This is a genomic window from Cupriavidus sp. C1SS-2L (genome assembly GCF_057073735.1).
In genome coordinates this window covers 2,375,948-2,432,583 of record NZ_CP172708.1, presented here as the reverse complement: position 1 = coordinate 2,432,583, position 56,636 = coordinate 2,375,948, and the positions used below count along the sequence as shown (strand labels likewise).

The 56,636-nt window shown below is 63.4% G+C and carries 50 protein-coding genes and 5 tRNA genes (2 of these 55 running past the window's edge); 39 read left to right on the top strand and 16 right to left on the bottom strand.

The window, feature by feature from the left end; all coding sequences use genetic code 11:
- Positions 1-311 carry the 5' portion of a YhbY family RNA-binding protein gene (locus ACIGJG_RS11240; protein ID WP_011298330.1) on the bottom strand. Its footprint begins 190 nt before the window's first position, so 311 of the gene's 501 nt are visible here — the first part of the coding sequence; it begins with the start codon at positions 309-311; the stop codon falls past the left edge of the window.
- 207 nt (positions 312-518) lie between these two features.
- Between ACIGJG_RS11240 and ACIGJG_RS11235 the strand changes: the two genes are divergently transcribed.
- From ACIGJG_RS11235 to phoR, 11 genes are all read left to right on the top strand, one after another.
- On the top strand, positions 519-1,196 hold the full coding sequence (locus tag ACIGJG_RS11235) for an RlmE family RNA methyltransferase (protein WP_483672317.1): 678 nt from the start codon (positions 519-521) through the stop codon (positions 1,194-1,196).
- 133 nt (positions 1,197-1,329) lie between these two features.
- Positions 1,330-3,213 carry an ATP-dependent zinc metalloprotease FtsH gene (ftsH, locus tag ACIGJG_RS11230; RefSeq protein ID WP_011298328.1) on the top strand — a complete coding sequence of 628 codons (1,884 nt, stop codon included), beginning with the start codon at positions 1,330-1,332 and terminating at the stop codon, positions 3,211-3,213.
- Between the two features lie 206 nt (positions 3,214-3,419).
- The gene (gene folP, locus ACIGJG_RS11225; RefSeq protein ID WP_084791934.1) at positions 3,420-4,220 is read left to right on the top strand and encodes a dihydropteroate synthase; all 801 of its coding nucleotides are present in this window, start codon (positions 3,420-3,422) and stop codon (positions 4,218-4,220) included.
- 47 nt (positions 4,221-4,267) lie between these two features.
- Positions 4,268-5,611, top strand: coding sequence for a phosphoglucosamine mutase (gene glmM / locus ACIGJG_RS11220; RefSeq protein ID WP_483672316.1), 1,344 nt, complete (start codon positions 4,268-4,270; stop codon positions 5,609-5,611).
- Positions 5,612-5,854: 243 nt separating this feature from the next.
- Positions 5,855-6,886, top strand: coding sequence for a phosphate ABC transporter substrate-binding protein PstS (gene pstS / locus ACIGJG_RS11215; RefSeq protein WP_011298325.1), 1,032 nt, complete (start codon positions 5,855-5,857; stop codon positions 6,884-6,886).
- A gap of 113 nt (positions 6,887-6,999) precedes the next feature.
- The gene (gene pstC / locus ACIGJG_RS11210) at positions 7,000-7,965 is read left to right on the top strand and encodes a phosphate ABC transporter permease PstC (RefSeq protein ID WP_011298324.1); all 966 of its coding nucleotides are present in this window, start codon (positions 7,000-7,002) and stop codon (positions 7,963-7,965) included.
- On the top strand, positions 7,962-8,864 hold the full coding sequence (gene pstA / locus ACIGJG_RS11205; protein ID WP_011298323.1) for a phosphate ABC transporter permease PstA: 903 nt from the start codon (positions 7,962-7,964) through the stop codon (positions 8,862-8,864). Before pstC ends, pstA begins: the two co-directional genes overlap by 4 nt.
- A 56-nt stretch (positions 8,865-8,920) precedes the next feature.
- Positions 8,921-9,709: a phosphate ABC transporter ATP-binding protein PstB gene (gene pstB / locus ACIGJG_RS11200; protein WP_011298322.1), complete on the top strand. Its 789-nt coding sequence runs from the start codon at positions 8,921-8,923 to the stop codon at positions 9,707-9,709.
- Between the two features lie 57 nt (positions 9,710-9,766).
- Positions 9,767-10,471, top strand: coding sequence for a phosphate signaling complex protein PhoU (phoU, locus tag ACIGJG_RS11195; protein ID WP_011298321.1), 705 nt, complete (start codon positions 9,767-9,769; stop codon positions 10,469-10,471).
- Between the two features lie 28 nt (positions 10,472-10,499).
- Positions 10,500-11,207, top strand: coding sequence for a phosphate regulon transcriptional regulator PhoB (gene phoB / locus ACIGJG_RS11190; RefSeq protein ID WP_011298320.1), 708 nt, complete (start codon positions 10,500-10,502; stop codon positions 11,205-11,207).
- A gap of 119 nt (positions 11,208-11,326) precedes the next feature.
- Entirely contained in the window at positions 11,327-12,661 is a 1,335-nt protein-coding gene (gene phoR, locus ACIGJG_RS11185) for a phosphate regulon sensor histidine kinase PhoR (RefSeq protein WP_011298319.1), read from the top strand.
- Positions 12,662-12,754: 93 nt separating this feature from the next.
- Here the strand turns inward: phoR and ppk1 are convergent, their stop codons facing one another.
- Positions 12,755-14,839, bottom strand: a complete 2,085-nt coding sequence (ppk1, locus tag ACIGJG_RS11180; RefSeq protein WP_011298318.1) for a polyphosphate kinase 1 — start codon at positions 14,837-14,839, stop codon at positions 12,755-12,757.
- 194 nt (positions 14,840-15,033) lie between these two features.
- Here ppk1 and ppx point away from each other — a divergent pair, with 194 nt between their 5' ends.
- Positions 15,034-16,566: an exopolyphosphatase gene (gene ppx, locus ACIGJG_RS11175; protein WP_011298317.1), complete on the top strand. Its 1,533-nt coding sequence runs from the start codon at positions 15,034-15,036 to the stop codon at positions 16,564-16,566.
- Between the two features lie 81 nt (positions 16,567-16,647).
- Here ppx and ACIGJG_RS11170 read toward each other — a convergent pair whose 3' ends face one another.
- The 3 genes from ACIGJG_RS11170 to infA form a co-directional block, all read right to left on the bottom strand.
- The gene (locus tag ACIGJG_RS11170; RefSeq protein WP_011298316.1) at positions 16,648-17,493 is read right to left on the bottom strand and encodes a GNAT family N-acetyltransferase; all 846 of its coding nucleotides are present in this window, start codon (positions 17,491-17,493) and stop codon (positions 16,648-16,650) included.
- A gap of 362 nt (positions 17,494-17,855) precedes the next feature.
- The gene (locus ACIGJG_RS11165) at positions 17,856-18,332 is read right to left on the bottom strand and encodes a SixA phosphatase family protein (protein WP_011298315.1); all 477 of its coding nucleotides are present in this window, start codon (positions 18,330-18,332) and stop codon (positions 17,856-17,858) included.
- A 224-nt stretch (positions 18,333-18,556) separates the two neighbouring features.
- Positions 18,557-18,778, bottom strand: coding sequence for a translation initiation factor IF-1 (infA, locus tag ACIGJG_RS11160; protein ID WP_006578938.1), 222 nt, complete (start codon positions 18,776-18,778; stop codon positions 18,557-18,559).
- 617 nt (positions 18,779-19,395) lie between these two features.
- Here infA and ACIGJG_RS11155 point away from each other — a divergent pair.
- Positions 19,396-19,929, top strand: coding sequence for a hypothetical protein (locus ACIGJG_RS11155; RefSeq protein WP_140949091.1), 534 nt, complete (start codon positions 19,396-19,398; stop codon positions 19,927-19,929).
- 506 nt (positions 19,930-20,435) lie between these two features.
- Here ACIGJG_RS11155 and ACIGJG_RS11150 read toward each other — a convergent pair.
- A tRNA-Pro gene (locus ACIGJG_RS11150) sits at positions 20,436-20,512 on the bottom strand.
- Between the two features lie 395 nt (positions 20,513-20,907).
- On the opposite strand from ACIGJG_RS11150, the gene ACIGJG_RS11145 reads away from it, so the two are divergent.
- Together ACIGJG_RS11145 and ACIGJG_RS11140 are read left to right on the top strand one after the other, a co-directional pair.
- The gene (locus ACIGJG_RS11145; RefSeq protein WP_483673073.1) at positions 20,908-22,143 is read left to right on the top strand and encodes a GGDEF domain-containing protein; all 1,236 of its coding nucleotides are present in this window, start codon (positions 20,908-20,910) and stop codon (positions 22,141-22,143) included.
- Positions 22,144-22,184: 41 nt separating this feature from the next.
- Positions 22,185-22,261: transfer RNA gene (locus ACIGJG_RS11140), tRNA-Arg, on the top strand.
- A gap of 70 nt (positions 22,262-22,331) precedes the next feature.
- Here the strand turns inward: ACIGJG_RS11140 and ACIGJG_RS11135 are convergent.
- Positions 22,332-22,688, bottom strand: coding sequence for a hypothetical protein (locus tag ACIGJG_RS11135; protein WP_011298312.1), 357 nt, complete (start codon positions 22,686-22,688; stop codon positions 22,332-22,334).
- Between the two features lie 200 nt (positions 22,689-22,888).
- Here ACIGJG_RS11135 and ACIGJG_RS11130 point away from each other — a divergent pair, with 200 nt between their 5' ends.
- Genes ACIGJG_RS11130 through ACIGJG_RS11120 form a run of 3 tightly spaced genes read left to right on the top strand, consistent with a single transcriptional unit; the run spans position 22,889 to position 24,828 of the window.
- Complete coding sequence (locus ACIGJG_RS11130; RefSeq protein ID WP_011298311.1) at positions 22,889-23,143, top strand: RNA-binding protein; 255 nt, start codon at positions 22,889-22,891, stop codon at positions 23,141-23,143.
- 26 nt (positions 23,144-23,169) lie between these two features.
- Positions 23,170-24,186 carry a hypothetical protein gene (locus ACIGJG_RS11125; RefSeq protein ID WP_011298310.1) on the top strand — a complete coding sequence of 339 codons (1,017 nt, stop codon included), beginning with the start codon at positions 23,170-23,172 and terminating at the stop codon, positions 24,184-24,186.
- A gap of 54 nt (positions 24,187-24,240) precedes the next feature.
- The gene (locus tag ACIGJG_RS11120; RefSeq protein WP_011298309.1) at positions 24,241-24,828 is read left to right on the top strand and encodes a hypothetical protein; all 588 of its coding nucleotides are present in this window, start codon (positions 24,241-24,243) and stop codon (positions 24,826-24,828) included.
- Positions 24,829-24,847: 19 nt separating this feature from the next.
- On the opposite strand, the gene ACIGJG_RS11115 is transcribed toward ACIGJG_RS11120, so the two are convergent.
- Positions 24,848-25,882 carry an AraC family transcriptional regulator gene (locus ACIGJG_RS11115; RefSeq protein ID WP_049796420.1) on the bottom strand — a complete coding sequence of 345 codons (1,035 nt, stop codon included), beginning with the start codon at positions 25,880-25,882 and terminating at the stop codon, positions 24,848-24,850.
- 203 nt (positions 25,883-26,085) lie between these two features.
- Between ACIGJG_RS11115 and ACIGJG_RS11110 the strand changes: the two genes are divergently transcribed.
- Genes ACIGJG_RS11110 through ACIGJG_RS11100 form a run of 3 tightly spaced genes read left to right on the top strand, consistent with a single transcriptional unit; the run spans position 26,086 to position 29,595 of the window.
- Entirely contained in the window at positions 26,086-27,066 is a 981-nt protein-coding gene (locus tag ACIGJG_RS11110) for a quinone oxidoreductase family protein (protein WP_140949092.1), read from the top strand.
- 11 nt (positions 27,067-27,077) lie between these two features.
- Positions 27,078-27,926, top strand: a complete 849-nt coding sequence (locus ACIGJG_RS11105) for a TauD/TfdA dioxygenase family protein (protein ID WP_483672315.1) — start codon at positions 27,078-27,080, stop codon at positions 27,924-27,926.
- Between the two features lie 22 nt (positions 27,927-27,948).
- The gene (locus tag ACIGJG_RS11100; protein WP_011298305.1) at positions 27,949-29,595 is read left to right on the top strand and encodes a fatty acid--CoA ligase; all 1,647 of its coding nucleotides are present in this window, start codon (positions 27,949-27,951) and stop codon (positions 29,593-29,595) included.
- Between the two features lie 893 nt (positions 29,596-30,488).
- Here the strand turns inward: ACIGJG_RS11100 and ACIGJG_RS11095 are convergent.
- The 3 genes from ACIGJG_RS11095 to ACIGJG_RS11085 all read right to left on the bottom strand — a co-directional run bounded on the left by ACIGJG_RS11095 (position 30,489) and on the right by ACIGJG_RS11085 (position 32,568).
- A complete protein-coding gene (locus ACIGJG_RS11095) occupies positions 30,489-31,187 on the bottom strand; it encodes a DsbA family oxidoreductase (RefSeq protein ID WP_011298304.1) in 699 nt (232 codons plus the stop codon).
- A 40-nt stretch (positions 31,188-31,227) separates the two neighbouring features.
- Positions 31,228-31,428 (bottom strand): DUF1289 domain-containing protein, encoded by a 201-nt coding sequence (locus ACIGJG_RS11090; protein WP_041679648.1) that lies wholly within the window; start codon positions 31,426-31,428, stop codon positions 31,228-31,230.
- A gap of 81 nt (positions 31,429-31,509) precedes the next feature.
- Positions 31,510-32,568 carry a beta-keto acid cleavage family enzyme gene (locus ACIGJG_RS11085; RefSeq protein ID WP_011298302.1) on the bottom strand — a complete coding sequence of 353 codons (1,059 nt, stop codon included), beginning with the start codon at positions 32,566-32,568 and terminating at the stop codon, positions 31,510-31,512.
- 162 nt (positions 32,569-32,730) lie between these two features.
- Here ACIGJG_RS11085 and ACIGJG_RS11080 point away from each other — a divergent pair, with 162 nt between their 5' ends.
- The 8 genes from ACIGJG_RS11080 to ACIGJG_RS11045 all read left to right on the top strand — a co-directional run bounded on the left by ACIGJG_RS11080 (position 32,731) and on the right by ACIGJG_RS11045 (position 41,344).
- Positions 32,731-33,750, top strand: coding sequence for an AraC family transcriptional regulator (locus ACIGJG_RS11080; RefSeq protein WP_011298301.1), 1,020 nt, complete (start codon positions 32,731-32,733; stop codon positions 33,748-33,750).
- Between the two features lie 175 nt (positions 33,751-33,925).
- Positions 33,926-34,852, top strand: coding sequence for an AraC family transcriptional regulator (locus ACIGJG_RS11075; protein WP_011298300.1), 927 nt, complete (start codon positions 33,926-33,928; stop codon positions 34,850-34,852).
- A 246-nt stretch (positions 34,853-35,098) separates the two neighbouring features.
- Entirely contained in the window at positions 35,099-36,901 is a 1,803-nt protein-coding gene (locus tag ACIGJG_RS11070) for an acyl-CoA dehydrogenase (RefSeq protein WP_011298299.1), read from the top strand.
- 37 nt (positions 36,902-36,938) lie between these two features.
- Complete coding sequence (locus ACIGJG_RS11065) at positions 36,939-37,403, top strand: MaoC family dehydratase (protein ID WP_011298298.1); 465 nt, start codon at positions 36,939-36,941, stop codon at positions 37,401-37,403.
- 40 nt (positions 37,404-37,443) lie between these two features.
- Positions 37,444-39,183 carry an alpha/beta fold hydrolase gene (locus ACIGJG_RS11060; protein ID WP_373460956.1) on the top strand — a complete coding sequence of 580 codons (1,740 nt, stop codon included), beginning with the start codon at positions 37,444-37,446 and terminating at the stop codon, positions 39,181-39,183.
- Between the two features lie 53 nt (positions 39,184-39,236).
- The gene (locus ACIGJG_RS11055; protein WP_011298296.1) at positions 39,237-39,650 is read left to right on the top strand and encodes a phasin family protein; all 414 of its coding nucleotides are present in this window, start codon (positions 39,237-39,239) and stop codon (positions 39,648-39,650) included.
- A 60-nt stretch (positions 39,651-39,710) separates the two neighbouring features.
- On the top strand, positions 39,711-40,553 hold the full coding sequence (gene phaZ, locus ACIGJG_RS11050; RefSeq protein WP_011298295.1) for a poly(3-hydroxyalkanoate) depolymerase: 843 nt from the start codon (positions 39,711-39,713) through the stop codon (positions 40,551-40,553).
- A gap of 272 nt (positions 40,554-40,825) precedes the next feature.
- Positions 40,826-41,344 (top strand): SgcJ/EcaC family oxidoreductase, encoded by a 519-nt coding sequence (locus ACIGJG_RS11045; protein WP_041679647.1) that lies wholly within the window; start codon positions 40,826-40,828, stop codon positions 41,342-41,344.
- 102 nt (positions 41,345-41,446) lie between these two features.
- Here the strand turns inward: ACIGJG_RS11045 and ACIGJG_RS11040 are convergent, their stop codons facing one another.
- The 3 genes from ACIGJG_RS11040 to ACIGJG_RS11030 form a co-directional block, all read right to left on the bottom strand.
- Positions 41,447-42,610 carry a porin gene (locus ACIGJG_RS11040; protein ID WP_011298293.1) on the bottom strand — a complete coding sequence of 388 codons (1,164 nt, stop codon included), beginning with the start codon at positions 42,608-42,610 and terminating at the stop codon, positions 41,447-41,449.
- 153 nt (positions 42,611-42,763) lie between these two features.
- Positions 42,764-43,333: an RBBP9/YdeN family alpha/beta hydrolase gene (locus ACIGJG_RS11035; protein ID WP_011298292.1), complete on the bottom strand. Its 570-nt coding sequence runs from the start codon at positions 43,331-43,333 to the stop codon at positions 42,764-42,766.
- 35 nt (positions 43,334-43,368) lie between these two features.
- Positions 43,369-44,691, bottom strand: coding sequence for an MFS transporter (locus ACIGJG_RS11030; RefSeq protein ID WP_011298291.1), 1,323 nt, complete (start codon positions 44,689-44,691; stop codon positions 43,369-43,371).
- A 436-nt stretch (positions 44,692-45,127) separates the two neighbouring features.
- On the opposite strand from ACIGJG_RS11030, the gene ACIGJG_RS11025 reads away from it, so the two are divergent.
- Positions 45,128-45,463 carry a hypothetical protein gene (locus tag ACIGJG_RS11025; RefSeq protein ID WP_483672313.1) on the top strand — a complete coding sequence of 112 codons (336 nt, stop codon included), beginning with the start codon at positions 45,128-45,130 and terminating at the stop codon, positions 45,461-45,463.
- 106 nt (positions 45,464-45,569) lie between these two features.
- Here the strand turns inward: ACIGJG_RS11025 and fabI are convergent, their stop codons facing one another.
- On the bottom strand, positions 45,570-46,352 hold the full coding sequence (gene fabI, locus ACIGJG_RS11020) for an enoyl-ACP reductase FabI (protein ID WP_011298289.1): 783 nt from the start codon (positions 46,350-46,352) through the stop codon (positions 45,570-45,572).
- Between the two features lie 209 nt (positions 46,353-46,561).
- Between fabI and ACIGJG_RS11015 the strand changes: the two genes are divergently transcribed.
- From ACIGJG_RS11015 to ACIGJG_RS10995, 5 genes are all read left to right on the top strand, one after another.
- Complete coding sequence (locus ACIGJG_RS11015) at positions 46,562-48,445, top strand: extracellular solute-binding protein (protein WP_011298288.1); 1,884 nt, start codon at positions 46,562-46,564, stop codon at positions 48,443-48,445.
- A gap of 16 nt (positions 48,446-48,461) precedes the next feature.
- Positions 48,462-49,514 (top strand): microcin C ABC transporter permease YejB, encoded by a 1,053-nt coding sequence (locus tag ACIGJG_RS11010; RefSeq protein WP_011298287.1) that lies wholly within the window; start codon positions 48,462-48,464, stop codon positions 49,512-49,514.
- Complete coding sequence (locus tag ACIGJG_RS11005; protein ID WP_011298286.1) at positions 49,511-50,635, top strand: ABC transporter permease; 1,125 nt, start codon at positions 49,511-49,513, stop codon at positions 50,633-50,635. Before ACIGJG_RS11010 ends, ACIGJG_RS11005 begins: the two co-directional genes overlap by 4 nt.
- A 32-nt stretch (positions 50,636-50,667) precedes the next feature.
- Positions 50,668-52,302 carry an ABC transporter ATP-binding protein gene (locus ACIGJG_RS11000; protein WP_049796465.1) on the top strand — a complete coding sequence of 545 codons (1,635 nt, stop codon included), beginning with the start codon at positions 50,668-50,670 and terminating at the stop codon, positions 52,300-52,302.
- 353 nt (positions 52,303-52,655) lie between these two features.
- Complete coding sequence (locus ACIGJG_RS10995) at positions 52,656-53,342, top strand: C40 family peptidase (protein WP_011298284.1); 687 nt, start codon at positions 52,656-52,658, stop codon at positions 53,340-53,342.
- Positions 53,343-53,408: 66 nt separating this feature from the next.
- Here ACIGJG_RS10995 and ACIGJG_RS10990 read toward each other — a convergent pair whose 3' ends face one another.
- Positions 53,409-54,344 carry a patatin-like phospholipase family protein gene (locus ACIGJG_RS10990; RefSeq protein WP_483672312.1) on the bottom strand — a complete coding sequence of 312 codons (936 nt, stop codon included), beginning with the start codon at positions 54,342-54,344 and terminating at the stop codon, positions 53,409-53,411.
- Positions 54,345-54,600: 256 nt separating this feature from the next.
- On the opposite strand from ACIGJG_RS10990, the gene gltX reads away from it, so the two are divergent.
- From gltX to ACIGJG_RS10970, 4 genes are all read left to right on the top strand, one after another.
- Complete coding sequence (gltX, locus tag ACIGJG_RS10985; RefSeq protein ID WP_011298282.1) at positions 54,601-56,007, top strand: glutamate--tRNA ligase; 1,407 nt, start codon at positions 54,601-54,603, stop codon at positions 56,005-56,007.
- A 269-nt stretch (positions 56,008-56,276) separates the two neighbouring features.
- Positions 56,277-56,352: transfer RNA gene (locus ACIGJG_RS10980), tRNA-Ala, on the top strand.
- Positions 56,353-56,416: 64 nt separating this feature from the next.
- Positions 56,417-56,492 (top strand) — tRNA-Glu (locus tag ACIGJG_RS10975).
- 68 nt (positions 56,493-56,560) lie between these two features.
- A tRNA-Asp gene (locus tag ACIGJG_RS10970) sits at positions 56,561-56,636 on the top strand; it runs 1 nt beyond the window's last position.

Below are 56,636 nucleotides of genomic sequence, written 5' to 3'. Positions count from 1 at the left end.
CCCAGGTCTTGCGGTTGGTTTTCCTTCAGGCGAGCCTCGCCCGGGCGCCAGACGACCAGCAGCTTGCCGATATGCTGGATCGGCGCGGCGTCGAGTTCATCGCAAATGGCTTCGTAGATGGCGATGCGGGCTTCGCGGTCATCACCGAATACGCGGATCTTGATCAGGTCGTGGGCAGCCAGGCTGCGGTCGATTTCGGCCAGGACCGCGCGCGTCAGGCCTTCCGCGCCAATCATCACGACCGGATTGAGGCCATGGGCACGGGAGCGGAGTTCGGAGCGCTGGGCTGGAATAAGTTGGAGTGCGGACATAAATAGGCGCTGACAGCGCAGGCAATAAGTGCTGCCAGCGGCCCGAACGGGCAAATGGCGGGCCGGAGTGGCCGCCGCTGGCATGCGATTGGCGCGTATTATCCGCCAATCCAGTACAGGTTGGCGGCAAAAAACGGCAAAACAGGCAAGAAATTGCGGCGCGCCCGCCTTCGCGGGGACGGCAGACAGGAAACAGGCGTAATCAGAATGGCCAAAGGCAAGTCCAAGAACAAGTTCAACCAGTCGTGGCTGCACGACCACATCAACGACCCGTATGTGAAGATGGCGCAGCGCGAAGGTTATCGTGCGCGCGCAGCCTACAAGCTCAAGGAAATCGACGAGCAGGACAAGCTGATCCAGCCCGGCCAAGTCATCGTGGATCTGGGCGCCGCGCCGGGAAGCTGGAGCCAGTACGCGCGCAACAAGCTGGCTGCGTCGCCGCGCGCAACTGGCGGCAAGCCTGACGGCGCCGTAGTGGCCATTGATATCCTCCCAATGGAGCCTGTCGCGGACGTCACGTTTATCCAGGGCGATTTTCGCGAGGAAAACGTATTCCGCCAGTTGGAGGAAGTGGTCATGGCCGCTTCTGGTGGCGCAAAAATCGATCTTGTATTGTCGGACATGGCCCCCAATCTGTCTGGTGTAGCCTCAGCCGACTCTGCGCGCATCGAATATCTGTGTGATCTGGCCCTGGATTTTGCCCAGACCCACCTGAAGCCGGACGGCGCATTGCTGGTAAAGTGTTTCCACGGCAGTGGCTACAGCCAGATCGTCGAGAAGTTCAAACGACAGTTCAAGGTGGTCGCCCCACGCAAGCCCAAGGCGTCGCGCGACAAATCCTCTGAAACTTTTATCCTTGGGCGTTACCTGAAAGTGGTGAATTGACGGATCCGGCAGGTGCAGGGCAGTTACTGGCTCGGGGCTATCGGCTTCATAGTTTCGCTGTTTCCCCTTCGGGGCGGGCACTGCATTACAATGCAGCTATCCGTTGGCAAGGCAATCGCAAAGGAGTTCGGCCTTGAATAACAACCTGTTTCAAAAGGCGGCAATCTGGCTCGTGATCGCGCTGGTGTTGTTTACCGTCTTCAAGCAGTTCGACAAGCCCCGTGCACAGGACGGCGTCACCTACTCGCAGTTCATGGATGACGCCAAGAACGGCAAGGTGTCGCGTGTCGACGTGCAGGGCCGCAACCTCGTGGTGTCGCCGAAAGAGGGCGCCAAGTACACCATCATCTCGCCGGGCGACATCTGGATGGTCGGCGACCTGATGAAGTACGGCGTTCAGGTGACCGGCAAGGCTGACGACGAACCCAACGTGCTGGTGCAGGCCCTCTATTACCTCGGGCCGACCCTGCTGATCATCGTGTTCTGGTTCTACATGATGCGGCAGATGCAGGGCGGCGGGAAAGGCGGTGCCTTCTCGTTCGGCAAATCGCGTGCGCGCCTGATCGACGAGAACCAGAATGCCGTCACGTTCCAGGACGTGGCCGGCTGCGATGAGTCCAAGGAAGAAGTGGTCGAACTGGTCGACTTCCTGAAGGATCCGCAGAAATTCCAGAAGCTGGGCGGCCGCATCCCGCGCGGCGTGCTGCTGGTCGGCCCTCCGGGTACCGGCAAGACGCTGCTGGCACGTGCCATTGCCGGCGAAGCCAAGGTGCCGTTCTTCAGCATCTCGGGTTCGGACTTCGTGGAAATGTTCGTTGGCGTGGGCGCGGCCCGCGTGCGCGACATGTTCGAAAACGCCAAGAAGCAGGCGCCGTGCATCGTGTTCATCGATGAAATCGACGCGGTGGGCCGTCATCGTGGCGCCGGCATGGGCGGCGGCAACGACGAGCGCGAGCAGACCCTGAACCAGATGCTGGTCGAGATGGACGGCTTCGAAGCCAACTCAGGCGTGATCGTGATCGCCGCGACCAACCGTTCCGACGTCCTCGACAAGGCGCTGCTGCGTCCGGGCCGTTTCGACCGCCAAGTCTACGTTGGCCTGCCGGATATTCGCGGCCGTGAGCAGATCCTCAAGGTCCATATGCGCAAGGTGCCCATCGGCAACGATGTGGACGCTTCGGTGATCGCGCGCGGTACCCCGGGCTTCTCTGGCGCCGACCTGGCCAACCTGGTCAACGAAGCTGCCCTGTTCGCCGCCCGCCGCAGCAAGCGCGTGGTCGACATGCAGGACTTCGAAGACGCGAAGGACAAGATCTACATGGGCCCGGAGCGCAAGTCGACGGTCATGCGCGAGGAAGAGCGCAAGGCCACGGCTTACCACGAGTCAGGCCATGCAGTGGTCGCCAAGCTGCTGCCGAAGGCCGATCCGGTCCACAAGGTCACCATCATGCCGCGTGGCTGGGCGCTGGGCGTGACCTGGCAGCTACCGGAGCATGACAAGTACTCGAAGTACAAGGACAACATGCTCGAAGAGATCGCCATTCTCTTCGGCGGCCGTGCGGCGGAAGAAGTCTTCCTCAACGCCATGAGCACGGGCGCGTCCAACGACTTCGAGCGTGCGACCAAGATTGCCCGCGACATGGTGACCCGCTTCGGCATGAGCGACGAACTCGGCGCCATGGTCTACGTCGACACCGAGCAGGACGGTATGTTCGGCAAGCTGTCGTCGAAGACGGTGTCCGAGGCTACGCAGCAGAAGGTCGATGCCGAGATCCGCCGCATTATCGACGAGCAATATGGCCTGGCCAAGCGCCTGCTCGAAGAGAACCGCGACAAGGTCGAGGCCATGACTTCGGCGCTAATGGAGTGGGAAACGATCGACGCCGATCAGGTCAACGACATCATGGCTGGCAAGCCGCCGCGTCCGCCGCGTGGTGTGTCGGGCCCGAACGGTGGTGGCAATGCCCCGTCCGGTGGTTCGCCGGTGGCGCCGACCAACGCGCCTGCCACGGCCTGATGGCACGGATCGCACTGTCAGCGAGACGGTGACGACCTAGCTGTTCCGACAAGCCGGTGCCCTTGGCACCGGCTTTTTCGTTTCTGCGCGGAGCGTGCGCAGATCTTCTATTTTTGTTTCCGGCTTCTACCTTGCAGCAGACTTCGCCATCCACGTATTTCCAGTGCGGCCGCTTTCGCTTTGCGCTGGACCGCCGCCCGCTTGTCATGGGCATTCTCAACGTAACGCCTGATTCATTCTCCGATGGCGGCATGCATGCCACCCGGGACGCTGCCCTGCGGCACGCCGAGCAGCTCATCGCAGAAGGTGTGGACATCATCGATATCGGTGGCGAGTCGAGCCGTCCGGGTTCCGACGCATTGCCGCTGGATGAAGAGTTGGCCCGCGTGATTCCCATCGTCGAGGCGCTGCGCGATTGCGGCAAGCCGCTATCGATCGATACCTACAAGCCGGAGGTCATGCGCGCATCGCTCGCGGCCGGTGCAGATCTCATCAACGATATCTGGGGCTTCCGCATGCCCGGCGCCGTCGAGGCGGTGGCGCAGGGGCAGGCCGGTCTGTGTGTGATGCACATGCAGCGGGACCCGCAGACAATGCAGGAGGACCCGCAGTACACCGATGTGGTGGCCGAGGTCGCTGCTTTCCTCGATGAACGCGTGGCCGTGCTGCGCCAGGCTGGCGTCGACACGGCCCGCATCACGCTCGACCCGGGATTTGGCTTCGGCAAGACTCCGGATCATAATTTGCGCCTGCTTGGGCAATTGCCAGCCCTTGCGAAAGCCAGGCTGCCTTTGCTGGTGGGCCTGTCCCGCAAGTCAACGCTTGGCGCGATCCTGGGTGGCCGGCCGCCGCTGCAGCGTGTGGCGGCCAGCATTGCCGCAGCGGTATGTGCGGCAGAGCGCGGAGCGTATATCGTGCGCGTGCATGATGTTCAGGATACGGTGGATGCCCTCAAGACCTGGTGGGCAGTCCGGAATGAAGCCGTGACAGGAGTGGAACGGCAGTAGTCACATTCATAGTTGCCAGACAGAGCAAGCAAGAAAGGATTTAAGGAATGACGCGCAAGTATTTCGGGACTGATGGCGTACGCGGCAAAGTCGGCGAATCGCCGATCACGCCAGATTTCGTCATGCGGCTGGGACATGCCGCTGGGAAGGTGCTGGCACATGGTGCGAGTACCGGGCAGGGACGGCCCACCGTGCTGATTGGCAAGGATACGCGGATTTCGGGCTATATGCTTGAGGCGGCACTTGAAGCCGGCTTTACTTCGGCAGGTGTGCACGTACTGCTGACCGGACCGTTGCCGACCCCTGGCATTGCCTACCTGACTCGCGCGCTGCGCCTGTCGGCGGGCGTGGTCATTTCGGCTAGCCACAATCCGTACTACGACAACGGCATCAAGTTCTTCTCGGCCGATGGCGACAAGCTGCCCGACGAGGTCGAGGCCAAGATCGAGGCGGCCCTTGAAGAGCCGATGACCTGCGCGCCGTCCGATGATCTGGGCCGTGCGCGGCGCATCAACGACGCGCCGGGTCGCTATATCGAGTTCTGCAAGAGCACGTTCCCGAACAGCCAGGACCTGCGCGGTCTCAAACTGGTGGTGGACTGCGCGCATGGCGCCGCCTACCACATTGCGCCGCACGTCTTCCATGAACTGGGCGCGGACGTCATCGCGATCGGAAACCAGCCGGACGGCCGCAACATCAACGACGGCTATGGTGCTACCGCGCCCGGCAAGCTGATCGAAGCCGTCCGGGAGCACGGCGCCGACCTGGGACTTGCATTCGACGGCGATGCGGACCGGCTGCAGGTGGTGGACAGCGAAGGTCGCCTCTACAACGGCGACGAACTGCTGTACCTGATCGTGCGCGATCGCATGGCGGCAGGGTATGCGGTCGAAGGCGCGGTGGGCACGCTCATGACCAATATGGCCGTGGAGTTGGCACTCAAGCGCATCGGCGTGGAATTCGTGCGCGCGAAGGTCGGCGACCGCTATGTCCTGGAAGAGTTGAACAAGCGTCACTGGACACTCGGTGGCGAGGGCTCGGGGCATCTGCTGTGCCTTGACCGGCACAGCACGGGCGACGGTATTGTCTCGGCGCTCCAGGTGCTGGCGGCGCTGCGCCGTAGCGGCAAGACGCTGGCCGGCTTGCTTGACGGTGTCAGCTTGTTTCCCCAGAAGCTCATCAACGTTCGGGTTGAGAAGGGGTTCGACTGGCAATCGCATGCCGGTCTGAAAGCGGCCCGCGCGGTCGTGGAGCCTGAACTGGCAGGGCGCGGCCGTGTGCTGATTCGAGCTTCCGGCACCGAGCCCGTGGTGCGTGTGATGGTAGAGGCAGAGCACGCCGAGACGGCCGAACGCGCCGCACAGACGCTCGCGGAGGCATTGCGCGCCTGACCAACCAGGCGGGACCGCACCTCAACGTCATCACGCCGGGCTTGCCCGGCGTTTTTTTTGCGCCGTTGCGCAATTAACCGAGGGGCTCTCCCCACTACCGGAGGGGATGCGCACACCGGATTTGGCCGCGTCCATACAGGCTTCCAAGAAGATTCTGCGATGTCACGGAATTGTCATGTGCGGAGCATACAGTTCGTCTTGTCAAAAATTTGTCATTCCCAACCAATGTTCTCTGGAGGACATATGAAGCTGGTCAAGACTGCCGTGGCAGGCATCGTTTCGATGGTCGTAGCGGGTACTGCGTTCGCGGCGGAAATTACCGGTGCAGGCGCTTCCTTCCCGGCGCCCGTCTATTCCAAGTGGGCCGACGCATACCAAAAAGCAACGGGCAACAAGGTCAACTATCAATCCATCGGCTCGTCGGGCGGCATCAAGCAGATTGGCGCCAAGACGGTCGATTTCGGCGCTTCGGATGCCCCACTGAAGGACGAAGATCTGAACAAGCAGGGTCTGGTCCAGTTCCCGACTGTGATCGGCGGCGTGGTGCCGGTGATCAACCTGCAAGGTGTGAAGCCGGGCGACCTGACCATCACGGGCGAAGTGCTGGCCAATATCTACCTGGGCAAGATCAAGAAGTGGGACGATCCGGCCATCAAGGCACTGAACCCGCACGCCAAGCTGCCGAACCAGGACATCCTGCCGGTGCGCCGCGCTGACGGTTCGGGCACCACCTTCATCTTCACGAACTACCTGTCGAAGGTCAGCCCCGAATGGCAGAAGTCGGTGGGCGAAGGCACCACCGTCAACTGGCCGGGCGGTGGCACGGGCGGCAAGGGCAACGAAGGCGTTGCCGCTTTCGTGCAGCGTCTGAATGGCGCGATCGGCTACGTCGAGTACGCCTACGCCAAGCAGAACAAGATGACGCACGTGAACATGAAGAACGCGGCCGGCGCCGTGGTTCAGCCCGGTGACGACGCCTTCAAGGCTGCCGCCGCCGGTGCGGACTGGAGCAAGAGCTACTACCAGATCCTGACGAACCAGCCGGGCAAGGCGGCATGGCCGATCGCCGGCGCGACCTTCATCCTGGTCCACAAGAACCAGGAAAAGGCTGCGCAAGGCGCGGAAGTGCTGAAGTTCTTCGACTGGGCCTACAAGAGCGGCACCAACATGGCCGCCGACCTGGACTACGTGCCGCTGCCGGATGCGGTCGTGAACCAGATTCGCACGACCTGGAAGACGAGCGTTAAGGACGCGTCGGGCAAGGCGCTGTACTAAGTACTAAGCTACTGTCCGCATGGCAGCTGGCTGCGGCATGCGCGGCGGCTGGCTGAGTGGCCCGGCGCTTGCCGCCGGTGCCTGCCAAACCATCGATCCGTATTCTCTGCACCATGGCGACTTCGTCCGAAATTTCAGCCGTCCGGCCACCAAGCCGCACTGGCGACATCCTGTTCGGCGGCCTGACCCGCGGGGCCGCCATCGTGACGCTGCTGCTGCTGGGCGGCATCATCGTGTCCCTGGCTATCAGCGCATGGCCTTCGATCCAGACATTCGGCGCCCGATTTCTCTGGACTGCGGAATGGGATCCTCCCGCTGACGTCTATGGCGCACTTGTGCCGATCTACGGCACGCTTGTGACTTCGCTGATTGCACTGATCATTGCCGTGCCGGTGAGCTTTGGCATCGCACTGTTCCTGACCGAGTTGTCGCCAGCCTGGCTGCGCCGTCCGCTCGGCACTGCTATTGAATTGCTGGCCGCCGTGCCGTCGATCGTCTACGGCATGTGGGGTCTGCTGGTGTTCGCGCCGATCTTCGGCGAGTACTTCCAGAAGCCGCTGGCTGCCACCATCGGCCAGGTGCCGGTGATCGGCAAGCTGTTCCAGGGTGCGCCGCTCGGCATCGGCCTGCTGTGCGCGGGCGTGATCCTCGCGATCATGATCATTCCGTACATCGCCTCGGTGATGCGCGACGTGTTTGAAGTGACGCCGGTGCTGCTCAAGGAATCCGCCTATGGCGTGGGCTGCACGACCTGGGAAGTGATGTGGAAAGTGGTGCTGCCCTACACCCGCGCCGGCGTGCTCGGCGGCGTCATGCTCGGCCTCGGACGCGCACTGGGCGAAACCATGGCCATCACCTTCGTGATCGGCAATACCAACCTGCTTGACAGCGCGTCGCTGTTCTCGCCGGGCAACAGCATTACGTCCGCACTGGCCAACGAGTTTGCGGAAGCCGGCGCCGGCCTGCACACGGCTGCGCTGATGGAACTGGGCCTGATTCTGTTCTTCATCACGTTCGTGGTGCTGGCGCTCTCCAAGCTGCTGCTGTTGCGACTGGCAAAGAATGAGGGTGCAAAATGAACCAGGCGAGCCACGCTGTGTCTTCCGCATCGATTCCCGCTGTACGGCCCGACGCCGACGCTGTGCGCACGCGCCTGCAAGCGCGCCGCCGCCGCACCAACCTGATTGCACTGGCCGCGTCGCTGGGCGCCATGGGTTTCGGCCTGTTCTGGCTGGCCTGGATCCTGTTCACCACGGTCACGCTGGGCGTCGGCGGCCTGTCGCTGGACCTCTTCACGCAGATGACGCCCGCGCCGAATACCGCCGGTGGCGGCCTCGCCAATGCGATTTTCGGTAGCTTCGTGATGGTTGGTGTCGCCACGCTGTTCGGCACGCCGCTGGGCATCCTGGCCGGCATTTACCTGGCCGAATATGGCAAGGCGTCGCCGCTGGCCAGCTTCATCCGCTTCATCAACGACATCCTGCTGTCGGCGCCGTCGATCGTGATCGGCCTGTTCGTCTACGCCCTGGTGGTGACCCGCATGGGGCACTTCTCGGGCTGGGCGGGTGCATGCGCACTGGCACTGCTGCAGATTCCGATCGTGGTCCGTACGACCGAGAACATGCTGAACCTGGTGCCCAACGCTCTGCGTGAAGCCGCCTTCGCGCTTGGCACGCCGAAATGGAAGATGGTGCTGTCGATCACGGTGAAGTCGTCCTACGCCGGCATCGTTACCGGCGTGCTGCTGGCCGTGGCGCGTATTGCCGGCGAAACTGCACCGCTGCTGTTCACCGCGCTGTCCAACCAGTTCTGGACCAGTGACCTGAACAAGCCGATGGCAAACCTGCCTGTGACGATTTTCCGCTTCGCCATGAGCCCGTTCACGGAATGGCAGCAACTGGCCTGGGCAGGCGTGTTCCTCATTACGATCGGTGTGCTTGCGCTCAATATCGTGGCGCGCATGCTGTTCAAGAAGTAACCGGCGCGCGATTCCAGGAATCGGACCGGAACCCGAATATTTAGCGAGATACCAGCATGACTTCGACTGTCATCGACATCCCCGACTCGGTGCGCGCCAAGATCGACGTGCGTAACCTGAACTTCTACTACGGGCAGTTCCACGCCCTGAAGAACATCAATATGTCGATCCCGGACCGCAAGGTCACGGCGTTCATCGGCCCGTCGGGCTGTGGCAAGTCCACGCTGCTGCGCACGTTCAACAAGATGTACGGCCTCTACCCGGAGCAGCGCGCCGAGGGCGAGATCAACATGGACGGTGAAAACCTGCTGACCAGCCGCCAGGACATCGCGCTGCTGCGCGCCAAGGTCGGCATGGTGTTCCAGAAACCGACCCCGTTCCCGATGTCCATCTACGACAACATCGCGTTCGGCGTGCGCCTGTTCGAGAAACTGTCGCGCTCGGAAATGGATGATCGCGTGGAGTGGGCGCTGTCCAAGGCTGCGCTGTGGAACGAGGCAAAGGACAAGCTGCACCAGTCGGGCTACGGCCTGTCGGGTGGCCAGCAGCAGCGCCTTTGCATCGCGCGCGGCATTGCGATCCGCCCTGAAGTGCTGCTGCTCGACGAGCCGTGCTCCGCGCTGGACCCGATCTCCACGGGCCGCATCGAGGAACTGATCGCCGAGCTCAAGGACGAATATACGGTGGTGATCGTGACTCACAACATGCAACAGGCTGCCCGCTGCTCGGACTACACGGCCTACATGTACCTGGGCGAGCTGATCGAGTTCGGCGAGACCGAGAAGATCTTCATCAAGCCGCACCGCAAGGAAACCGAAGACTACATCACTGGCCGGTTCGGCTGATGCCGTCCGCCGTGCCACGCCAACGCCCCGGAAACCCACAGCGGTCTGGAGATACCCATGACTGACAAGCACCTGTCAACGCAATTCGACGCCGACCTCAACGCCATCAATACCAAGCTGCTGCAGATGGGTGGCCTGGTCGAATCGCAGATTGAACTCGCGATGCGTGCGCTCGCCGATTTTGACACCTCGCTGGCCGACCAGGTCATCGCGCGCGAACAGCAGCTCAACGCGCTGGAAGTCGAGATCGACGCCGACTGCGGCAACATCATCGCGCGCCGCCAGCCAACCGCGCGCGACCTGCGCCTGGTGATGGCCATCTCCAAGACCATCACGAACCTGGAGCGCGCGGGCGACGAAGCCGAGAAGATCGCCAAGCGCACCAAGCACATCATGGAAGATGCGGCGGCGCATAATATCAACTATGCCGAAGTGAAGCTGTCGGGCGAAATGGCAATCACGCTGCTGCGCCAGGCACTGGATGCGTTTGCGCGCCTGGACACGGTGGCGGCCGCGCGCATCGTCAAGGACGACAAGGCCATCGACGAGGAATTCCGTGGCTTCGTGCGCAAGCTGATTACCTACATGATGGAGGATCCGCGTACGATCTCGGTCGCGCTGGACTTCCTGTTCGTGGCCAAGGCGATCGAGCGCATCGGCGACCATGCCAAGAATATTGCGGAATTCATCATCTACATCGTCAAGGGGACGGATGTCCGCCACGCCTCGCGCGAGGACATGGAGCGTGAGGCCCTGAGCTGAGCGGCGTTATCTCCGGAGAAACATACACATGCCAAGCAGTATTCTCGTTGTCGAAGATGAACCGGCGATCGCTGAACTAATCGCCGTCAACCTGCAGCACGCGGGGCACTATCCGATCCGGGCCTACAACGCCGAACAGGCGCTGTCGCTGATGAGCGACGTGCTGCCAGACCTGGTGCTGCTGGACTGGATGCTACCGGGCAAGTCAGGCGCCACCTTCGCCAAGGAGTTGCGTGCGAACGACCGCACCAAGCAGATTCCCATCATCATGCTCACCGCCCGCAGCGAAGAGCAGGACAAGGTGATGGGGCTCGAAGCCGGTGCGGACGACTATGTCACCAAGCCGTTTTCGCCCAAGGAACTGCTTGCCCGCATCAAAGCCGTGCTGCGCCGCCGTGCGCCGCAGCTCACCGATGATGTGGTGGCCATCAATGGCCTGCGTCTGGATCCGGCCACGCACCGCGTGACCGGCGAAGACAACGCCGGCCCGATCAAGCTCGACCTCGGTCCTACAGAGTTCCGGTTGCTTCACTTCCTGATGACGCATCCGGAGCGCGTGCATAGCCGTTCGCAACTGCTGGATCAAGTGTGGGGCGATCACGTGTTCGTCGAAGAACGTACGGTCGACGTGCATATCAAGCGCCTGCGTGCTGCGCTGACGCCGGGCGGCTACAGCAATATGATTGAAACCGTACGCGGCAGCGGTTACCGGCTGGCTCGCACGCCAGGCAATTGAGATTGGCCCTGGCCATCCTTTGCGTGGCCAGTTGTCACGGATTCGTGGCAAACTCTGCCGCAACGGCGGTTCCCCCGCCACTTGCCCGCACCGCGGGTTCCTGAGTCTCCTTTGCGCGCATGAATGTCATCTGGGCCCGCTCCGTGGCCATCCTGATCAGCCTGGTGGTGGTTGCCGTCGGGGTCTATCTTCTGGCGGGGGCGGTGCCTGCGCTGGCGGTGATGAGTGTGTCGCTGCTTTGCCTGGTGGCATTCCACCTGTACCAGATCAACCGGCTGTGGAAAGTGCTGGACGCGCCAGCGTATGGTGAAATTCCCAGCGCGCCGGGCCTGTGGGGCGAGGTCTATTACCGCCTGCACCGGCTGGTCAAGCGTTGGCGCCTGCAGGTACTGCAAGTGGAGCAGCAGCACACGCGCTTTATCCAGGCGATCCAGGCTTCGCCCAACGGCGTGCTGATGCTGGACGACGCCGACCAGATCGAGTGGTGCAACAGCGTGGCTGAACTGCACCTCGGCTTGAATGCACGGCGCGATGTGCGCCAGCGCATTACGCACCTGATTCGCCGTCCCGAGTTCGTTCACTACCTGACACGCCAGCGCTTTGATGAGCCATTGGCCATGCGCGACATGGGCGAGCACAAGCAGGGCGTGATCTCGGTGCAGGTGCTGCCGTATGGCGACAACCGCAAGCTGGTCATCACGCAGGACATCACCAAGCTCGAGAATACGGAAGCCATGCGGCGCGACTTTGTCGCCAACGTTTCGCATGAGTTGAAGACGCCGCTCACCGTGCTGACCGGCTTCCTGGAAACCGTGCGTGACCTGCCGGTTTCCGAGGAAGACCGTCAGCGCTATGTCGACATGATGCTGGTGCAGTCCATGCGCATGCAGAGCATCGTGGAAGACCTGCTGGCGCTGGCCAAGCTGGAAAGCGATGCGCAACCGCCCGGGCAGGATCTCGTCCCGGTCCGCGAGATGGTGGATCATCTCGTCCACGATGCGGAGGCGCTGTCACAAGGCCGCCATCATATCGCTGCGGAGATCGATCCGACCGTGGAGCTGCGCGGCACCGAGTCCGAACTGATGTCGGCGCTGGGCAACCTGGTATCGAATGCCGTGCGCTATACGCCCGCCGGCGGGCGAATCACGGTCCGGCTCGGCTGGGATGATGGACATGCCGTGTTTTCGGTCGCGGATACCGGGCTGGGCATCGCGCCCGAGCATATTCCCCGGCTAACCGAGCGTTTCTACCGTGTCGACCGCAGCCGGTCGCGTGACACCGGCGGTACCGGGCTTGGCCTGGCAATCGTCAAGCATGTGGTCTCGCGCCATCATGCCGAGCTGCGCGTGAACAGCGAAGTGGGGCGGGGCAGCGTGTTTCGGATCATTTTTCCGATCGAGCGCAGCGTGCGCGAGGTGGCGGACACTGCCGATCCTTCGCGCCGCGCTGCCTGAGCGCTGCTGGCGGCTATTTGCCGCTGGCAACCATCCTTTCCCTTGGAAAAATGGCCCGCACAAGCGGGCCATTTCTTTCTGGCGGAGCCTGGCTTATGCGTTTCCGAACGATGCCAGCAGGTCGTTCTGGCTGACGTGTGGATGCTTGGAACGCGTCTGCTTGCGTACATAGTTGCCGTCGGGCTGCATGATCCACGCCGAGGCGTTGTCGCGCAGGTGCACCTGCAGGCTTTCCTTGATGACGCGTGCCTTGAGCGCCTTGTCCAGGACCGGGAAGGCGACTTCCACGCGGCGGTAGAGGTTACGGTCCATCCAGTCGGCGCTCGACAGGTAGAGCACTTCCTCGCCGCCGGCCAGGAAGTAGTAGACGCGATGATGCTCCAGGAAGCGACCGACGATCGAGCGCACCGAGATGTTCTCTGACATGCCGGGCACGCCGGGCATCAACGCGCAGACGCCGCGCACGATCAGGTCGATCTTCACGCCCGAGCGCGACGCTTTGTAGAGCTCATCGATGATGGACGGTTCCAGCAGCGCGTTCATCTTTGCGATGATGCGAGCAGGCTTGCCGGCGCGCGCATTGCGCGCTTCGGCACGGATATGCTCGACCAGGTTGCTATGCATGCTGAACGGCGACTGCCACAGGTGGTTCAGCCGTATCGTGCCGGCAGTGCCCGTCAGCAGCTGGAAGACGTGATGGACATCCTCGCAGATGGCCTCGTTCGCGGTCAGAAGGCCGAAGTCCGTGTACAGGCGTGCCGTGCGCGGATGGTAGTTGCCGGTGCCGAGGTGGGCATAGCGGCGGAGCTTGACCTGCTTGGCCTTGGCGCCGGCCAGTTCGCGGCGCACGATCAGCAGCATCTTGGCGTGGCACTTGTGGCCGACCACGCCGTAGATGACGTGGGCGCCGGCCGACTCCAGCCGCTCGGCCCAGTTGATGTTGGTTTCTTCGTCGAAGCGTGCGAGCAGTTCCACCACGACTGTGACTTCCTTGCCATTGCGCGCTGCGGTCATCAGCGCTTCCATGACCAGCGATTCGTTGCCGGTCCGGTACACCGTCTGCTTGATCGCCACCACGTTGGGGTCGGTCGCCGCCTGTTGCAGTAAGTCCAGTACAGAGTTGAAGCTTTCGTATGGATGGTGCAGCAGCACGTCCTGCTGGCGTATGACATCGAAGATCGGTGCGCCACTGGTGAAAGGCTTGACCGGTGCCGGCACATGCGGCGGAAACTTCAGCGCCGGGCGGTCGACCATGTCTGGGATCTGCATAAGCCGCACCAGGTTCACCGGACCCGACACGCGGTACAGGTCCTGTTCGCCCAGGCCCGATTCCAGCAGCAGGCGGCGCGACAGCGCGGGTGGTGTGTCTGACGAGACTTCGAGCCGAACCGTATCGCCGAAGTGCCGCGTCGGCAGCTCGCCTTGCAGTGCTTCGCGCAGGTCCGTGATTTCGTCTTCGGAAACGAAGAGGTCGGAATTGCGCGTGACGCGGAACTGATAGCAGCCCCGGACGTCGATGGACGGGAACAGTTCATGCACGAAACCTTGCATGAACGACGACAGCATCACGAAACCGAACGGATAGCCCGACAGCTTTTCGGGCATCTTCACGACGCGCGGTAGCGCGCGCGGCGCCTGCACGATGGCCAGATCCGCCTCGCGGCCAAACGCATCCTTGCCTGAAAGTTCGACGACGAAGTTCAGGCTCTTGTTGAGTACCCGCGGGAAAGGGTGCGCGGGGTCCAGGGCGATCGGTGTGAGCACCGGCCCAAGCTCGCGCACGAAGAAATCCCTGGCCCACTCGCGCTGCGCATCGGTCCAGGTGGTTGTCAGGTGAAAAAAGATGCCTTCCTTCTCAAGAAGGGGAAAAATGACGTTCTGCAGCATGTCATACTGCGAAGCAACAAGTTGCTGCGTCCGCGCCGTGACCAGCTGGTAGGCTTGCTGGAAGGAAAGACCGTCGGGGGTGAGGCCGGAGGCGTTGTCCCGCATCTGTTCCTTCAACCCGGCCATGCGGATTTCAAAGAACTCATCCAGATTGCTGGACACAATGCAGATGAATTTGAGTCTTTCCAGCAGCGGTACCTGGAAGTCGGCAGCCTGTGCCAGAACGCGTGCATTGAATTCCAGAATGCCCAGCTCGCGATTGAGCAGCGTGCTGGACGGTGTCGTCGACATGGGCATGACCTTCTTTTGGTAATGTGGCGACTTTTTCATACATTCATGTCACTTTTATGACACTACGATTTTGTCATGATGCGGACATGCCGAGGACATAATTTTCTGGGGTGCGAGCCGCCCCCGGGCGGAGCGTCCATCTCGTCTGATGCGGCCTCCCGGCGCCCTCTGCGTTTCAGTTTTCCAGATACCGAATGAACAACACTCCACGCCTGCTGGCCGCCGTCGACATGGGTTCGAACAGCTTCCGCCTCATGATCGGGCGGGTGGACGAAACCCCCACTAGCAACGGCCCGGCCAGCCAGATCTTCCAGGTCGACGCGCTGCGCGAGCCGGTGAGGCTCGCAGCAGGCCTGACACCGGACAAGTATCTCGACCAGCCGGCACGGCGCCGCGGCATCGACGCGCTGCGCCGCTTCGGCGACCGGCTGCGCGACTTCTCCCCGGATCAGGTGCGTGCCGTGGCGACCAACACGCTGCGCGTGGCCAAGAATGCATCGGAATTCCTGATCGAGGCGGAAGCGGCGCTTGGCTTCCCGATCGAAGTCATCGCAGGCCGTGAAGAAGCGCGCCTGATTTACCTGGGCGCATCGCACGATGCACCGGTGTGCCAGGGCAATCGCCTTGTCGTGGACATTGGTGGCGGTTCGACCGAATTCATCATCGGCAGCGGCTACCAGTCGAAGCTGATGGAAAGCCTCTACATCGGCTGCGTGTCGCACAGCCGCCAGTTCTTTCCGAGCGGCAACGTCGACGAGTATGCGATGAAGCAGGCCGAACTCGCCGCACGCCGAGAGATCCAGGTGCTGGTGCGCCAGTATCGCGCGGCGGGATGGGAGCAGGCGGTCGGTTCATCGGGTACGGCGCGTGCGTTGGCCGAACTGATCGAGCTCAATGGCATGAACGACAGCGCGGCCGAGCATGGCATCACGCGCGAAGGGCTCGAACGGCTCAAGCGCGCGTTGGTCAAGGCCGAGAACGCGAACCGCGTCAAGCTGACCGGCCTGAAGGCCGACCGTATTCCGGTGCTGCCAGGCGGGCTCTCGATCATGCTGGGCGTATTCGCCGAACTCGACATCGATCGTATGGACGTGACCGACGGCGCTTTGCGGCTCGGCGTGCTTTATGACCTGCTGGGACGCAGTCATCACGAGGACATGCGCACCGTGACGGTGGACCAGTTCATGCGACGCTACGGAGTAGACCGGGCTCAGGCGACTCGCGTGCGCCGCGCGGCGACCATCTTGCTGTCGCAGTTTCCGCAGCCGCGCCATGAGCGGCGCGAGGACAACCTCGGGCTGCTGGGCTGGGCCGCGAGCCTGCATGAAGTTGGCATGTCGATTTCCCATAGCGGCTACCACAAGCACTCGGCGTATATCGCGACGCATGCGGATATGCCGGGCTTCTCCAAGACGGATCAGGCTCGCCTGGCGGCACTGCTGCTTGGCCATGCGGGGAAGCTCGGCAAGCTTTCTGGCAGCGGCAAGTTCCTCGACTGGCGCATGCTATTCAGCCTTCGGCTTGCCTTCGTGCTGTGCCGGCGGCGCTCGGACTCCCCGCTGCCCGACATCAAGGTCTCGCAGCGCTCGGATGCGCTGGATGAGGGCTTCGAGGTGCGTGTGCCCAAGGTCTGGATCGAAGCCAATCCGCTGGTCGAATACAGCCTGGCGCAGGAAGCCGATGAATGGCAGCGCATCGGCAAGCGCTACAAGGTCGTGTACGCCTGAGTCGCGGCGCCGAACGTCAACAGAAACGGCGGCCAAGGGCCGCCGTTTTCATTTCGCCGGAGTGCTTCAGGCATGCCTGTTTCAGGCGGTCTTGTTGTTCAGTCCCAGGAAGTGGCGGGCGTAGCGCGGGTTCATGTCGCCCACGCGCAGCAGCGTCAGGAAGTCGGCCACGTTGAAGTCCGGATCCCAGGCCGGCAGGCCGCAGATGCGCGCGCCGAGGCGAAGGTAGCCCTTGATCAGCGCGGGCGGCTCGACATCGAGTTGCTGGTTGAGGTCTTCTACGGGCAGCGGAAGGCGCGGGAACGCGTGGTATTCGATCGGCGCCAAGAAGCGCTCGCTGAACAGGCGGTGCAGGCTTGCGGCATAGTGGCCGCCATCGCTCATCGGCACGCTGGCGCAGCCGAGCATCGATTCAATGCCCCAGCGCTGCAGGTACTCGCCCAGGCCGCCCCACAGCGCCATGATGACACTGCCCGAGCGGTAGTCGCGATGGACGCAGGAACGGCCAAGCTCGAGCATCTTCGGGCGCAGGTGTGACAGGCGGACCAGGTCGAACTCCGATTCGGCGTACAGGCAGCCGATGCGCTTAGCCTGGTGCGGCGGGAGTACGCGGTAGGTGCCGACCACCTTGAGCGTCGCCATGTCGCGCACGATCAGGTGATCGCAGAAGGCGTCGAACATGTCGACGTCCAGCTCAGGCACCTTCGACGTCAGGCGTGCGCCCATCTCTTCGGCAAACACCTTGTAGCGCAGGCGTTGCGCTTCGACTACTTCATCCTGGTGGCGCGCCCACGCCACGCTGAGAACAGGCGATTCACTTGCCGTTGTATCCGACGGGCGATGAAGACGCCTCCGCGCCGACTGGCCGCCGAGGCCATTGGGCAAGGAGTCGAAAAGCGGCTGGGTAGGCGTCGGGAGGTCTCGCATCAGTGTGTCCTTTTGGTGACGAAACTGCTGCGAAGCAATGTAGTCAGTGGCGGTGACAGTGCCGTGACCCGGTGATGACGCTTCCATGACGCACGCCCCGGTGTGGGCGCGTGGCCCGGCCGCCGGCGACGGCTCGGCCTCGGCAGGGCAAACGGGCGGGACGGACGAGTGGGGCATGCTTGCTTCTCCGGGTCACCAGTGCCGGACAGGCCGGCGAACCACGCGACTCTATTGAGCGGAGAAACAGGGGGCTATCGCACTTTCTTGATATTCCTGGACGGTACAGTGGCCACCGGGCCGCCCACGTCGCCGTGGGCGGGAATTCGGAATTGGCTTATCGAATCACTCGCTTATCGAACGCGTCAGAGGAACTCGGGATTGATGACCGCTCGCAACACGGTCTGCGCTTCGCTTTCGCGGGTGCGGCTGGTCAGCCACCAGATACCGCTCTTGCGCACGCTCCAGTCCATTTCCGTGCCGGCCAGCAGCAGGCTGGCGAGCCGTCCGATCCATGGCTGATGGCCTACGACGACGACATTCTCGTCGCCCTGTGGCCAGCCAATTGCACCAAGCACGGCGCTGACGTCGGCGCCGGGAGCCAGGTCATCCAAGACCTCGCTGTGGCTGCTGAATGCCGCTGCCGTCTCGCGCGTGCGCAGCGCCGGGCTGCACAGCACGCGTGTGCCGCTTGGCAACTGGGCGCGCAGCCATGCGGCGGAGGCGTCCGCTTGCTTGCGCCCGCGACGCGTAAGCGGACGCTGCAGGTCCGCATGCCGGCTGAGGCTGAGCGGATCGGGGAGTTCTTCGGCTTCAGCGTGACGCCACAGGATCAGGTTCATGTCGGAACGAGGCAAAGTTCGAGCTTCGAGTATGGTGAAGCCGTCCGACAGGCGCAAGCGGGGCGGGGCGCGGTGGCGCGTGGCCCAAACAATACGGGCTGCCGGTCGGGCAGCCCGCAAGTGTCTCCGAGCGTGGTGTCAGGCGCGTGACACACGCTGGTGCGCACTCAATGTGCTGACGCCGGCGCGGACGCTGTTCCGCTGCCGCCGGCGCTGGCAATGACTCAGGACTTGTGGCGGAAGTTGATGCGGCCCTTGGTCAGGTCGTACGGCGACATTTCCAGGGTGACGCGGTCGCCCGCCAGAATGCGGATTCGGTGCTTCTGCATCTTGCCCGATGCATAGGCCCAGATCTCGACGCCATTCTCCAGCAGGACTCGGTAACGATTGTCGGGCAGGGCTTCCGACACCACACCGCCAAATTCAATGAGTTCTTCCTTAGCCAATCTATCTTCCTCTTTCGGCAGCCCGGGGGCTGCAATGGTTACGTTTTACCGATCCGATGTGACGCGACGCGCGGGCATGCCGGTCCAGCACATGTGCACGGGTTTGCCGCACGGCGGCGGGTCGCGCCTTGGATGGTCCCCGGCAAGCTGACAGGGCCAGGCGACGCAACAGGCCACGTGCCATCCGGTCCGGTTAGGGAATCGTCCAGGGGGCGCAGTCTGCCCGGCCGATCTGTCTTGCCGATTGCGGCCGCAGAACCTCGGCCGTGCGAGTCGCGGATGCGGGGGCACCGTGTTACCGGTCGCTCGCCATAGGTGTAGCGTTGCGGAAGGATCTGAAGGGCCGGCCTTCACGCTGGAGAGAACGCCCGGTGACAGGGATGCGCGGAACATCCCGGGCTAACGATACATTGTAGCACGTGCAGCAATTTTCAATGAGCGCGGTGTTGCGTGAAAGCGAACAGTGTGCATTCAGCCGTCTGCGGGCGCTGGGAATCGCTGAATGCAATCTGTAGATCGCTTATTGTGGCGCGGTAGCCTTGGCATTTGAGCCATATGAACTAGAACTAACTCACGGGCCTGCATGTAAAGGCTCCCTTTTGCAAACGGAGGCATCCATGGAACTCCACATGCAATCGCACCATTATGTGCGCTGCCGGCCTGACTGGCGGGCCGCTGTCGTCGCGGGCCTGATCGCCGGCACCGCTTACATGGTGCTGGAACTGCTGACAGCGCGCTTCCTGTTCTACCTGGGTGCCTGGGACACCGTGAAAATGGTGGCGGCCATTATTCTTGGCCGGGAAGCCTTGTCGTCACCAGACGCCTTCAACTGGACCATTGTGCTGGCGGCAGCGACTGTCCATTACGCGCTTTCCATCATCCTGGCCGCTGCACTGGCGCTGATCCTCGGCTCTTTCCGACTGGATTCCAGCATGGGCCTGGCGTCCGTCGTTGGCATCGTGTTCGGCGTGGCGGCCTATTTGCTGAACTTCTACGTGTTGGGCCGCTACTTCAACTGGTTCGATGAGGCACGCGGTTGGGAAAGCCTGTTTGCCCACGCCTTGTTCGGGCTGGTGGCTGCGGATGCCTATTGCCATTTCGAGCGGCGCAACGCGGCGGCGGGAGCCCCACAGAGCAGTTCGCCGCCGTAAAGGCGAGGCGATCAGCAAAAGAAACCCGAAAGCGGCAAGAGAAGTACGGCTTATGTCTTTGCGACGTAAGCCGTTCTTGTTCGTTCACGGTGGGCTGATTACAAAACAGAGTGCACCCCTTGTTTGTAGGAATCGAGCCTGCAACGGGAGCCTGCTTTCCTACATTCGAGCCTGACTCTGGAGCTTAAGCTGAAAATAGGGATCGAAGGACGAACAGGAGAGCCTTATGAAGACCATTCTTGTTTTGCTTGCCACGTCCGTTGCATTGCTGAGCGGCTGCGTTGTGGCACCTGATCAGGACGGATACCGGGACGGGTATTACCACGGAGACGGTCGGGTGGACCACGACCGCGGTCATTGGGACCATGACCGGGGCGATCATCGCGACTACGGAGACAGGGACCATTGGCAAGGAGGGCCGCGATACTAAGGTGGCGTATTCCTTGGAGGCAAAGAAAAACGGCCTGGACATTGCTGTCCAGGCCGTTGTTCCATCAAGCAAATACTGGTCGGAGCGATAGGATTCGAACCTACGACCCTCTGATCCCAAATCAGATGCGCTACCAGGCTGCGCTACGCTCCGAAGCCGGCGATTGTAGCTGGGTTCTCATCAAACGGTCAATCCATGCGTAAAGGTGCCTTCTGCGGCGCCCCGATGCCGGCTGGCAGGACGGCCCGCCTTGTGGCATGCCAACTGCGGCTTGACTTGCCTTCGCGCCCGGCGATAATCGCCAGACCGTCGGAATCCGTCGTCGTCGCTGTGTTCGAGGGCCGGGCCATTTCCGGACGGACTGATCTGACCATCATCAAGAAAGCGCCTCCTTTTAGAAGGGCGCATCCGGACGCATGACCGCCCTTGCGCGGAACGTCCGGACCCCGGTGTGGCGGCAAATTGAAAACAACGGTCCCAAAGCAGGACCGACAAAAAGGGACGGTGGCGTTGTGCGGGGCGCTGCCTGTTGCTGGACGGGAATGAAGATGTTTCAGTCGCACATGATTGTGCTCATTGCAGGCGTGTTTGCCCTGCAGATGGCGGTGGTTTGCGCCGTGCTGCGCCGCACGCCGGGAATGGCGATGAGCGGCCTGACTTCCTGGGCGCTCGGCGATCTGATGGCCGCCTTGGCGGCAGTGATGCCGGTCGCGGCGGGGTTCGCCGGCTACTGGCTGGCGGCAGATGCCGTCGATATGGGCCTGTTCTCGGCTGTTTCCCTCATGGTGGTGGGCACGCGGCATTTCGCGGGAAAGCCGGGGCGCGCCTCCGTGCTCATCGCCGCAAACGTGCTGCTGGTTGCGGCCATCGCCGGCGGCACATGGTTGACGCATGCGGACTGGCTGGAGCCGTTGCGTCCATGGATGCCGGCAGTGCTCAGGCTCGGGCATGTCCTGCTGCTGCTCGATCTCGCGCGCAGCGTTGCGCCGTTGCTTGCCCAAAAGCGCGGAACGGGCAGGTTGGCTGCGCTGTCGCTGGTAGTGATTGCCGCAGCTTGCGCCGGGTTGAACGCCTGGAAGCTCGCCGGTTCGATCGGCCAGCCCGCCGTTGCCGGCCCGTTGCTGCGGGACGGATCGCTCGTCGTACTGAATGTGTTTGCCGTGGTGGGGTTGTCCGTGAGCTTTGCATTGATGGCTCATGACCGTCTGCGCCGGATGCTGGAGCACAAGGCCAGCCACGATGATCTCACCGGCCTGCTGGCACGCACCGCATTCTGGCAGGCGCTCGAGGCAGCCAGCACGCATGTGGACCGGCACGGCAAGCCGTTGACGGTCGCCTTCATCGACCTGGACCACTTCAAGGCCATCAACGATGTGTACGGACATCTGGCGGGCGATAGTGTCCTGCGGCATTTCGCCGGCTTGCTACGAAAGACGGCGGGGCCAGAGGACATCATCGGCCGGCTCGGCGGCGAGGAGTTCGCCGTGGTCATGCCGGACACCACAATCGAGCGCGGCCGCGCGGTCAGCATGCATCTCAGCACGACCGTGAGAAACACCCCGTGCCCGTCCGAGCCCGATGCCATTGCCTATACCGCCAGCATCGGCATGGCACAGCGAGAGCCAGGGGAGAGTGTGGACAGTCTGATGCGCCGCGCCGACCAGGCGCTCTACGATGCCAAGCAGCGGGGTCGCAACTGCGTTTCGCTGCATCGCGCGACCAAGCCGTCGCATGGCGCAACCCTTGGCGGCTCCGCGCAGTGGCAACGGCGGGCGGCATCCTGATCCGCCGTGCGGCATCGCACTGCGGTAGAATGCTGCCCTTCGCGTCCTTAGCTCAGTTGGATAGAGCACTCGCCTTCTAAGCGAGCGGTCAGAGGTTCGAGTCCTCTAGGACGCGCCATCTCCCGCACCGCAAATCCCTGCGGCCATAAAGCCGGCCCGCGACTGGCCAGCGCGACGCGCCCGTACCATCAGGTGCAATTGGCCCGGTATGTCTCCTGCAGATCCTTCCGTGTCGTGTCCCGCTCGATCTTCGGGACGGGCCGCCCCTGTGCGTTATGCGTTGACGTTCCCGACGACTCGTAGGCACGCTGCTTTGACGTCGCGTTGAACTCTTCCTTCAGTGCCTCGCACTTGGCGCGCCTGGCTTCCTCCGGATCGGTGCTGCCGCCTGACGGCGGGCGATAGGGATTGGATCCTCCCTGCACGGCTTCCGATATGGCGTTCGCCGCGCCTCCGCCCGCGCTCGGGGCCGACTGCGCCAGGGAAGTGGTGGCCACGCCCAATGTCATCAGGGCGGTCAGCAACAGCGGCAAGTGCTTGCGCATAGGCTCTCCGAAATGTGACAGCGCCGGCGGTAAAACCGTCGGACAAGACGAAGGGTAGCGATGCCGGGCTCGGTCTGTCAAAGCGGCGTGCGTTGCCGCGGAATGCGGCCACCCCACCAAAACAGCCTTGTACTTCACCAAGGATGATCTAGAACATACGAGGACGCGGCCGCGTGCGCCGCTGCGAATGGGAGCTCATCATGGCTGTCTTGTTTCTCGGGAATGTTGACGCTGCCGCCACCGACGAGGAGGTCCGGGATTTCCTGGTCAAGTACGGTTTGCCCGCCTATGACGAAATCGAGCATGTCGCGGGCGACGGCACGCATCCTGGCGTGACGGTGGTCTTCAACGATCTCGACCCCGATGCGCTGCGCAAGCTCCAGCCCCGTATCCACGGTATGTTCTGGAAGGGACACAAGATCAACGCCATGGTGATGGCCGAGCGTTTCCGCTGATCGCGAGTTCTCACGTTACGCGCGCCATGGGCTTTCTGCAGTGGATCCAGCGACGAGGCGATCCCCCCCGGCGCCGCGACGACAAGGAACTGGCCGCACTCACCGAGCGCCTGACAGCGCTCAGCCCGCGCTTGCGCCTCGTCCCGCACTATGAGAAGCGGCTGGCGTCCCGGCTCTCCACCGCGCTCGAAACCATTCGTCCGACCGTGACGAGCCTGCCCGCGCCGCGCGAGGCGAGCGAAGCCGCGTGGGCGACCGATCCGCATATCCATGCGTACTTCGGCACGCCTGCAGATGTCCCTCGCGCCTTCAGCCGCTGCCCCGATTTGCGTGAATTCTTCGAGCGTACGCCGGAAGCGGACCACGCCTATGCAGTGCTTGGCATGGCCATGAACGAGCGGCGCACGCTCGGTGTGGCGCTGGAGGGCGATGTCATGCGCGCCGACGTTCCCCAGACCCTCGTGTCGTTCACCGACCACCAGGTAAGGATCTGCGCCGCCTCGGATACGGCACTCCGTGCCGAGATCCTGCTGCGCATGCTGGATCAGCTTGCCATCGAGGCCATTGCGCAGTTTGCAGCGGGCAAGGGGCGGCGCGACACACTGGAGCGCGAACTCATCCTGCTCAAAGCGCAGCTCAAGCTCTACGAGCGCCAGGGCACGGGCCTGCGCTCGATGGTGGGCGGGGAGGTCGCCGACGCGTCGGCAATCCAGGCCGTCAAGGACGAGATCGCCAGCAACGACAGAGAACTCGCGGCGCTGGGCCACGGTGGCGATACGCTCGAGCGGCAGCTCGAATGCCTGGGCGAGGTGTTGGCGGACGCGGCCAACCGCATGCACGTCGACAGCCGCACGGTGCGGCTCAGCCAGGTAAACGTGCTGTTGTCCGCGGACAGTACCGTGCCGGGCGAAGACCTCGAACTGCTGTGCGCGCACGTGCCTGGCGATCCGCCGCTCGTGCGCTGGTTTTCCCTTGTGCGGTACGCGCGGGCCGACATGTTGTCGCAGGCTACGCTGCTGGACGAGGCAGCACGCATGTTGTAGCCCCGCGGGCACCTGCCGCCGCGGTTTTCCTGAACTCCCGCAAGGAGCAAAAGCATGAATTCCAGCAAGCTACTGGTAGCAGCCGCCCTGGCCGCGGCATCCCACCTGGCCATGGCCCAGCCGGAAGCCCGCGTGGAAATGGCATCGGGCGTCGGGGCCGCGATGGTGACCGGCACCGTCAAATCCACGGCGACCATTACCGCGATCGATGCCGCCACGCGCACGGTGTCGCTCAAGAACAAGCAGGGCAAGGTGACGGACCTGCAGGTCGGCGACGAGGTGCGCAACTTCGACCAGCTGCGGGTTGGCGACGTGGTCACGGCCGAATACAAGGAGGCCCTGTCGGTCAACCTGAGCAAGCAGACCGGCGTGCGGTCCAGCACCGAGCGGCAGATTGAGGACCGGGCCGCGCCGGGCGCCAAGCCCGGCGGCATGGTCGGGCGCGAAGTGACCGTCACGGCCGATGTCGTCGCCGTGAACCAGAAGACCGGCAAGGTCACCCTGAAGGGCCCTAAGGGCAAGACGGTGGACCTGCATGTCGACGATCCCGCCCAACTGAAGGGCATCCGCAAGGGTGACCAGGTGCAGGCCGTCTACACCGAAGCGCTGGCTGTCTCCGTGACACCCAAGGCCAGCCGCTGACGCTCGGCGCCTGCCGGCGTTACAGCGTGCCGTGCGCCGGCTGCGCTCCCTGCGGAGCGCGGCTGTCATGCCGGCGCCGCCAGACCAGCGGCGCTTCGCCGAACTGGGCGGAGAACCACCGCGTGAACGAACTTGCCGAGCCGTAGCCCAGTAATTCGGCCACGCGCAGCAAGGAATACTGCGGGTTCTCCACATAGCGCTGCGCCAGCTCGCGTCGGACTTCGTTAAGGATGTCGGTAAAGGTTTCGCCGGCATCGTCAAGCTGTCGCTGCATGGTGCGCAGGCTCAGGCCGAGGCCTTGAGCCACGCCTTCGCAAGTGGCGCGCCCCATGGGCAGCATCAGGTAGACGGCACTGCGCACGTCGCGTCCGATCGACGGCGCATTGACGCGCGGTAGCGTGTCGACGAAGCGCTGCGCATAGCGAGCCATGCCAGGGTCTGCAGTCGGGATGGCGGCATCAAGGTCCGCCGCGAGACAGGAAATCCCGTTGAACTCGCTTTCGAACTCAATCGGACAGCCGAACAGGCGCCGGTGGACCTGAAGGTCTGCCGGCGGCGCGTGCGTGAAATTGACATTGAGGGGGTGCCAGTGCGGCCCAAGCAGCGCGCGGCACAGGCGGAACGCCACGCCGACCGCCAGCTCGCTGGCCTGGCGCGAAGGCGTATCGAGCACCACTTCCTGGCGGATGGTGACGATCTTGCCCGTCTCTTCGAGAAGGATCGCAAGAGACTCGTTGACCAGGTGCCGGTAGCGGATGATCGTGGCCAGCGCCGCGCGCAGCGTCGGCTGCTGGCTGATCAGCAGGCTCATCACGCCGAAGTCGGACAGCTGGCGCGATTCGGCCATGCGCAGGCCGAAGGTCTCGCAGTTCGCCGCTTGCGCCGCACGTTCGAGCAGCCTGGCGCAGGCATTGACCGACACGCGTTGGTCCGGATCGCCGAGCAGTGCGCGGCTCAGACGGACCTCGCTCAGCAATGGCTGTGGGTTGAGACCCAGGTCCCGGGCGACTTCAAAGAAATTGGTCAGCGCGCCCGCGCGCACCAGTGTGTCCAAGGCATGTCTCCATCTCGTTCTTTGTGCAGCGCGCGCCGTTGCGTTGCGCCTGCTTTGTCCCATGCAGCCGCATGATAGGCGGCCGTGGCATGAAATGCAAAGTTGGCGGAAGCCAATGCAAAGCGGTGCGTTCCGGCACCACCTACATTTCACTGCATGAGCGGCGCCCCTTCGCGCCGACACAGATTTCGGAGACAAGTAAGATGGCAAAAGTCGTGCGCATGTATGAAACCGGTGGCCCGGAAGTCCTTCGCTATGAGGACATGGACGTTGGCGAGCCGGGGCCGGGACAGGTACGGATCCGCCATGTGGCGGTCGGCCTGAACTACGCCGACACTTACTTCCGCAATGGCACGTATCCGGTGCCGCTGCCTGCCGGCATGGGCGTGGAAGCGGCCGGCGTGGTACAGGCCATCGGTCCGGGCGTCACCAATGTTGCCGTGGGCGACCGCGTGACCTATACCGGCTTCATCAACACGCTGGGGGCATACAGCACCGAACGCCTGGTGCCGGCCGCGCCACTGATCCGGCTGCCGGAGACCATCGGCTTCGAGACTGCTGCCGCCATGACCATGCGCGGACTGACCTCGGCGTACCTGATGCGCCGCATCTACAACTTCAAGGCGGGCGATACCATCCTGCTGCATGCTGCCGCCGGCGGCGTCGGCCTGATCGTGTCGCAATGGGCGAAGCTGCTCGGCCTGACGGTGATCGGCACGGTATCGAGCGAAGCCAAGGCTGAAGTGGCGCGTGCCCATGGCTGCGACTACATCATCAACTACAGCCACGAAGACGTGGCCAAGCGCGTGCGTGAACTGACCGACGGCGTCGGCGTGTCGGTCGTCTTTGACAGCGTGGGCAAGAACACCTTCATGGCGTCGCTGGATTCGCTCAAGCGCCGCGGCACCCTGGTTTGCGTGGGCACGGCCTCGGGCCCGATCCCGCCGTTCGATCCCGTTTTGCTGGCAATGAAGGGCTCCCTGTTCCTGACGCGCCCGGCCCTGGCCGACTACATCGCGGATCCCGCCGAGAAGGCCGAGCTGGCCGGCGAGATCTTCGGCCATGTCGGCGCAGGCCGGATCAAGATCGAGATTAACCAGCGCTATGCCCTGGAGGACGCGGTGCAAGCCCATCGGGACCTGGAGTCGCGCAAGACCACCGGTTCGTCGATCTTTGTCATCTGAGGGAGCGCGTCATGCAAGTCAAGCAAATCACCTGCTCGCTGGGTGCGGAACTGGTCGGCGTGAACCTCGCTGACGCCGTCAGGGACGATGGCCTGTTCGCGGAAATCCGCGCATTGCTGCTGCAGCACCGCGTGCTGTTCCTGCGCGACCAGAGCATCAGCCGTGCCGATCACGTCGCGTTCGCGCGCCGTTTCGGTGAACTCGAAGACCACCCCGTTGCCGGCAGCGATCCGGAGCACCCGGGTCTGGTTCGCATCTACAAGACGCCCGACCAGCCCAACGACCGCTACGAGAACGCGTGGCACTCTGACACCACGTGGCGCGAGGCGCCGCAGTTCGGTGCCGTGCTGCGCTGCGTGGAATGTCCGCCGGTAGGCGGCGACACCATGTGGGCGAACATGGCGCTGGCCTATGAGCGCCTGCCCGAACACATCAAGGCACAGATTGCCGACTTGCGCGCCCGCCACAGCATCGAGGCAAGCTTTGGCGCAGCCATGCCGATCGAAAAGCGCCTGGCCCTGAAGGCACAGTATCCCGATGCCGAGCACCCGGTGGTGCGCACGCATCCGGAGACCGGCGAGAAGATCCTTTACGTGAACGCGTTCACGACGCATTTCACCAATTTCCATACGGCCAATCGCGTGCGTTTCGGCCAGGACGCGAACCCGGGCGCGCCCGACCTGCTGCGCTACCTGATCAGCCAGGCGTATATCCCCGAGTACCAGGTGCGCTGGCGCTGGGAACCCAACAGCATGGCAATTTGGGACAACACCGCCACGCAGCACTACGCCGTGATGGATTACCCGCCTTGCCACCGCAAGATGGAGCGTGCCGGCATCATCGGCAGCAAGCCGTACTGACCGAACGCCAGAGGAAAACAATATGCAGCAAAACCTGATCGTATCGACGCCCTCGGCGTACTCGTATCCGCTGCTGGTCAAGCAGCTGCTGATTCACTCGATGAGCCTCTATGGCGACCAGGAAATCAGCTACCGCGGCGAAATGCGCTACACGTACCGCGATTTCCGTCGTCGCGTCGGCCAGCTTGCCTCGACGCTCGCATCGCTCGGCGCCAAGCATGGTTCCACGGTGGCCGTGATGGACTGGGACAGCCATCGCTATCTCGAGTGCTACTTCGGCGTGCCGATGATGGGCGCGACGCTGTTCACCGTGAACGTGCGCCTGTCGCCGCAGCAGATCCTGTACACGCTCAACGATGCTGACGCGGACATCGTGCTGGTCCATCCGGATTTCGTTCCGGTGCTCGACCAGATCCGCAACGAGCTCACCTGCAATCCGCGCTTCGTGCTGCTGGCCGACGGCCACGCTGCGCCGCAGACGGAACTGCAGTTCGCGGGCGAGTATGAAGCGCTGCTGGCAGATGCCTCGCCGGATTTCGACTTTCCCGAGTTCGACGAGAACACCAAGGCGGCAACGTTCTACACCACCGGTACCACCGGCGACCCGAAGGGCGTTTGCTACAGTCATCGCGACATCGTGCTGCACACGTTGTCCACGTCGGCCAGCCTCTGCTCGCCGCGCGACGGGCAGCGCATGCATCGCGAAGACGTGTACATGCCGATCACGCCGATGTTCCACGTGCTGGCCTGGGGCATACCGTACCTGGCCGTCACGCTGGGTTTGCGCACCGTGCTGCCTGGCCGCTACGCGCCGGACGTGCTGCTGAAGCTGCGTGAAGCGGAAAAGGTCACGTTCTCGCACTGCGTGCCGACTATCCTGCAGATGCTGCTGCAGTCCTCGCAGGACAGTGGGCAAGATCTCTCCGGCTGGAAGATCATCATCGGTGGCTCCGCACTGCCGCCGTCACTGTGCGAAGCAGCGCTTGATCGCGGCATCGACATCTTCGCCGGATATGGCATGTCCGAGACCGGCCCCATCGTCTCGCTGGCACAGCTGCCGCCCAATGTGAAGCCGGCAAATCGCGCCGACGAAGTTCGCATGCGCTGCTCCACGGGCCGACCGGTGGTGATGGCGGACTTCCGCATCGTCAGCGAAGACATGCAGGACCTGCCGCGCGACGGCAAGAACCGTGGCGAGATCGTGCTGCGTGCGCCTTACCTGACCCAGTCGTACTTCAAGAAGCCTGGCGCTTCGGAAGAGTTGTGGGCGGGCGGCTATCTGCATACGCAGGACGTCGCGGTCATGGGCGAAGACGGCTTCGTGCAGATCGTCGATCGCATCAAGGACGTCATCAAGACCGGTGGCGAATGGGTGTCGTCGATCGAAGTCGAGAATCTCATTTCCGAAGTGCCGGGCGTTCAGGAATGCGCGGTGATCGGCGTACCGGATGACAAGTGGGGCGAGCGGCCGATGGCCTTCGTCGTCCGCAAGGCCGGCGCGGAAGTCGGTGCGGACAGCATCCGCGAAAAGCTGCTGGGACATGTCGATTCGCGTCGCATCAGCAAATACGCGGTGCCCGAAGCGGAACGTATCGCCTTCGTGGCGGAGATACCGAAGACCAGTGTCGGGAAGATCAATAAGAAGCAGCTGCGGGAAAAGGCAGCCTGAAGGCAAAGGTAGGAAGGGATTGTGCGCTGGCTCTTTGAAGGGGGAGTCAGCGCTTTTTTTTGGTTTGGATTTAGAGGTCTGGGGTTTTTGAGGGGATGTCGCTCTTGGCGAGCGCCGCTGTTTCGCCGGCGTAGCCGGCGACCTACTTTTGCCCGAGCGGCAAAAGTAGGCAAAAGCGCGTCAGGCTTGCCCTAACGGGCGAATATTGATCGTAGTGGGCTGAGGGTGTTGTACGGGTATGGGCTTCAGAGTTCGTCCGCCTCAGTGACGAGGCCCGCGCATTGCATGCGCGAAGTCGAGGAAAGGGGCTTCGGAACGAACCACGGGCGCGAGCGACGTTGATGAGCTTGCACCCAGACTAGGACGCGCCCAGCGCAGCCGAAGGCGTCCCACCACTGACGTTGTTGAAACGCTGTACCCGAGTCCAACTTGGGGATCGTTCAAAAGCCGTGCCGCGCCAGGCACAGGTTCTGACTCACATAGCGTGAGCCGGGTCGAACGTCGATCACGTCTCGCGAGACCAAGGCCGCTTGAACACAAGAAGCGCATCGTTGATGGCCAGCCGCCAGGCGACGCGCTTCTTGCCTACTTCTTGTCGCTCGGACAAAAGTAGGTCGCCGGCTACGCCGGCGAAACAGCGGCGCATGCCAAGAGCGACGCCTTAATCCCGACCACAAAACCCGCGCGGGCTACACCGGCGAAAACATCGGCGCTTGCTACGAGCGATAGATACGCGCGATAGACACCCGCACCCAGAAGCCCCAACGAAATCGCCCTCCACATTGGAGGGCGATTTCAATGTCCCCGCCGTTATGACAGGCGAGCGCAGGGTACTCCGGAATCGATCGATGCAGGAAGCAGGGCGGACGTGGTCCTGTCCCCGTGGAAGCGACTCAGGCAACCGCCCGCGTGGCGATTTGCTTGGCCCGTGCGAGCGCACGCAGCATGGCTTCAAGCAGCGCCGCAGGCGGCCGCGAACCCGACACGCTATGCGTGCCGTTGAAGATGAAATGCGGTACGCCGAGACCGGCGCGCGGTGGCGGATCATCAGGGCCGTTCAGCGGCGGCAGCCAGTCCATGTCGTGCTGCACGGGCGTACCTTGTTCCAGCGGGGACGGAATGCCACACTCGGTCAGCGCTTCCCGGAGCACCTGTCCATCCCCGATGTTCGCACCGCGCATGAAGTAGCGCATGAACAGGTTGTCGACCAGCGTGGCAGCCGCGGCAGCGCCGTCCTGTTCGCGCACGAAGCGTACCAGGCGATGGGCCAGCATGGTGTTGGGGAAGGTCTCGATGCGGTCCAGTGCGAGCGTGAGGCCGGCTTCGCGTGCCGCGGCAATGACCTGCGCCTGGCGCACAGCCACGGCTTGCGGACTGCCGAGTCGGGCTACGTAGAAATCGCGGTAAGGAATGCCATCCGGCGGTGTGGCAGGAATCAACGGGTAAGAGCGCCACTCCAGCTGCACGGTAACGTCGGGGCGTTCGCGCGCGAGCAGGTCGATGGCGGTTTCAAGATGCCGCTTGCCGATCAGGCACCACGGACAGATCAGGTCGAAATACGCTTCGACCGAGAGAATATTGGAATGGGTCATGGCTACTGCGGGATGGCGCAGGGAAATGTGCGCGCGGCGCTCAGGCGCAGGACACCGGGGCGCTGCGCCGTGGGCGACGCGCCGACACCGCGGCCATCACCTCGGCACGCTCGGGTTCGGTCATCTGCTCCCAGCGGCCGATTTCGACCAGGGTCCTGCCGCAACCCTGGCAATACTTGCCCGCCTGGTCCATACGGCAGATGTTGATGCAGGGGTTCGCGACGGAAGTAGATGGGTTCATGATGTCCTTTGCGTGAGACGCCGTTTGCGGCAAAAGGCCGACCCGGGGCGATGTGCCCCAGGTCGGCACAGTCTGTGCGCGTCAGGCTGCCTTGCGCAGCGGAAGGTTCTTCTGGCCGGCCTTGCGGTTCGGCGCCATGCCGTGCGCTTCCAGTGTTTCTTCGGCGCTGTCGTACCACGTGCCGATGCGGTAGATCTCGCGCGCTTCCTTGCCGGAGGCGATCTCGCGGCCCAGTTCCCTGGCCACGCGCACGCACTGCTCGATCTGCTGCACCGAGGTCATGCGGTTGCCGTGCTGGTCGATGATGGTGTCTTCGATGCCGCAGCGGGGGTGCAGGCCCATGGCCATCGCCATCATGTTGAACGGCAGCACGTTTTTCAGCAGCGACTCTGCGGTCAGCGTGCAGCCGTCCGGTGCGCGATGCACGAAGTTGACGAAATTGAACGGATTGGGACCATCGAAGCCGCCGCCGATGCCGATCCAGGTCAGGTTCAGCGGACCCTTGTACTTGCCGGCGCGAACCATGCGCTCCAGCGTTTCCATCGCATGGATGCCGGTAAGCTGGAAGTGCGGCTGGATGCCAGCGTTGCTCAGGCGGCGCAGGTGCTCTTCGACCCAGCCCGGGCCGGCCGGCACGGTCATCTCGCGATAGGCCTCGACGTAGGCCGGATGGGACAGCGACGTACCCTCGAGGTATTCGGGGTACAGCAGTTCCATGATGTTCATCTGCGTGGTGTTGATCGCCACCGTGACCTGGTCCGGCTTCGGGTCGAGGTCGGCCAGCATGTGCCGAGTGTCGTCCGACAGCCACTTGGCGGCCTGGCCGTCATCTTCCGGTGCGAACGAGATCGAACCGCCGACCTGGATGATCATGTCGGGCACGGCAGCGCGCACGCCGGCGATCAGTTCGTTGAACTTCGACAGCCGCTTCGAGCCCTTGCCATCCAGTTCGCGCACATGCAGGTGCAGCACGGTGGCGCCCGCGTTGTAGCAATCCACGGCCTTCTGCACCTGTTCTTCCATGGTCACCGGAATGTCTTCCGGGAAGTCCTGCGGCATCCACTCGGGGCCGTACGGGGCCACGGTGATGACCACTTTGTCCTGGTTCTCGGGGTGCAGGGAATCGTCGAGAAATTGCATTGCGTTGCTCCTGAATGTGTTGGCTGCCGGCTATGTATGCTGCCGTCTTTGCCTTGTCGTGGGAACCGTTGTTCCGATGGTCAAAGTATCGGCGAATGGTGTAGGGAAATTTGACGATCCGGGACGCACGATTTACATTTCGGGACAGTCAGGGAAAACGCGATGTCCTACTACCTTCGCAGTGCCAGCCTTACCAATTACGTGGAAGTGGCCCGCGCCGTGGGCCTGGATCCGCATCAGTTTCTGCGCGCGGCGAAGATCAGCCGCGATGTGCTGCTCGATCCTGATATCCGCATACCGGCCAAGAAGGTCGGCCGCCTGCTGGACGACTCCGCGCGCGCTGCACACGTGGATGATTTCGGCCTGCGCATGGCGGAACTGCGCCAGGTCTCCAACCTCGGGCCGCTCGCTTTCGTCGTGCGCGAGCAGCCGACGTTGCGGCGCGCGCTGGAGTCGATGGTGCGATACATGGGCGTCCAGAATGAAGCGCTGGCGATGCGCATGGAGGAGTCCGAAGGATTGCTGATGATTCGGCTGCATATCCTCAACGACCAACCGGGTACGTTACGCCAGGCCACGGACCTTGCGGTCGGCGTGGTTTACCGCCTGCTGAGCGTGTGCCTGGGGGCATCGTGGCGACCGCGCAGCATCTGCTTCACGCACGCGGCGCCCGCCAGCCAGGCGACTTTTCAGCGCGTGTTCGGCATGCCGTGCGTGTTCAACCAGGACTTCGACGGCATTGTCTGTGTGGCTGCGGACCTTGAAGCGCCGCTGCCTTCGTATGATCCGGTCATGGCGCATCAGGTCAAGCGCTATCTCGGTACCTTGCTGGCGCAAGCAAACACCACGTTGCCTGACAAGGTGCGCGAACTCGTCCACGTGCTGCTGCCGTCCGGCATGTGCTCGGTCGACCGCGTGGCGCAGCATCTTGGTGTGGACCGCCGCACGGTACACCGTCGGCTGGCGCAGGAGAACACGAGTTATTCCGATATCGTCAACGCAGCGCGTGCGAGCCTGGTCGTGCGCTATATCGACAACCGTGAGCGGCCGCTGTCGGAAGTGGCCACATTGCTGGGCTTCTCGTCGCTGAGCGCGTTTTCGCGCTGGTTCGGCGGCCAGTTCGGCTGCAGCGTGTCGAAATGGCGCTTGCAGCATGAGGGCCAGGGGAGGAACACCGCATAGTTGAGGGATCCGCTGACGGATTCTCACCGCGCGGCGGCTGTGACAGAATGCACCAGCCGCCACCTTTTCATCGCACGCATTGCCAGAGTCCCGTGTGAATGACGTGAACGACTTTTCTGCGACCGTCCCCATCTCCGTCGTCAACGGTTTTTTGTCCGGGGCCGATCCTGCGGCCATGGCACGGCTTGCCGAGTGCTCCGGCATTGCCTCCGAATTGCTGGCAGAGCCAGCCGCACGGGTCACGCAGGAACAGTTCTCGACGCTTTATCGCCTGCTCGCGAAGGAACTGGACGACGAAATGCCCGGCATCTTCAGCCGGCCCTTGCGCAATGGCGTGCTCAAGTACCTGTGCCTGAGCCTGCTCGACGCGCCAAGACTGGAAGTCGCGCTGCGCCGCTTCGGGCAGTTCTTCCACCTGATCCTCGACGATTTCCGCATGGAATCCCGGCGCGATGGTGCGAGCGGCATCGTCGAACTGGTGGACAACCCGGCCGGACCGGCCGCGAGCATGCTGGGGCGCGAGCTGATGCTCAAGCTCGTGCATGGCGTGGCATCGTGGCTGATCCGCCAGCGCATACCGCTGCAGGCGGTCGAGTTGCCCGATACGCGGCCGGCGCTCGCCAGCGACCATCTTTACCTGTTTCCGGGACCCGTCCATTTCGATCGGCAGCACACGCGCATCGTCTTTGATGTCGCCTATCTCGATCTGCCGGTCCGGCAGCGCAAGCCCGATCTCGAGAAGTTCCTCGCGCGCGCACCGGAGGACTGGATCTTCGTCTCGTTCGCCGAGGAGATGACCTGCCACCGGGTCCGCCAACACGTGGCCGATTGCCTGCCGGCATCGCCGACCATCGAAGAGGTGGCGCAGGCGCTGCACCATTCGGTGCGCACGCTGTGCCGCCGGCTTTCGGCCGAAGGCACCACCTTCCAGGCCATCAAGGACGAAGTCCGGCGCGATATCGCCATCCGGCGCCTCACGCGCTCCGAAGACCCCATCGCTGCCATTGCGTTCGATGTGGGTTTCGACAATCCCACCGCCTTCCATCGCGCCTTCCGGCACTGGACCGGCAGCACGCCAAACGCCTACCGACGCGCGTTGTAAGCGTGTAAGGCGGCTGGCAAGGCTGGCCGCCGACTGACAAATCCTGCCACATCAAGCGCCTGTAACGCCGCACTTAACGTGCGTCGGCCGTGGCATGGTGCAATGCGGCAAGATTTGTCATTCAAAGGGCGGGTTTGGGTAATAGCTTTCGCGTTGATGACCCTTACGATCAGGACCATCAATGATGTCGCAGCGCCGCAGGGCATGAAGCCGGAGCCGACGCTGCATCTCCGCGAAAGGAATGAGATGAGCTATACCGCGCCCACCAAGGACATGCTGTTCGCCATGCGCGAACTGGCCGGACTGACAAAGATTGCCACGCTGCCCGGCTACGAAGACGCCACCCCCGAGACGGTCGAGGCCGTGTTGGAGGAAGCTGCGAAATTCCACGGCGAGGTGCTGGCTCCGCTGAACGCTGCCGGCGACCGGCAGCCCAGCAACTGGCACGATGGCCAGGTCACCACCACCGCGGGCTTCCGCGATGCCTTCCGCCAGTTCGGCGAAGGCGGCTGGCAGGGAATCGTCCATCCGGCCGAGTTTGGCGGCCAGGGCCTGCCCAAGCTGGTGGCGACGCCGTGCATCGAGATGATGAACGCGGCCAATATGTCGTTCGCGCTGTGCCCGCTGCTGACCGATGGCGCCATCGAAGCGCTGCTCACGGCGGGCTCGGACGAACTCAAGCAGCGTTACCTGCCGCGTCTGATCGCCGGCGAGTGGACCGGCACCATGAACCTCACCGAGCCGCAGGCCGGCTCGGACCTGGCACTGGTGCGCAGCCGCGCCGAGCGTCAGGCGGACGGTTCCTACAAGGTGTCCGGCACCAAGATCTTCATCACCTACGGCGAGCACGATATGGCGGAGAACATCGTGCACCTGGTGCTGGCGCGCACGCCGGACGCGCCCGAAGGCGTGAAGGGCATCTCGCTGTTCCTGGTGCCGAAGTTCCTGGTCAACGACGACGGTTCGCTGGGCGCGCGCAACGACGTCGAGTGCGTGTCGATCGAGCACAAGCTCGGCATCAAGGCGAGCCCGACCGCGGTGCTGCAGTTCGGCGACAACGGCGGTGCCATCGGCTACCTGATCGGTGAAGAGAACCGTGGCCTCGAGTACATGTTCGTGATGATGAACGCTGCGCGCTTCGGCGTAGGCGTGCAGGGCATCGCCATCTCGGACCGCGCCTATCAGCAGGCTGTCGCCTATGCGAAGGAGCGCGTGCAGAGCCGCCCGGTGGACGGCTCGTCGAAGGACGCTGTGACGATCATCCAGCATCCCGACGTGCGCCGCATGCTGATCGAGATGCGTGCGCTGACGGAAGGCGCACGCGCACTGGCACTGGTGGCGGCGGGCTATTCCGATCTGGCGCACCAGTCACCGGATGCCGAGACTCGCGCCCACTATGGTGCCGCGTACGAATACCTGGTGCCCGTCATCAAGGGTTGGAGCACCGAGATGTCGCTGGAGGTGACGAGCCTTGGTGTGCAGGTGCACGGCGGCATGGGCTTCATCGAAGAGACCGGCGCGGCCCAGCATTACCGCGATGCGCGCATCCTGCCGATCTACGAAGGCACGACGGCGATCCAGGCGAATGACCTGATCGGCCGCAAGACCATGCGCGACGGCGGCGCGGCAGCGCAAGCCGTCCTCGCGGACATCGACAAGACGCTCGAGGCACTCAAGGAATACGCCGACGGCTGCCGCAACGGCGCGTGCAGCGCCATGCTCATGCGCCTTGGTGTTGCACGTCTGGCACTCGGCAATGCGGTGGATCACGTAGTCGAAAAGGGCCGCAAGGACCCGAATGCGGTGTTCGGCGCCAGCGTTGCCTATCTCAAGCTGACTGGCATCGTGCTGACGGGCTGGCAAATGGCGCGGGCGCTGGTCGTCGCCATGCAGAAACGCGGTGAAGACGAAGCGTTCTACGGCGCAAAGATCGCGACGGCCGAGTTCTTCGCCAACCACGTCCTGCCGCGCGCCTCGGCGTTCGAAGCAGCCGTCATCAGCACGACTGGCCAGGACGGGTTCCTGGGTCTGGACGAAGCCTGCTTCTGACGCAGCGCTCGGCACACAAGATCAGGAAGGAATAAAGATGGCAATCGAAGGCTACAACATGGCCACGCTCGGCGCGTTCGTTGGCAAGGAACTCGGCGTATCGGCGTGGGAAGACATCGACCAGGCGCGCATCGACGCATTCGCGCAGTGCACCGGCGACCACCAGTGGATTCACGTGGACGTGGAGCGTGCCCGGCGGGAAAGCCCGTTCGGCGGCACCATCGCTCACGGCTACCTGACGCTTTCGCTCGTGGCGAGCCAGCTCACCGAAATGGGTGTGGTCCCGCATGACGCAAGCGCTGCGGTGAACTACGGATTGGAGAAGACGCGTTTCCTGACGCCGGTGAAGGCCGGTGCGCGCGTGCGCAACCGCGTGGTCCTGCTGGCTGCCGACAGCAAGGGCGATGGCCGCGTGCTGGTCAGGACGCAGTGCACGGTGGAAATCGAAGGCGAGGGCAAGCCCGCGCTGGTGGCTGAAGCGCTTGCGCTGCTGGTCGCCTGAGGATCAAACAAGGTACGAACAAGAAGACGAGGGTAGTAGCATGACAACAGCCGTGGGTACAAGAACGCTGGCGAAGACGACAAAGAAGGCGAAGAAGCCGGCAGCCAGTGCTGTCGCTCCGGAGGCAATTTTTGACAGCGCGCCGGCCATGACGGGACCGAACCCGTTCGTGGGGCTGCGCCCCGAAGATATGGTCAGCACCGCGCAGCAGATCGGCGCGCAGTGCGTGCAGGAACCGACCTTGCTGCTGCAGCAGCAGACCAAGCTCGCGCAGGACCTGTTCGCGGTCGTGGACGGCTCGGCGCCGCCGCCGTGCACGCGTGACCGCCGCTTCGGCGATCCGGCATGGCAGGATAACCCGGTCTATCGCATGGCCCTGCAGGGATATCAGGCCTGGCGCGATGCGCTGACCGGCTTCGTCACCGGCTCGGTCATGGACGGTCGCAGCAAGGAACGCGCGCAGTACTTCACCGACCTGCTGATCGACGCCGTGGCGCCGACCAATACGCTACTGGGGAATCCGGCTGCATTGCGGAAGACGTTCGAGTCGGGTGGTCTGAACCTGGTCAGCGGCCTGGTCAACCTGTTGACCGATACGCTGACGAACCAGGGCATGCCGTCCCAGGTGGACAAGAGCGCGTTCCGTATCGGCAAGGATCTGGCCGCCACGCCAGGCGCGGTGGTTTTCCGCAACGATGTCCTGGAGCTGATCCAGTACACGCCGACCACGGCAAACGTGCATGCCCGTCCGCAGCTCATCGTGCCGCCGCAGGTCAACAAGTTCTATGTGTTTGACCTGTCGCAGGGCAAGAGCATGGTCGAGTACCTGGTGCGCAATGAGATGCAGGTGTTCATGGTGAGCTGGCGCAATCCCACCACGTTGCACCGCGACTGGAACCTCGACACCTATGTCGGTGCGCTGATCGAAGCGATCCACGCGATCCGCGACATCACTGGCAGCCCCGACGTGAACCTGCATGGCGCGTGCTCGGGCGCGATGACGATGTCCGCGCTCATGGGGTACTGCGCAGCGCGCGGCGAAAAGCTCGTGAATGCCGCCACGCTGATGGTGTCCGTGTTCGGCCTCGACTCGCAGTCCCAGCTCGGACTGTTTGCCACGCCGGAAGCCATCGATGCCGCGCGGCAGGGCAGCCAGGCGCGCGGTGTGCTGGATGGCGGGGAACTCGGGCGCGTGTTCGCCTGGATGCGGCCCAATGACCTGGTGTGGAACTACTGGGTCAACAACTACCTGCTGGGCAAGGCGCCGCCGGCGTTCGACATCCTCTACTGGAACAACGACACCACGCGCCTGCCCGCCGGCCTGCACGGCCAGTTGCTGGACATGCTGACGCTGAACCAGCTGTCGACACCGGGCGCGCTGCGCGTGCTTGGCCAGCCGATCGACCTTTCGGCTGTTGATTGCGACAAGTATGTGCTTGCCGGCATGACCGACCACATCACGCCGTGGAAGGGCGTGTACCGCTCGGTGCGCGCGTTCGGCGGCAAGACCGAGTTCGTGCTCAGCTCCAGCGGTCATGTGCAGAGCCTCATCAACCCGCCGGGAAATGCCAAGGCGAAGTTCTTCCTGAACGACGCGCAGATGGCGGACCCGGAAGCGTGGCTCGAGGGTGCCACGGTCACCCCGTCGTCCTGGTGGGAGCACTGGAGCGAGTGGCTGAAAACGCGTTCTGGCCCCCTGAACGCCGCGCCGTCCCGCCTGGGCAGCGACCGCCATGCGCCATGCGCCGACGCGCCGGGACGCTATGTGACCGAGGCGTAAGCCCGGCCACCGATTTCTGTAACGCCAACTGTAATCTGTAAGGAGAGTAAAAAATGGAAGCCACCAATGCCGCAGCCGCTGCGTCCCGCAAGCTGTTCGACTTCGTCAAGCAGAACCGCCTGGATCCGGCCGCGATCCTGGAATCGCGCCGCAAGGATATCGAGGCAATCGCCAGCATCAACGCTGCGCTGCTCGGCGGCCTGCAATCGCTGGTTCGCCAGCAGGCTGCGTTCCTGACTGACACCGCTGCCGAGCTGCAATCGCTCGCCCGTCGCGACCAGGGCGCAGAAGGCCAGGCCGTCAAGGTGTCGGAAGTGCTGCCGCGTTCGCTGCAGAAGGCCGTCGATGGCCTGCGCAACGTGACGGACACCGTGTACAAGGTCCAGGCGGACAGCATTGCCACGGTCGGCAAGCGACTGGCGGAAAACGTCGAAGAGGCAAAAGGGATCCTGCGTCCCAGGCAGTAAGCGCAAGGAAGCATGGCCCCGGTGGCCATGCTTCACCGCCAACCTCTCCGGGACGACTTGATGACAACTAACAATGCCAGCCCCGAAGCTGGACATATCATGCAGACCCGTACGGTAGACCTAGACGGGCAGGTACTCAGGGTCGGCATCCGGCCCGGCAGCGGCGATCTCCCGCCGCTGCTTATGTTCAATGGCATCGGCGCAAACCTTGAACTCGTCGAACCCTTCGTCGATGCGCTGCCGGATGTGGAAGTGATCATCTTCGACATCCCCGGTGCCGGCGGCTCTCCGGCGCCCCTGTTCCCCTATCGTTTCTCCAATCTTTGCGTGATGGCAGACAAGCTGCTGTCGCACCTCGGCTATGCCGGACCGGTCGATACGCTCGGCGTTTCATGGGGCGGCGCACTGGCACAGGAATTCGCGCGGCTGTATCCGCAGCGCTGCCGCCGCCTGGTGCTGGCTGCCACATCGCCTGGCGTGCTCATGGTGCCGGGCAGCCCATCCGTCCTCACCAAGATGATCGGCATTCGACGTTACACCGATGCGGAGTACCTGCGGCGAGTCGGTGGGGACATCTACGGCGGCGCCTTTCGCGACGACCCGTCATTGCTCGATGTCCATGGGGGGCATATGCGTCCGCCGCGCGGGCGCGGCTACCTGTATCAACTGCTGGCCGCATGGGGCTGGAGCAGCCTGCCGTGGTTGCGGGCGCTGAAGCAGCGCACGCTGGTCTTGCATGGCAGCGATGACCCGATCGTGCCGCTGATCAACGCAAAGATCCTGTCCGGTTGCATTCCGGACTCGGCTCTGCATGTGTTCCACGACGATGGCCATCTCTTTCTTCTGACCGCGGCACGCGAATCGGCGCGGGTGGTGGGAGAGTTCCTGCGAGAAGGCCGCTGACACGGCGCCCCGTCCATGCGCCCCGTCCATGACGGGGCGTTTTCGCTTTCAGGCCCGGTAGCGAGGGGGCGGTGCGCCGCAATGCCGGCAAGCGAAAAATTTCGCTCCCAATCTGCACGGTTCATCCGGAGTGGTGCTCAGACCCCATTGCGGGCGGCTGGCGTTGCGGACGGCAGATGGAAATGGCTAACGCTGTCGGGATGTACCATACTCCATGCGTTGAGCCCAGGCTCCATTCTCAATACCAAGAACTGAAATTGAGGAGCTCTGTCATGAACCCCAATCGCATTGCAGCGTTGACGCTTGTACTCGCGGGATGTGCCATGAACCAGGGCACGCCAGGCACCGCAGGTACCACCGCTACTACAGGCGCGACAGGGAGTACGCAGGCGTCGCGCACGGAAAGCTGCAAGGCGACATCGGAGCAGGAGATTTCGGCGCTGTTTGATCGATGGAACCGCTCATTGCAGACAGGCGACCCGCGCAAGGTCGCAGCCAACTATGCAGAGCGCTCCATTCTTCTTCCCACGGTATCGAACAAGCCCCGCGTGACGGTCGCGGAGAGGGAAGACTACTTCCATCACTTCCTGCAAGACAGACCATCCGGGAAGATCGACTTCCGCACCATCGAAATCGGATGCAACTCTGCCGTGGACGCCGGCCTCTACACGTTCACCTTCGCGCGGACGGGGGCTGTGGTCAAGGCACGCTATACATACACGTATCGGTGGGATGGCACGCAGTGGCTGATTACGAGTCATCACTCGTCGGCCATGCCGGAGAAGATGTAGCGCGTGTCGGCTGATCCCTCGCAATTCCGCGAGGTCCAAAAAAAACGCCATGCCAGGTTTCCCTGGCATGGCCAAACGAGCATCAGTTGAATCCTTGTGCGCTCAGAACTTGTGGCGCACGCCTACAGCCGCACCCAGCATCGAGTTCTTGCCATTGGGCAGCGCGTAGCTGTTGCCCGTGGCAAGGCTGGTGGCATAGAAGTTGGACGCCGAATCGAGCGCGAGGCCGGCGTTCTTGGCGTAAGCCGTGCTCAGGTACACATCGGTACGCTTGGAGAATGCGTAGTTCGCGATAAACGCAACCTGCCAGGGGTTGGCGAGGCTTGTATTTCCGAACTGATTCTTGAGGTTGTCGTAGTCGTACTCGAGCGACAGGGCGACGGCGGGCGTCACCTGATAGGCGGCGCCGATCCAGTAGAAGTCGTCACGCCCGATCAGGACGTCTGCCGCATTCTTGCTCTGTCCCCAACGGTAGCCGCCCATGACCTTGGCGGGACCGTAGGTGTAGCTGGCGGCGATGACAGCCTTCTTGGCGGTACCACTGCTGGTGCCAATGGTCGGATTCCACTGGTCATAGCCTGCGGTCACGCCGAAGGGACCTTGCGTGTAGGCCAGTGCAGCGCCGTACGCGCTGTCGCGCCGGGCCTGGCCCGGGACTTCGCCGTTGCCGCCGATCGGCGTTGCCACGCCGACAAAGGCCGGCAGTGCCAGGCCGGTGCCGAACGAGTAGTGAGCCAGCGCCGTGACCGGACCGAACTGGCCGGTGTACTTGACCGTGTTGTCTTCACGGAAGTTCGCGCCCGTCAGCAGTGCTGCGGGCTCGTACTGCGTGGCATAAGCGCCCGGCACGAAGTTGGCGAGCGCTTCGAAGATCGAGGTGTACTGGCGGCCGAGCGTAATCTGGCCAAGGCTGCTGCTCTGCACGCCGACGTACGCCTGGCGGCCGAACAGGCGGCTTTGCTGCTGCAGCGCGCCCGAATCCAGGCTGAAGCCGTTTTCCAGCACGAACAGCGCCTTCACGCCGTTGCCGAGATCCTCGGTGCCGCGCAGGCCCCAGCGGGATCCGGAAACGCCGCCCGAGTCCATGCGGAACACGCTGTGGGCCGCGCCCGGATTGAACTGGTTGGCTGCCGTCGGAATGGCGCCGACGTGGTTCACATACTCGATGTTGATGTCAGCGACGCCATAGAGCGTCACTGTCGACTGCGCGAATGCACTACCAGAACAGGCAAGCAAGGTGGCCAGGGCCATGCTCCTGAGCTTCATGGGGTAAATCTCCTTCTTTTCCTTTGGGGATGGGGTTGCAAGGCGGAACTGCCCGTCGAAATGGGTACTGCTGGGTACTGCTGGGGATTGCATGGGAGCTTGCGGGGCCGGAGCGGCCCCTGCGGTCTGCAGCCGGCGTGTTGCGCGCCGGCTTCAGTTCTTGCGGAGCAGCTGATCGATCAGCGCGGTGGCGCGCGGCCACGGCCCGAAGCCGGCGGCCGGATTGAGGTGGCCGACTTCGCCAAGGTCGACCAGTTCGCTGCCCCAGTCGCTTGCCAGCTGCACGGCGCGTTCGTACTTCGCCAGCGGATCATTGCGGCTGGCCGCGAGGATGCTCGGGAAGGGCAGCGGCTTGCGCGGCACAGGCAGCCAGCCGTGGTCGGCGAGTGCCTCGGGCTGCGGATAGCCGGCCGGCATCGGGGTTTCGAGATCGGCGGGCGTCGCTAGCAGTGCACCGCGGATCTTGCGGTGGTGCTGCGCGGCCCAATGCACGGTGATCATCACGCCGGCGCTATGCGCAACCAGGACCACGGGGCCGTCGATCTGTGCGAGCGCGGCGTCCAGGGCGGCCACGCGCGCATCCCGGCTCAGCTTGTCATGTTCCAGCGGCGCCACGGAGCGGGCGTTCGGCAGTTGCGCCTGGAGCAGGGTCTGCCAGTGCTCGGCGACGTGGTCGCGCAGGCCGGGAACCAGCAGGACGGTGGTGTCAGTAGTAAGGCTCATTGGAGTTCCAGAATTCCAGTAGGTCAGGTAGTGGTTTACTTTGCGCCGCGCTGGCGCTCCAGGCGCTCCAGATCCGCCGTGTAGTAGCGGCGGCCGGCGATGAAGCACACTGCGGCGAGCAGGCCGGTCAGCGGAATCCACTGCAGCGCGCCAAGCAAGCCGATGCGGTCGGCAAGCACACCGGTGACGAACGGGCCCGGGGCCAGGCCCAGCAGGTTGTTGGCCAGCGTGAGCGTGGCAAACGCGGTCGCGTGGATAGCGGGACGAGTCAGATTGGCCACAACGGCGCTGGCGGGACCAGCCGTGCCGCCGACCAGCAGCATGCCTGCACCGATCAGCGCAAGCTGCGCCGTACCGGCCGGCAGCCGGAACGCCACAGCCAGCAGCACGCAGCAGGTGACGCTGTAGCCGATGGCCATCAGCCACTTGCGCGACGGGGAATGACGGGCGACCCAGTCGGTCAGCGCGCCGCACACCACCATGCCCGCACCGGCGGCCAGGACGAACGCCGCAGCGGTAATGCCTGCACGGTCCGTAGCCATACCGTAGTAGCGCGACAGGAAGCTGGGCATCCACGCGAGCAGTGCGCCCATCACGAGCAGTTGCAGGGCGCTGCCTACGTAGGCGCAAAGGATGGACCGCGCGGAGAACAGGGCCGACAGCAGCGGACGAATGGTCATGCTCTCGCGCTGCACTTCAGGTGCCGCGTCTTCGCCCAATGCGCGGCGCTGTGCCTGCAGGCGCGGCTCCGTGATCAGCGCACGATAGATCACCACGAGTACCAGCCCGAAGATGGCCATGCCGGCGAACGCCCAGCGCCAGCCGAACTGGGCCGACAGCGTGCCGCCTGCAGCCATGCCAAGCACGGAGCCGAACGCGCCGCCAGCGATGAAGGCCGAACTCAGGCTGGCGCGCAGGTGGCGCGGAAACACCGACAGCACCACGGCGATGCCCACGCTGCCGTAGGCCGCTTCGCCGATGCCGACGCACAGGCGGGCGATGAACATTTCGCCGAAGTTGTTGGCCAGCGCGCAGCCTAGCGTCGCCACGCTCCAGAGCGCGGCCATCAGCGTCAGGCTTTTGACGCGGCCCCAGCGGTCGGCAAGGATCGACAGCGGAAACGTCAGCAGGCCGACCATCAGCGCCACGATGCCACCCAGGGCGCCGAGTTCGGTGTCGGAGAGTGCCCATTCCGCTTTCAGCAACGGGAATACTGCGTTGAGCACCTGGCGCGACATGTAGTCCGACAGCAGCAGGCCAAAGCTGAGCGCGAAAACCAGCCATGGATAGAAGCGGGATGCGGCCACGGTTTGCGTGCCGGTCACCATGGCGGGTTGAGTGGAAGAATGTCCAAGCATGAATGCTTCTCCTGAGAATCTTGAACGCCCTTTTGGTCATGCCGGTATCGGGCGGCCCGGGACCGTGACATGGTCCCGGAAGCGACTGGCGAAGTATCGGAGATTGGCGGGTCGCGGTTTGACTATGCGGGACAACCTGTTTGCATCTCGGGACAGTCGGGGAAAACGCGTAGAGCGCGAGCGGCGGCGGTCTGAGGCGTGCGGAAAGAGCCATGGCGCCAAGGTCGCGAGGCGTTAGGCAACCCGGTGTTTCCCCATATTAGGCAGAGGAAAGGCACATGGCAGGCAAACGGCGGCGACTGGGATTGGGTAGGAACGGCGCGTCGTTTGCGCCGCGGCAGATCCCGTTGTTGCAGTAGAAATTGAAAATGTGGCAGCGACGCACTAAGGTCGTATCGGGAACATCACTCGGTCCGGCCCGGACGAAGGTGGCGCCATGAAACGCATCGTGCTGGCAGTGTTTGCCGTCGTCCTGCTGCTCCTGCAGGGCGGGTGTACATACTATGGCGTTCCCGCTCCCGGGACGCCGGCGAGTTTCGATCGTTCCTTCGATGCCGCGGCGGGCGCCATGCGCGATGAAGGCGTGGCCGTCAGCGTGCAGGACTACACGAGCGGCTCCATTGCGGGGAACTACGGCAACACGGTCGTCCGCGCCAGTGTGCAGCGGCAGGCCGACGGCTCGGTGCGGGTGCAGTTCGATGCGAGCGATTCGCGCGATCCTAACCTGCTGGGCCGTATCTCGAATCGCTACGATCGGCGCATGGGACGCTGACGCCAGCGGACGCGCCCGGGCTGACCCAATGAAAAAGGGGTGCCAGCAAGCGCTGGCACCCCTTCAGGGCCGGTTGGCGGGTTTGAGCTTGCGCTGTTTGCGCTGATTACTCCGGCAGACCCGCGCCAACAATGTTGAAGCCGGCGTCGACGTAGGTAATCTCGCCGGTCACGCCGCTGGCGAGGTCGGACAGCAGGAAGGCCGCGACATTGCCGACTTCCTCGATGGTCACGTTGCGACGCAGCGGGGCCGAGTTTTCGAAGGCATTGAGCAGCTTGCCGAAGTCCTTGATGCCGGACGCAGCCAGGGTCTTGATCGGGCCGGCCGAAATGCCGTTCGCGCGGATACCGCGCGGGCCGACCGACGCCGCCAGGTAGCGCACGCTCGCCTCAAGCGCGGCCTTGGCCAGGCCCATGGTGTTGTAGTTCGGGACCACGCGCTCGGCGCCGAGATAGGTCAGCGTCAGCAGCGAAGCCTTGTCCGACAGCATCGGCAGCGCGGCCTTGGCCAGCGCCGGGAAGCTGTATGCGGAGATGTCATGGGCAATGCGGAAGCCTTCGCGCGACAGGCCTTCCAGGAAATCGCCGGCAATGGCTTCGCGCGGGGCGAAACCGATCGAGTGCACCAGGCCGTCGAGCTTTTCCCAGCGCTTGCCGAGACCGTCGAAGGTTGCGGCGATCTGCTCGTCGCTGCCGACGTCGCATTCGAAGACGAGATCGGTGCCGAATTCCTTGGCAAAGTCGCTGATCCGGTCCTTGAACCGTTCGCCGACGTAGGTGAAGGCGAGTTCGGCGCCTTCGCGTTTGCAGGCCGATGCGATGCCATAGGCGATCGAACGGTTCGATAGCAAGCCGGTGATGAGGATCCGCTTACCTGCCAGAAATCCCATAAGTTCTCCAAGGTGTTGTATCGGGCACGCTTCCTGCTGCGGCCACGCGGCCGTGGGCATGCCCCGGTGTCCGACGGCCACTTTATTGCGCCGTGTAGAGGGAATGTCCGGATGGCTGGAGCCTACCCGGACGCATGTAAAATTGTCTCACAACTTGGCCCGGCTGCAGAACGCCGGACCTCAGCGTCATATTGGAGGAATCCAGCGGGATGCCTATACAAGCACGTTGGCCGCTTCAGGCGGCATGGCAGTGCTTCCGTCGAGACACGGTACTGCGGTTTGGGCTGGCGCTGGCGCTCGCTGCGGGCATTCCCGCAACGGCGAATGCGGCGCATGGCTTTGCCTTGCACGGGAATCTCAAGTACCCGGCCGATTTCAAGTATTTCGATTACGTGAATCCGGACGCTCCGGTCGGCGGCACGCTGGTGCTGGCCAACCCGGACCGCCGCACGAGCTTCGACAAGTTCAATCCGTTCACGCTGAAGGGTACCGCCGCGCCCGGCCTGAACGCCTTGATGTTCGAGTCGCTGCTGATCAGCAGCGCCGACGAAACCGCGAGCGCCTACGGGCTGCTGGCTGACGATGTCACGGTGGCGCCGGACGAGCTTTCAGTCGTCTTCCATATCCGCCCCGAAGCGCGCTTCGCCAACGGCGACCCGGTCCTCGCATCGGACGTGAAATATTCCTACGACATGCTGATGAGCAAGGCGTCCAGCCCGGGCTACCGCAGCATGTGCATGGACGTGAAGTCGGTCGTGGTCACGGGGGAACGCAGCGTGCGCTTTGATTTCAAGCAACGCAACCGCGAACTGCCGCTGATCGTCGGCTCGTTGCCGGTGTTCTCGAAGAAATGGACCCAGGCCGTGCCCTTCGAGAAGCTGACGTTCGAAGAACCGGTGACCAGCGGCCCGTACATCATCGATCGCTATGACGCGGGCCGCGGCATCATCTTCAAGCGTGATCCGAACTACTGGGGCAAGAAGCTGGCCGTGCGGCGCGGCACCTTCAATTTCGACCGCGTCATCTACCGGCTCTACAAGGACGAAACCGCCAAGCTCGAAGCGTTCAAGGCGGGCGAGTTCGATGCGATCGTCGAGTACCGTGCCAAGAACTGGGCCAAGAGCTACCAGGGCACGAAGTTCACCAAGGGCGAGCTGATCAAGACGGAGTTCCCGCACCGCAACGGCGCGGGCATGCAGGGTTTTGTCATGAACATGCGCAAGCCCATCTTCAAGGACGTGCGCGTCAGGCAGGCGCTGATCCTCGCGCTGGATTTCGAATGGCTCAACCGCCAGCTTTTCTATGGCGCATACAAGCGCCTGGACAGCTGGTTCTCCAATAGCGAACTGGCGGCCAGCGCCACGTTCGACGGCAAGCCGGGGCCGAGCGAACTGAAATTGCTGGAGCCGATGCACGCAAAGCTGGCGCCCGAAGTCTTCGGCCCCGACGTCGTGCAGCCGTCCACGAACCCCCCGCGAACGCTGCGCGACAACCTGCGCGAAGCACGCCGCCTGCTGGCGCAGGCCGGCTGGACCTATACCGATGATGCACTGCGCAACGCCAAGGGCGAACCGATGGTGTTCGAGTTCCTCGATGATGGCGGCGCGATGAGCCGCGTGATTACCACCTATGTCCGAAATCTCGAGAAGCTCGGCATCCAGGTGAACCAGCGCACCACCGACTACGCGCTGTACCAGAAGCGGCTCGAAGATTTCGATTTCGACATGGTGTCGATCCGTTTCCCCGATTCGCAGAGCCCCGGCAACGAACTGCGCGACCGGTTTTCCAGCGAAGCGGCCGACACGCCGGGCTCGGACAACCTGTTCGGGCTGAAGTCGCCGCAGGTGGACCAGCTTGTCGATAACGTGCTGCATGCCAACACGCGTGAAGAACTCGTCACCGCGGGCAGGGCACTGGACCGCGTGCTGATGCATGGGTACTACATCGTGCCAAACTGGTACAGTGCGTCGCATCGGGTCGCGTATCGCAAGGAGCTGGGCTATCCCAAGGACCGGCTGCCTTATTACTACACTGCCGAAGGCTGGATTCTGAGCAACTGGTGGCGCACCGACGTGCAACCGAAGGCTCGCTGAGCAAAAGGAACGGCCGATGCTTGCCTATCTGTTCAAGCGCATTTTGCTGATGATCCCGACGCTGATCGGCGTCATCACGCTGACCTTTGTCGTCATCCAGTTCGTGCCGGGTGGCCCCGTCGAGCAGATGATGCTGGAACTGAAGGGGCGTGGCGGCGGCAGCGGCGAGGCGAGTGGCGGCGGTGCCGAGTACCGTGGCCGGCGCGGGGTCGATCCCGAGAAGATCAAGGAAATCCAGGCGCTGTACGGTTTCGACAAGCCGCCGCTCGAACGCTACTTCCTGATGCTCAAGCGCTTTGCGCGGTTCGATCTCGGCCAGAGCTACTTCCAGCACCGCAGTGTGTGGGAGTTGGTGAAGTCCAAGCTGCCGGTTTCGGTCAGCCTGGGGCTATGGACGTTCTTCCTGACTTACCTGATATCGGTGCCGCTCGGTATTTCGAAGGCGATCCGGGCGGGTAGCCGCTTCGACGTGGTGACCAGCATGATCGTGCTGGTCGGCTACGCGATTCCGGGTTTCGTGCTGGGCGTGCTGCTGCTCGTGCTGTTCGGCGGCGGCACCTTCGTTCAGTGGTTCCCGCTGCGCGGCCTGACTTCCGACAACTGGGATCAGCTCTCGCTGATGGGCAAGGTCATGGATTACCTGTGGCACCTGGTGCTGCCGATCACCGCATCGGTGGTGGGCAGCTTTGCCGTGGTGACCATGCTGACCAAGAACGCGTTCCTGGACGAGATCCGCCGGCAGTATGTACTGACGGCAAGGGCCAAGGGTTTGTCGGAGCGCCGCGTGCTGTGGAAGCATGTGTTCCGCAATGCGCTGATCCCGCTCGTGACGGGGTTTCCGGCTGCGTTCATCGGCGCGTTCTTCACGGGCTCGCTGCTGATCGAAACGCTCTTCTCGCTTGATGGCCTCGGGCTGTTGTCCTATGAAGCGGTACTGCGGCGCGACTATCCCGTCGTGCTCGGCACGCTCTACCTGTTTACGCTGATCGGCCTGGTGACCCGGCTGATTTCCGACGTTTGCTACGTGCTGGTCGACCCGCGCATCCACTTCGAGGCCCTGCACAAATGAAAGTCCTCTCGCAATCGGTGCCGAACGGCCTGCCGCATTCGCCGTCCCCGCGCCAGCGGGCCTGGCAGCGTTTCCGGCGCAATCGCCTGGGCTACTGGAGCCTGATCCTGTTCGTCGCGATCTTCGTGCTCAGCCTGTGCGCGGAAGTCCTGTCGAGCAATCGCCCGCTGGTGGTGCGGTACAAGGACGCGTGGTATTTCCCGATCGTCAAGGTCTATCCGGAAACCGCCTTCGACGGTGATTTCGCCACGCCGGCCGATTACCTGGATCCGTACATCCGCGACCGCATCACCACCAACGGCAATTTCGCGGTATTCCCGCTGAACCACTATTCGTACGATTCGCTCAATTACTTCGCCAAGGAACCCAATCCGGCGCCGCCGTCGGCCGAGAACTGGCTTGGCACCGACGATCGCGGCCGCGACGTGCTGGCGCGCCTGCTCTATGGCTTCCGCGTGTCGGTGCTCTTCGGGCTTGCGCTCACGCTGATCGGCGTGCTGATCGGTACGCTGACTGGGGCGCTGATGGGCTTCTTCGGCGGGCGCTTCGACCTGTTCTCTCAGCGGGCCATCGAGATCTGGAGTTCCATGCCGGAGCTGTACCTGCTGATCATCTTTGCGTCGATCTTCGAGCCGAGCCTGGCGCTGCTGATCATCCTGCTGTCGTTGTTCGGCTGGATGGGCCTGTCGGACTACGTGCGCGCGGAGTTCTACCGCAATCGTTCGCTCGACTATGTGAAGGCGGCGCGGGCGCTTGGTCTGTCCAATGTGCAGATCATGTGGCGCCATATCCTGCCCAACAGCCTGACTCCGGTGATCACGTTCCTGCCGTTCCGCATGAGTGCTGCGATCCTTGCGCTGACCAGCCTGGACTTTCTGGGCCTGGGCGTGCCGCCGACTACGCCGAGCCTTGGCGAGCTGCTCGCGCAGGGCAAGGGCAACCTCGATGCCTGGTGGATCTCGCTGTCGACCTTCACGGTACTCGTGGTCACCTTGCTGTTGCTGACGTTCATGGGTGACGCGTTGCGCGATGCGTTCGATACGCGCCTGGGCCTGGCTGCGCTGCGCGGCCGCGTGGCGCCGAAGGTGCCGGCCGGCGCGCCGGCAGGGGTGACGCCATGAACGTGGTACCGAAGCTGCGGGAAGCGGAGGCCATGCCGCTCGAGCCGACGCCGTCCCCGGCGCCGGGCAGTACGCTGATCTGCGTGGACAAGCTGTCGGTGACGTTTGGTCACGGCGACGACGCTACCCGCGCCGTGCGCGAGGTCAGCTTCGACCTGCGTGCCGGCGAGCGCTATGCGCTGGTGGGTGAGTCGGGCTCCGGCAAGACGGTCACCGCGCTTGCCATGTTGCGGCTCGTCGAGGACGCTGCCTACCAGGGTGCGATCCGGTTCGAGGGCCGCAACCTGCTCGACGTATCGGACCGTGACATGCGCGCCATCCGCGGTGCGGAGATCGCCATGATCTTCCAGGAGCCGATGACCGCGCTGAACCCGCTGTATACGATCGGCAACCAGATTGTCGAGACGCTGGCGCTCCACGAAGGGCTCGACCGGCGCGCTGCGCGCGAACGCGCGATTGCACTGCTGGAACGCACCGGCATCAGCGATGCGGCACACCGCTTCGACAGTTTCCCGCACCAGCTTTCCGGCGGGCAGCGCCAGCGCGCGATGATCGCCATGGCGCTCGCCTGCCGCCCGAAGCTGCTGCTCGCGGACGAGCCGACCACGGCGCTCGACGTCACCATTCGCGCGCAGATCGTGGACCTGTTGCGTGATCTCCAGGCCGAGTTCGGCATGGCGGTGATGCTGATCACCCATGACCTGAACCTCGTGCGTTCGTTCGCACAGCGTGTCGGTGTCATGGAGAAGGGCGTGCTGGTCGAGACCGGCGAGACCGCGCAGGTGTTCGCCTCGCCGCAGCATCCCTACACGCGCAAGCTGATCGACAGTCGCCCGCGGCGCGAGGTGCTGCCGCTCGTGCCACTGGCGCCGACGCTGCTGGAGGCGCGCGGCCTGTGCGTCAACTACGCGCGCAAGCGCAAGGGCATCGCCGGCTGGTTCGGCAAGGACCAGTTCGCTGCGGTGAAGGACGTCGATTTTCAGCTGCGCGAAGGCGAAACCATCGGCATCGTCGGGGAATCTGGCTCCGGCAAGACCACGCTGGCCCATACCGTGCTGGCGCTGCAGCGCAAGAGCGCGGGCACGATCCATTTCCTGGGCCGCAGCTTCGACGACGCCACGAGCAAGGACCGCTGCAAGTTGCGCGCGCGCATGCAGGTGGTGTTCCAGGATCCGTTCGGGTCGCTGTCGCCGCGCATGACGATCGAGCAGATCGTCGGGGAAGGGCTGGCGTTGCACCAGCCGGGCCTGAAGCGCGAGACCACGCGCGAGCGGGTTATCGAAGCGCTGCGCGAGGTCGGACTGGACCGGACTGCACTCGGCCGCTATCCGCACGAATTCTCGGGCGGACAACGCCAGCGCATCGCGATCGCGCGGGTGCTCATCCTCAAGCCGCAGATCCTGGTGCTCGACGAGCCCACATCGGCGCTCGATGTCTCGATCCAGCAGCAGGTGCTGGGTCTCCTTTCCCAGTTGCAGCACAAATACAACCTCAGCTATCTGTTCATCAGCCACGATCTTGCGGTCATCCGGGCGATGGCCCACCGGGTCATCGTCATGAAGGCCGGCGAGGTGGTGGAGGCAGGGGAGACCGAGGCCGTTCTCGGTGCGCCGCAACATCCCTATACGCGCAAGCTGATGGCTGCTGCCCAGATTGGTGCAGCCTGACTCCATTGCCGTGCAGCAAGACACCGCCTCCCGGCGGTGTCACGCATTTGTGATGAAAAAAACGACAATCCAGATGCGAAAAATGAAGTAGGTCATTGATTGCAAAGCGCTTTCTGTCAAATTTGTAACGAACTTTGACAGGCGGGTGACAAGCCTATACCATCCCGCGAGGACTATTTTTCGGGGTGGTCGCTCGTCCGCTTTGCGGCGAGACCTGCACGGTTTTTGTGCCCATATGACCGGCGCGCTTCTTGCGTTCGGTTCATCCCCGCAATGATTCAGGCATCACCATCCGCGCCGCGGTATTCGTCCGGCGTGATGGGGATGATTCGAACGATTCATCAGGAGAACCAATGCAGCGATCGGTACTTCATTCCCTGGCACGCGTTGCCGCAGGGATTGCCATTGCCTGCGGTGCGACTGTGTCGAATGGAGTGCTGGCGGATACGGTCTTCAAGGATCCCGATGCCCGCATCGACGCTTCGGCCCAACTGGGCGCGGACACGCATGCGGAAGGCAAGCGTGGCTTGCTGTCGTCGGTCGTGACTTCCACCAGCAATGTCGCCAGCAAGGCTGGTGACCTGGTCATGAACGCGCTTGGCCTGATCGGCGTGCGTTACCGCTTCGGCGGCAACAGCCCCGAATCCGGCCTGGACTGCAGCGGCTTTGTCCGCTACGTGTTCCATGACACCTTCGGCTTCATGCTGCCGCGCCGTTCCGTCGAAATCAGCCAGGTCGGCACCAACGTGGCCGCCAGCGACCTTCGCCCCGGCGATCTGGTGTTTTTCAACACCATGCGCCAGACGTTTTCGCACGTCGGCATCTATATCGGCGACAACAAGTTCGTGCATGCCCCGTCCACGGGCAGCAAGATCCGTGTCGACGACATGCGCGCCGCCTATTGGGTGACGCGCTACAACGGCGCACGCCGCATCGACGACAACCAGTCGTCGAGCCGCGGCGACAGCCTCGGCAACATGGTCGAGACGCTCAAGCGATTCGACCCGAACGCGAGCACGCGCACGCTGTACGGCGGCTGATCGTCAGCCATGCGCCAAAACAAAAGGACTGCCCCGGCAGTCCTTTTGTTTTGTGCGGCAGTCCGGCTATTGCGCCGCCACGGTACCGGCCGGCCGCAGCCGGGCCTGTTCCAGCTTCTGGCGCAAGGTTGCCATCATCGCCGCCGTGGCCTGTTCTCCCGCCAGCACGGCGCGGTTGCGGGAGTTGAAATCGCTGCTGCCCATGTCCGGCAGTTCAGGTCGGATCACCACGTCCGCACGCGCGAGTGCCATCTTGTTGATCGACTGGCCCATGATGGTCGTGGTCTGCAGCAACACGCCGCTCTGGCCGCCATTCTTCTGGCTGGACGGGTCTGCCGAGATGTTGACGGCGATGACGAAATCGGCCCCCATGCTGCGCGCCGAATCGACCGGCACGGGCTCGACCAGACCGCCATCTACATAATCGCGGCCCTGGATGGAAACCGGCTGGAACACGCCTGGCACGCTGCTGGACGCGCGCACGGCCTGGCCCGTATTGCCGCGCCGGAAGAGGATGCGCTCACCGGTCTTGAGGTCGGTTGCCACAATGCCCAGCGGCAGCTTCATCGCCTCGATCGGGCGGTTCGAAACCAGCCGGTTCACGTAGTTCTGCAGGGCCTCCCCCTTGAGCCAGCCGCCAAAGCGGGTGCCGAAGGGGAGGGCCCAGTCGGCGATGGCGGCTTCATCCATGGTCAGGGCGAGCTTGTTGAGCTCGAAGCCGCTCATGCCGGTGGCATAGAGTGCTGCGACCACCGAGCCCGCACTGGTGCCCGTGACCAGGTCCGGGTGGATGCCTTGTGCTTCGAGCGCCTTGATCACGCCGATATGGGCAAAGCCACGCGCGGCGCCACCGCCGAGCGCCAGGCCGATCTTGATGGGTCGTGGCGCTGGCTGTGTGGCCACCGGATTAGCGGGCTCAACCGGTGTGGAAGGGCGCGGGCCGAACGAGCACGCGGAGAGCAAGGCGACTGCGGAGGCGCCGAGAAAATGACGTCGTTGCATGAATCGGGTGCCAGTGGATAAGCAGAGGCAGGCGGAATCGGAAATGTGACTTGGCCGGCTCAGTGATGGGGAATTCTTGCACTGGCCGTTCTTGTGACCGCCCGAAGCATAAATGATTCCGTCCGGGAGGGTGGCGGGTCGGCTGGCGAGCATCCTGGCGGGCGTGGGCCAGCGGGTTCGCTTGCTATAATGCAGCACCGACATATTCCAGCCTGCGCGCGTCCGCGCGGGCTTTTTTGTTTGTTCCCCGACCGCCATGACCCAACGCGTCCGCACCCGTTTCGCGCCGAGCCCGACCGGCTTTATCCACCTCGGCAATATTCGATCCGCGCTTTATCCGTGGGCGTTCGCCCGCCGGATGAAGGGCGATTTCGTGCTGCGCATCGAAGATACCGATGTCGAGCGTTCCTCGCAGGAAGCCGTCGACGTGATCCTCGAAGGCATGGCGTGGCTCGGCCTGGATATCGACGAAGGCCCGTTCTACCAGATGCAGCGCATGGACCGCTACCGCGAGGTGCTGGCCCAGATGGTCGACAGCGGCCTGGCCTACCCGTGCTATATGAGCACGGAAGAACTGGACGCGCTGCGCGAAGCCCAGCGCGAGCGCGGCGAAAAGCCGCGCTACAACGGTTTCTGGCGCCCCGAGCCGGGCAAGGTCTTGCCGCAGCCGCCGGCCGGCGTGAAGCCGGTGCTGCGTTTCCGCAATCCGCTTGACGGCAGCGTAGTCTGGGACGACGCGGTCAAGGGCCGTATCGAGATCTCGAACGAGGAGTTGGACGACCTCGTCATTGCGCGGCCGGACGGCACGCCCACCTACAACTTCTGCGTGGTGGTCGACGATCTCGACATGAAGATCACGCACGTGATCCGTGGTGACGACCACGTCAACAATACGCCGCGTCAGATCAATATCATCCGCGCGCTTGGCGGCACACAGCCCGTCTACGCGCACTTGCCCACGGTGCTCAACGAGAGCGGCGAGAAGATGAGCAAGCGTCATGGCGCCATGAGCGTGACTGGCTATCGCGATGAAGGCTATCTGCCGGAAGCCGTGGTGAACTACCTGGCCCGCCTGGGCTGGGCGCATGGCGACGCGGAAATCTTCAGCCGCGAGCAGTTTGTGGAGTGGTTCGACCTCGAACACCTGGGCAAGTCGCCGGCGCAGTACAACCCGGAAAAGCTGGCCTGGCTGAACAACCACTACATCAAGGTGGGCGACAATGCGCGCCTGGCCGAGCTGACGCGTCCATTCATCGAGGCGCTCGGCGGCAAGGTGGAGGGTGCGGACCTGGTTGGGGTGATCGCACTCGTCAAGGACCGGGCTAATACGCTCAAGGACGTTGCGCAGACGGCGCTGCTGTTCTACCGCGGCGAGCCACAGGCTGATGCTGCCCTGAAGGCCGAGCACCTGACGCCGGAAATCCAGCCGGCACTGAAGGCGCTGGCGACTCAACTGGGCGCCTTGCCCGAATGGAAGCGCGAAGCCATCAGCGCTACGTTCAAGGCGGTGCTTGCGGAGTTTGGGCTGAAGATGCCCAAGCTGGCCATGCCAGTGCGCCTGCTGGTCGCTGGCCAGTTGCAGACGCCGAGCATCGACGCGGTGCTCGAGCTGTTCGGCCGGGAAGCTGTGCTGCGCCGTATCGGCGCGGGCGTCGAAGCGTAAAAAGCTGCGAAAAACTCCTGGCAGGGGCTTGCGCTCCGGCCCGGAGTTCGCCATAATCTCGTTCTCCCTGCAGCGCGGTCAGTGATCAAGCGGGCGGTCTGGAAAAGATCTTGCGTCGTGAGGCTGAAAACTGCGAAAAGCAGGCAAGAAAAAGACAGATTGGGTGCTTGCAAAAAATCGAGGTTGATATATAATCTCGGCTTCGCTTGAAACGGTGGATTAATGCCGACTCAGGCGAATGAGCAGAAAGTAGTAAATGGCAGTACCATGGGGCTATAGCTCAGCTGGGAGAGCGCTTGCATGGCATGCAAGAGGTCAGCGGTTCGATCCCGCTTAGCTCCACCAAGATTTGCGGGATTATCTGCAGTTTGGATGTTCCCAGACGGAACAAGTCGAAAGACAAGTTTCTGTCCCCTTCGTCTAGAGGCCTAGGACATCACCCTTTCACGGTGAGTACAGGGGTTCGAATCCCCTAGGGGACGCCATAACAACGGGCGTAATCAAATGCCTGAATATGCTGCGTCGAGCGAAGCTCGAGGTAGCAGCCGACTAAGGAGTGGTAGTTCAGTCGGTTAGAATACCGGCCTGTCACGCCGGGGGTCGCGGGTTCGAGTCCCGTCCACTCCGCC

Coding starts and splice junctions, on each gene's coding strand:
- ACIGJG_RS11235 (WP_483672317.1), top strand. CDS start 519: ATGGCCAAAGGCAAGTCCAAGAACAAGTTCAACCAGTCGTGGCTGCAC.
- folP (WP_084791934.1), top strand. CDS start 3,420: ATGGGCATTCTCAACGTAACGCCTGATTCATTCTCCGATGGCGGCATG.
- glmM (WP_483672316.1), top strand. CDS start 4,268: ATGACGCGCAAGTATTTCGGGACTGATGGCGTACGCGGCAAAGTCGGC.
- pstS (WP_011298325.1), top strand. CDS start 5,855: ATGAAGCTGGTCAAGACTGCCGTGGCAGGCATCGTTTCGATGGTCGTA.
- pstC (WP_011298324.1), top strand. CDS start 7,000: ATGGCGACTTCGTCCGAAATTTCAGCCGTCCGGCCACCAAGCCGCACT.
- pstA (WP_011298323.1), top strand. CDS start 7,962: ATGAACCAGGCGAGCCACGCTGTGTCTTCCGCATCGATTCCCGCTGTA.
- pstB (WP_011298322.1), top strand. CDS start 8,921: ATGACTTCGACTGTCATCGACATCCCCGACTCGGTGCGCGCCAAGATC.
- phoU (WP_011298321.1), top strand. CDS start 9,767: ATGACTGACAAGCACCTGTCAACGCAATTCGACGCCGACCTCAACGCC.
- phoB (WP_011298320.1), top strand. CDS start 10,500: ATGCCAAGCAGTATTCTCGTTGTCGAAGATGAACCGGCGATCGCTGAA.
- phoR (WP_011298319.1), top strand. CDS start 11,327: ATGAATGTCATCTGGGCCCGCTCCGTGGCCATCCTGATCAGCCTGGTG.
- ppk1 (WP_011298318.1), bottom strand. CDS start 14,839: ATGTCGACGACACCGTCCAGCACGCTGCTCAATCGCGAGCTGGGCATT.
- ppx (WP_011298317.1), top strand. CDS start 15,034: ATGAACAACACTCCACGCCTGCTGGCCGCCGTCGACATGGGTTCGAAC.
- ACIGJG_RS11170 (WP_011298316.1), bottom strand. CDS start 17,493: ATGCGAGACCTCCCGACGCCTACCCAGCCGCTTTTCGACTCCTTGCCC.
- ACIGJG_RS11165 (WP_011298315.1), bottom strand. CDS start 18,332: ATGAACCTGATCCTGTGGCGTCACGCTGAAGCCGAAGAACTCCCCGAT.
- ACIGJG_RS11155 (WP_140949091.1), top strand. CDS start 19,396: ATGGAACTCCACATGCAATCGCACCATTATGTGCGCTGCCGGCCTGAC.
- ACIGJG_RS11145 (WP_483673073.1), top strand. CDS start 20,908: ATGTTTCAGTCGCACATGATTGTGCTCATTGCAGGCGTGTTTGCCCTG.
- ACIGJG_RS11135 (WP_011298312.1), bottom strand. CDS start 22,688: ATGCGCAAGCACTTGCCGCTGTTGCTGACCGCCCTGATGACATTGGGC.
- ACIGJG_RS11130 (WP_011298311.1), top strand. CDS start 22,889: ATGGCTGTCTTGTTTCTCGGGAATGTTGACGCTGCCGCCACCGACGAG.
- ACIGJG_RS11125 (WP_011298310.1), top strand. CDS start 23,170: ATGGGCTTTCTGCAGTGGATCCAGCGACGAGGCGATCCCCCCCGGCGC.
- ACIGJG_RS11120 (WP_011298309.1), top strand. CDS start 24,241: ATGAATTCCAGCAAGCTACTGGTAGCAGCCGCCCTGGCCGCGGCATCC.
- ACIGJG_RS11110 (WP_140949092.1), top strand. CDS start 26,086: ATGGCAAAAGTCGTGCGCATGTATGAAACCGGTGGCCCGGAAGTCCTT.
- ACIGJG_RS11105 (WP_483672315.1), top strand. CDS start 27,078: ATGCAAGTCAAGCAAATCACCTGCTCGCTGGGTGCGGAACTGGTCGGC.
- ACIGJG_RS11100 (WP_011298305.1), top strand. CDS start 27,949: ATGCAGCAAAACCTGATCGTATCGACGCCCTCGGCGTACTCGTATCCG.
- ACIGJG_RS11095 (WP_011298304.1), bottom strand. CDS start 31,187: ATGACCCATTCCAATATTCTCTCGGTCGAAGCGTATTTCGACCTGATC.
- ACIGJG_RS11090 (WP_041679648.1), bottom strand. CDS start 31,428: ATGAACCCATCTACTTCCGTCGCGAACCCCTGCATCAACATCTGCCGT.
- ACIGJG_RS11085 (WP_011298302.1), bottom strand. CDS start 32,568: ATGCAATTTCTCGACGATTCCCTGCACCCCGAGAACCAGGACAAAGTG.
- ACIGJG_RS11080 (WP_011298301.1), top strand. CDS start 32,731: ATGTCCTACTACCTTCGCAGTGCCAGCCTTACCAATTACGTGGAAGTG.
- ACIGJG_RS11075 (WP_011298300.1), top strand. CDS start 33,926: ATGGCACGGCTTGCCGAGTGCTCCGGCATTGCCTCCGAATTGCTGGCA.
- ACIGJG_RS11070 (WP_011298299.1), top strand. CDS start 35,099: ATGAGCTATACCGCGCCCACCAAGGACATGCTGTTCGCCATGCGCGAA.
- ACIGJG_RS11065 (WP_011298298.1), top strand. CDS start 36,939: ATGGCAATCGAAGGCTACAACATGGCCACGCTCGGCGCGTTCGTTGGC.
- ACIGJG_RS11060 (WP_373460956.1), top strand. CDS start 37,444: ATGACAACAGCCGTGGGTACAAGAACGCTGGCGAAGACGACAAAGAAG.
- ACIGJG_RS11055 (WP_011298296.1), top strand. CDS start 39,237: ATGGAAGCCACCAATGCCGCAGCCGCTGCGTCCCGCAAGCTGTTCGAC.
- phaZ (WP_011298295.1), top strand. CDS start 39,711: ATGACAACTAACAATGCCAGCCCCGAAGCTGGACATATCATGCAGACC.
- ACIGJG_RS11045 (WP_041679647.1), top strand. CDS start 40,826: ATGAACCCCAATCGCATTGCAGCGTTGACGCTTGTACTCGCGGGATGT.
- ACIGJG_RS11040 (WP_011298293.1), bottom strand. CDS start 42,610: ATGAAGCTCAGGAGCATGGCCCTGGCCACCTTGCTTGCCTGTTCTGGT.
- ACIGJG_RS11035 (WP_011298292.1), bottom strand. CDS start 43,333: ATGAGCCTTACTACTGACACCACCGTCCTGCTGGTTCCCGGCCTGCGC.
- ACIGJG_RS11030 (WP_011298291.1), bottom strand. CDS start 44,691: ATGCTTGGACATTCTTCCACTCAACCCGCCATGGTGACCGGCACGCAA.
- ACIGJG_RS11025 (WP_483672313.1), top strand. CDS start 45,128: ATGAAACGCATCGTGCTGGCAGTGTTTGCCGTCGTCCTGCTGCTCCTG.
- fabI (WP_011298289.1), bottom strand. CDS start 46,352: ATGGGATTTCTGGCAGGTAAGCGGATCCTCATCACCGGCTTGCTATCG.
- ACIGJG_RS11015 (WP_011298288.1), top strand. CDS start 46,562: ATGCCTATACAAGCACGTTGGCCGCTTCAGGCGGCATGGCAGTGCTTC.
- ACIGJG_RS11010 (WP_011298287.1), top strand. CDS start 48,462: ATGCTTGCCTATCTGTTCAAGCGCATTTTGCTGATGATCCCGACGCTG.
- ACIGJG_RS11005 (WP_011298286.1), top strand. CDS start 49,511: ATGAAAGTCCTCTCGCAATCGGTGCCGAACGGCCTGCCGCATTCGCCG.
- ACIGJG_RS11000 (WP_049796465.1), top strand. CDS start 50,668: ATGCCGCTCGAGCCGACGCCGTCCCCGGCGCCGGGCAGTACGCTGATC.
- ACIGJG_RS10995 (WP_011298284.1), top strand. CDS start 52,656: ATGCAGCGATCGGTACTTCATTCCCTGGCACGCGTTGCCGCAGGGATT.
- ACIGJG_RS10990 (WP_483672312.1), bottom strand. CDS start 54,344: ATGCAACGACGTCATTTTCTCGGCGCCTCCGCAGTCGCCTTGCTCTCC.
- gltX (WP_011298282.1), top strand. CDS start 54,601: ATGACCCAACGCGTCCGCACCCGTTTCGCGCCGAGCCCGACCGGCTTT.